34 protein-coding genes and 1 pseudogene are annotated in these 40,905 nt (G+C 39.8%); 7 read left to right on the top strand and 28 right to left on the bottom strand.

Features of this window, described 5'->3' with window-relative positions; genetic code table 11:
* Positions 1 to 86 precede the first annotated feature (86 nt).
* From ACOI1D_RS11490 to speE, 15 genes are all read right to left on the bottom strand, one after another.
* Entirely contained in the window at positions 87 to 1,691 is a 1,605-nt protein-coding gene (locus ACOI1D_RS11490) for a CTP synthase (protein ID WP_422501430.1), read from the bottom strand.
* 366 nt (positions 1,692 to 2,057) lie between these two features.
* A complete protein-coding gene (gene rpoE, locus ACOI1D_RS11485; RefSeq protein ID WP_422501429.1) occupies positions 2,058 to 2,540 on the bottom strand; it encodes a DNA-directed RNA polymerase subunit delta in 483 nt (160 codons plus the stop codon).
* Between the two features lie 186 nt (positions 2,541 to 2,726).
* Positions 2,727 to 2,948, bottom strand: coding sequence for a hypothetical protein (locus tag ACOI1D_RS11480; protein WP_422501428.1), 222 nt, complete (start codon positions 2,946 to 2,948; stop codon positions 2,727 to 2,729).
* A gap of 438 nt (positions 2,949 to 3,386) precedes the next feature.
* A complete protein-coding gene (gene icmF, locus ACOI1D_RS11475) occupies positions 3,387 to 6,629 on the bottom strand; it encodes a fused isobutyryl-CoA mutase/GTPase IcmF (protein ID WP_422501427.1) in 3,243 nt (1,080 codons plus the stop codon).
* 26 nt (positions 6,630 to 6,655) lie between these two features.
* Complete coding sequence (locus ACOI1D_RS11470) at positions 6,656 to 7,288, bottom strand: TetR/AcrR family transcriptional regulator (RefSeq protein WP_422501426.1); 633 nt, start codon at positions 7,286 to 7,288, stop codon at positions 6,656 to 6,658.
* Positions 7,289 to 8,224 carry a methylmalonyl Co-A mutase-associated GTPase MeaB gene (gene meaB, locus ACOI1D_RS11465; RefSeq protein WP_422501425.1) on the bottom strand — a complete coding sequence of 312 codons (936 nt, stop codon included), beginning with the start codon at positions 8,222 to 8,224 and terminating at the stop codon, positions 7,289 to 7,291. It lies immediately after the preceding gene.
* 37 nt (positions 8,225 to 8,261) lie between these two features.
* Positions 8,262 to 9,401, bottom strand: coding sequence for an acyl-CoA dehydrogenase (locus ACOI1D_RS11460; protein WP_422501424.1), 1,140 nt, complete (start codon positions 9,399 to 9,401; stop codon positions 8,262 to 8,264).
* Positions 9,402 to 9,416: 15 nt separating this feature from the next.
* Positions 9,417 to 10,553, bottom strand: a complete 1,137-nt coding sequence (locus ACOI1D_RS11455; protein ID WP_422501423.1) for an acyl-CoA dehydrogenase — start codon at positions 10,551 to 10,553, stop codon at positions 9,417 to 9,419.
* Between the two features lie 107 nt (positions 10,554 to 10,660).
* Positions 10,661 to 11,509: a 3-hydroxybutyryl-CoA dehydrogenase gene (locus ACOI1D_RS11450; protein WP_422501422.1), complete on the bottom strand. Its 849-nt coding sequence runs from the start codon at positions 11,507 to 11,509 to the stop codon at positions 10,661 to 10,663.
* Positions 11,510 to 11,941: 432 nt separating this feature from the next.
* Positions 11,942 to 13,120 carry an acetyl-CoA C-acetyltransferase gene (locus tag ACOI1D_RS11445; RefSeq protein WP_422501421.1) on the bottom strand — a complete coding sequence of 393 codons (1,179 nt, stop codon included), beginning with the start codon at positions 13,118 to 13,120 and terminating at the stop codon, positions 11,942 to 11,944.
* A gap of 155 nt (positions 13,121 to 13,275) precedes the next feature.
* Positions 13,276 to 15,387 (bottom strand): (Fe-S)-binding protein, encoded by a 2,112-nt coding sequence (locus ACOI1D_RS11440; protein WP_422501420.1) that lies wholly within the window; start codon positions 15,385 to 15,387, stop codon positions 13,276 to 13,278.
* A 322-nt stretch (positions 15,388 to 15,709) separates the two neighbouring features.
* Positions 15,710 to 17,377: an arginine--tRNA ligase gene (gene argS / locus ACOI1D_RS11435; RefSeq protein ID WP_422501419.1), complete on the bottom strand. Its 1,668-nt coding sequence runs from the start codon at positions 17,375 to 17,377 to the stop codon at positions 15,710 to 15,712.
* Positions 17,374 to 17,808, bottom strand: a complete 435-nt coding sequence (locus tag ACOI1D_RS11430) for a DUF1934 domain-containing protein (protein WP_422501418.1) — start codon at positions 17,806 to 17,808, stop codon at positions 17,374 to 17,376. The genes argS and ACOI1D_RS11430 overlap by 4 nt, the downstream gene beginning before the upstream one ends.
* A 1,119-nt stretch (positions 17,809 to 18,927) precedes the next feature.
* Complete coding sequence (gene speB / locus ACOI1D_RS11425; RefSeq protein ID WP_422501417.1) at positions 18,928 to 19,797, bottom strand: agmatinase; 870 nt, start codon at positions 19,795 to 19,797, stop codon at positions 18,928 to 18,930.
* A gap of 15 nt (positions 19,798 to 19,812) precedes the next feature.
* Entirely contained in the window at positions 19,813 to 20,640 is an 828-nt protein-coding gene (gene speE, locus ACOI1D_RS11420) for a spermidine synthase (RefSeq protein WP_422501416.1), read from the bottom strand.
* Positions 20,641 to 20,956: 316 nt separating this feature from the next.
* Between speE and ACOI1D_RS11415 the strand changes: the two genes are divergently transcribed.
* Positions 20,957 to 23,008 carry a transglycosylase domain-containing protein gene (locus tag ACOI1D_RS11415; RefSeq protein WP_422501415.1) on the top strand — a complete coding sequence of 684 codons (2,052 nt, stop codon included), beginning with the start codon at positions 20,957 to 20,959 and terminating at the stop codon, positions 23,006 to 23,008.
* Positions 23,009 to 23,582: 574 nt separating this feature from the next.
* Here the strand turns inward: ACOI1D_RS11415 and ACOI1D_RS11410 are convergent.
* The 3 genes from ACOI1D_RS11410 to ACOI1D_RS11400 form a co-directional block, all read right to left on the bottom strand.
* Positions 23,583 to 24,101, bottom strand: coding sequence for a YwhD family protein (locus ACOI1D_RS11410; RefSeq protein ID WP_422501414.1), 519 nt, complete (start codon positions 24,099 to 24,101; stop codon positions 23,583 to 23,585).
* A 151-nt stretch (positions 24,102 to 24,252) separates the two neighbouring features.
* Positions 24,253 to 24,759, bottom strand: coding sequence for a YwgA family protein (locus ACOI1D_RS11405; protein ID WP_422501413.1), 507 nt, complete (start codon positions 24,757 to 24,759; stop codon positions 24,253 to 24,255).
* A complete protein-coding gene (locus ACOI1D_RS11400; protein WP_422501412.1) occupies positions 24,759 to 26,069 on the bottom strand; it encodes an HD domain-containing protein in 1,311 nt (436 codons plus the stop codon). Before ACOI1D_RS11400 ends, ACOI1D_RS11405 begins: the two co-directional genes overlap by 1 nt.
* A gap of 153 nt (positions 26,070 to 26,222) precedes the next feature.
* Here ACOI1D_RS11400 and ACOI1D_RS11395 point away from each other — a divergent pair, with 153 nt between their 5' ends.
* The gene (locus ACOI1D_RS11395) at positions 26,223 to 27,074 is read left to right on the top strand and encodes a lipoate--protein ligase family protein (RefSeq protein ID WP_422501411.1); all 852 of its coding nucleotides are present in this window, start codon (positions 26,223 to 26,225) and stop codon (positions 27,072 to 27,074) included.
* A gap of 142 nt (positions 27,075 to 27,216) precedes the next feature.
* Here ACOI1D_RS11395 and pta read toward each other — a convergent pair whose 3' ends face one another.
* Positions 27,217 to 28,188 (bottom strand): phosphate acetyltransferase, encoded by a 972-nt coding sequence (pta, locus tag ACOI1D_RS11390; RefSeq protein ID WP_422501410.1) that lies wholly within the window; start codon positions 28,186 to 28,188, stop codon positions 27,217 to 27,219.
* A gap of 297 nt (positions 28,189 to 28,485) precedes the next feature.
* Here pta and hemQ point away from each other — a divergent pair, with 297 nt between their 5' ends.
* The 4 genes from hemQ (at position 28,486) to ACOI1D_RS11370 (ending at position 30,784) form a co-directional block, all read left to right on the top strand.
* Positions 28,486 to 29,241 (top strand): hydrogen peroxide-dependent heme synthase, encoded by a 756-nt coding sequence (gene hemQ / locus ACOI1D_RS11385; protein WP_422501409.1) that lies wholly within the window; start codon positions 28,486 to 28,488, stop codon positions 29,239 to 29,241.
* Positions 29,242 to 29,430: 189 nt separating this feature from the next.
* The gene (locus ACOI1D_RS11380) at positions 29,431 to 29,853 is read left to right on the top strand and encodes a cell wall hydrolase (protein WP_422501408.1); all 423 of its coding nucleotides are present in this window, start codon (positions 29,431 to 29,433) and stop codon (positions 29,851 to 29,853) included.
* A 33-nt stretch (positions 29,854 to 29,886) separates the two neighbouring features.
* Positions 29,887 to 30,360 carry a spore coat protein GerQ gene (gene gerQ, locus ACOI1D_RS11375; RefSeq protein ID WP_422501407.1) on the top strand — a complete coding sequence of 158 codons (474 nt, stop codon included), beginning with the start codon at positions 29,887 to 29,889 and terminating at the stop codon, positions 30,358 to 30,360.
* A gap of 172 nt (positions 30,361 to 30,532) precedes the next feature.
* Positions 30,533 to 30,784, top strand: coding sequence for a hypothetical protein (locus tag ACOI1D_RS11370; protein WP_422501406.1), 252 nt, complete (start codon positions 30,533 to 30,535; stop codon positions 30,782 to 30,784).
* Here the strand turns inward: ACOI1D_RS11370 and ACOI1D_RS11365 are convergent.
* The 9 genes from ACOI1D_RS11365 to ACOI1D_RS11325 all read right to left on the bottom strand — a co-directional run bounded on the left by ACOI1D_RS11365 (position 30,779) and on the right by ACOI1D_RS11325 (position 39,345).
* Complete coding sequence (locus tag ACOI1D_RS11365) at positions 30,779 to 31,147, bottom strand: DUF423 domain-containing protein (protein ID WP_422501405.1); 369 nt, start codon at positions 31,145 to 31,147, stop codon at positions 30,779 to 30,781. The two genes, ACOI1D_RS11370 and ACOI1D_RS11365, sit on opposite strands and share 6 nt — an antisense overlap.
* Positions 31,148 to 31,162: 15 nt before the next feature.
* Complete coding sequence (locus ACOI1D_RS11360; RefSeq protein WP_422501404.1) at positions 31,163 to 31,465, bottom strand: YwdI family protein; 303 nt, start codon at positions 31,463 to 31,465, stop codon at positions 31,163 to 31,165.
* Positions 31,466 to 31,602: 137 nt separating this feature from the next.
* Entirely contained in the window at positions 31,603 to 31,743 is a 141-nt protein-coding gene (locus ACOI1D_RS11355; protein WP_422501403.1) for a hypothetical protein, read from the bottom strand.
* Between the two features lie 120 nt (positions 31,744 to 31,863).
* On the bottom strand, positions 31,864 to 33,438 hold the full coding sequence (locus tag ACOI1D_RS11350; RefSeq protein ID WP_422501402.1) for an FMN-binding glutamate synthase family protein: 1,575 nt from the start codon (positions 33,436 to 33,438) through the stop codon (positions 31,864 to 31,866).
* 575 nt (positions 33,439 to 34,013) lie between these two features.
* On the bottom strand, positions 34,014 to 34,589 hold the full coding sequence (locus ACOI1D_RS11345) for a cytochrome c oxidase subunit 3 (RefSeq protein WP_422501401.1): 576 nt from the start codon (positions 34,587 to 34,589) through the stop codon (positions 34,014 to 34,016).
* Positions 34,582 to 36,504 carry a cytochrome c oxidase subunit I gene (gene ctaD, locus ACOI1D_RS11340; RefSeq protein WP_422501400.1) on the bottom strand — a complete coding sequence of 641 codons (1,923 nt, stop codon included), beginning with the start codon at positions 36,502 to 36,504 and terminating at the stop codon, positions 34,582 to 34,584. Before ctaD ends, ACOI1D_RS11345 begins: the two co-directional genes overlap by 8 nt.
* A 35-nt stretch (positions 36,505 to 36,539) precedes the next feature.
* Positions 36,540 to 37,226 (bottom strand): cytochrome c oxidase subunit II, encoded by a 687-nt coding sequence (gene coxB / locus ACOI1D_RS11335; RefSeq protein ID WP_422501399.1) that lies wholly within the window; start codon positions 37,224 to 37,226, stop codon positions 36,540 to 36,542.
* Positions 37,227 to 37,406: 180 nt separating this feature from the next.
* Positions 37,407 to 37,709, bottom strand: coding sequence for a phasin family protein (locus ACOI1D_RS11330; protein WP_422501398.1), 303 nt, complete (start codon positions 37,707 to 37,709; stop codon positions 37,407 to 37,409).
* A gap of 13 nt (positions 37,710 to 37,722) precedes the next feature.
* The gene (locus ACOI1D_RS11325; protein ID WP_422501397.1) at positions 37,723 to 39,345 is read right to left on the bottom strand and encodes an ABC1 kinase family protein; all 1,623 of its coding nucleotides are present in this window, start codon (positions 39,343 to 39,345) and stop codon (positions 37,723 to 37,725) included.
* Positions 39,346 to 39,647: 302 nt separating this feature from the next.
* Here ACOI1D_RS11325 and ACOI1D_RS11320 point away from each other — a divergent pair.
* Positions 39,648 to 40,905, top strand: a pseudogene (locus ACOI1D_RS11320) (peptidase M6); the annotation flags it as partial.

The raw sequence follows: 40,905 nt of genomic DNA, 5'->3' as shown, positions 1-40,905 counted from the left end.
AAAAATCAATCCCTAAATTTCGACGATTACATTCGACAAAACCCGCAATCTCTATACTTGCGGGCTTTGTCGTCAGGTTGATTCTATTATTTTTTTACTTCCTCTACTACTGCTCCAATGAATCCTTTAAAAAGTGCCTGTGGATTCGTTGGGCGTGATTTAAATTCAGGGTGGAATTGACATGCAATAAACCAAGGATGATCGACAATTTCAATTGTTTCTATCAAACGACCATCAGGGCTTGTACCAGAAAAAATAAATCCGTTATCTTCCATTTGCTGCCTGAAATCGTTGTTGAATTCAAAACGGTGACGATGACGTTCGTACACTAAATCTTCATTGTATGCGGCCTTTGTGTTTGTACCGTCCTTTAACTTACAAGGGTAAATACCAAGTCTAAGAGTACCACCAAGATCAGATATGTTTTTTTGCTCTGGCAGCAGGTCAATAATAGGATAAGGTGTTTGAGGGTCAATTTCTGCTGAATGTGCACCCTCTAAGTTTAGTACATTTCGTGCAAACTCAACCGTTGCAAGCTGCATTCCTAAACAAATACCGAAGAAAGGTATCTTATTTTCACGTGCATAACGGATCGCTTCAATTTTACCCTCGATGCCACGATCTCCAAAACCACCTGGCACAAGAATTCCATCAACACGTGATAATTCGTGCTTGATTGTTTCTTTATCCATTTTTTCCGCATTTATCCAATGTACGGTTACATCTGTATCATATGGGTAACCCGCATGTTTTAATGCTTCTACTACTGACAAATACGCATCCGGTAACTCTACATACTTCCCAACCAATCCGATGGTAATTGTTTTGGACAGATTACGAACTTTATTTACCAGTTGCTTCCACTCATCCATATCAGCTGGTCCACATGATAACCCGAAATGGTCGCATGTTAATTGATCAAGTTGTTGTTCCTGTAAAGCAATTGGTACTTGATACAGGATATCAGCATCACGCATTTCAATAACTGCCTGTTCATTAATATCACAGAACAAGGCGATTTTCTCTTTCATATCCTTGCTAATTGGCAATTCTGTACGCAGCACGATAGCATCCGGCTGAATACCTAGTGACCGCAATTCTTTCACACTATGCTGGGTAGGCTTTGTTTTCATCTCGCCTGCTGCCTTTAGATAAGGTACAAGGGTACAGTGGATATACATCACATGTTCTCTTCCTATATCACTTTTAATTTGGCGGATGGCTTCTAGAAATGGCAACGATTCAATATCGCCAACAGTACCACCAATTTCTGTTATAACTACGTCTGCTTTAGTAGCTTGTCCCGCCCGATAAACCTGCTCTTTTATTTCATTTGTAATATGTGGTATTACTTGAACAGTTCCACCTAAATAATCGCCTCGACGTTCTTTTTTAATAACACTGGAGTACACCTTACCTGTTGTGATATTACTGTATTTATTTAAGTTAATGTCAATAAAACGTTCATAGTGACCAAGGTCGAGGTCTGTTTCAGCTCCATCTTCTGTTACAAAAACTTCCCCGTGCTGATAAGGACTCATTGTTCCAGGATCAACGTTAATGTATGGATCAAATTTTTGAATGGTTACTTTAAGCCCTCGGTTTTTCAATAAACGACCTAATGATGCTGCTGTAATTCCTTTTCCTAGTGATGAAACTACGCCGCCTGTTACAAAAATGTATTTAGTCAACTTGCATCCCTCTTTCTATTATCCTTATCATTTCAAACTTTAGCTATATTATTGCTAAAAACAAAAAAAGCGTAAGCAAGTACAAATATATAGAATTGTCTACTGTACGTACTTTCATAACGTCCGGTTAAGGGCACCCTATCTATAAGGGAACCGATACCCCGCTATTAGAAAACTTGGCTTATCGCCAAGCCTTAATGGCCACTTAGTTGCACTTATGCAGTAAGAAAGGATTTATACTTTCTTACCTGCTAAAACAAGAAAAGCGCTCCCCCACTATATAGGAGGAACGCTTTATTAACGTAAAATTCAAGAGCCCAATAAAAATTGTAGCATAAGCGATGAAAAAGTCAAGCTTACTTTTAGTTATTTTTTGGTCTTTTTTTGGTCTTTTTCTTCGTCGTCTTCATCATCATCGTCTTCTTCATCTTCGTCGTCATCGTCATCGTCAAAAAGATCATCGTCATCGTCATCATCTAAGTCGTCTGCTAACTCTTCGATATCCTCGTCAACGATGTCCAACTCTTCTTCTTCCTCATCAAAATCTTTTGCTTTCTTCTTTGGTTTCTTTTTAGCAGCCGGCTTCTTTTTCTTTTTCTTAGGAGCAATAGCAGTTAATTCTTCATCACGCTGATCAACAGGATACCAGGTTTTTAATCCCCATAAGTTTGATCCCGTTGTCATAAAGCGACCATCAATATTTAAATCTGTATAAAACTGTGTAATATTTGTTTCTTTTTCTTTTTCGTCAAATCCTTTTAAATCTGCAATCTTTTTGAAAATATCTCTGAAGTTTACTGCTTTCTTCTTATCCAATAAGATCAAATTTGCTAATTCAATCATGGACATTTTCGAGATCTCCTCGTGGCTGTATTTTTTCAAGCTCACGGTAATGCACTCCCTTTATATGTAAAAGTATTCTTTAATAGTTTCCTTGTATTTACCATATCATACATTATAAACAAACATATACCAAATATGCTAGAGAAATACACAAAAAGTTGAGAAAACATGGATGTGCTTCCCAACTTTTTGTTAAATTTCTTCAAAACGCTCCCGGCCCAGGAGCCAAACAAGGGAGTTGAGCGTCAACTCAAGGAAGTCGAGCGAACCATCCAGAAAGTTGAGCGGCACGACCAAAAAGTTGAGCGGCAATACAATAAAGTTGAGCGACACGGGCAAGAAGTCGAGCGTCAACACAAGAAAGTTGAGCGACCTGGCCCAGGAATCCACCTTCACGGCCCAAAGCTTACGCATGTCGCCGCTAACCAAGCCTTCTACGCTTTTCTTTCCTGTCTAGCTTCGACGCCTTGGGGTTCGCGTCGTAAGCAATTGACACTCCGAGCACTAAGTTCAAGTGCTCTACGGTCTCTTGCTTACGCGTTTCACCCCAGACCAGGCGCTTCCGCTTTTCTTTCCTGTCTAGCTTCGAAGGCTAGCGGCTCGTGTCGTAAGCATTAGACACTTCGAGTGGGTAAACCATCCACTCTTCGGTCTTCTGCTTACGCATGTCGCCGCTGAGCAAGCCTTCTACGCTTTTCTTTCTGTCTAGCTCCAGCGCCCATTGGCTAGTGCCCTTCCGGCTCCTCCTTACGATAAGTCAACATCGAATCGCTCTCGCTCTTCGTGTTTCCTTTATCTAATACGGTTCCGTCCAGGGCATACGCCAATAAACGGGCGCTTCCGCTTTTCTTTCTACATATTCCTTCTGTACTGTCCGCCTACTTGGTAGAGGGCGTTGGTGATTTGGCCTAGGCTTGCTACTTTTACTGTTTCCATCAGCTCAACGAATATGTTTCCGTCGTTTGCGGCAACTTCTTTGAGTCGTGTGAGTGCTGCTTCGGTGTGTGCTTCGTTTGCTTGCTGGAATTTATGCACTTCAGCAATTTGGTGTTCTTTTTCCTCGGTTGATGCGCGTGCAATTTCCATTGAGTTAACTTCGTCTTCTGATTGTGGAGTTGGATTGATATATGTGTTCACTCCAACAATTGGAAGTTCTCCTGAATGTTTTTTGCCTTCGTAATAAAGGGATTCTTCTTGAATTTTTCCTCGTTGGTATTGGCGTTCCATTGCACCAAGTACACCGCCGCGGTCATTCATTTTTTCAAATTCCTGCAGTACTGCTTCTTCGACAAGATCTGTTAACTCGTCAACAATAAATGATCCCTGCAAGGAATTTTCATTTTTTGTTAAACCGAATTCTTTATTAATAATCATTTGAATTGCCATTGCGCGACGCACTGATTCTTCAGTAGGTGTGGTGATGGCTTCATCATAAGAATTGGTGTGCAAGGAATTACAGTTGTCCTGGATTGCTATTAACGCTTGCAAAGACGTACGAATATCATTAAAGTCAATTTCCTGTGCGTGCAGGGAGCGTCCGGAAGTCTGGATGTGATACTTTAGTTTTTGACTTCTTTCGTTTGCTCCGTATTTGTCACGCATCGTAATTGCCCAAATGCGACGTGCAACACGCCCAATTACTGTGTATTCTGGATCAAGTCCATTTGAGAAAAAGAAGGACAAATTTGGTGCAAATTTGTTAATATCCATTCCCCTGCTTAAGTAATACTCGACATATGTGAAGCCATTAGCTAATGTGAATGCCAATTGCGTAATCGGGTTTGCTCCAGCTTCTGCAATATGATACCCAGAAATTGATACAGAATAATAGTTTCGTACTTGTTTATCGATAAAGTATTGTTGAATATCGCCCATCATCCGCAATGCGAATTCTGTTGAAAAAATACATGTGTTCTGGCCTTGGTCTTCTTTTAAAATATCAGCTTGGACCGTACCACGAACAACTGCTAATGTATCTTCCTTCAATTGTACGTATTCTTCCTCATTCGGGCTACGATCGTGTTCTTCCTTAAACTTATCAACCTGCTGATCAATTGCTGTATTAAAAAACATTGCCAAGATTATTGGTGCTGGTCCATTAATGGTCATCGATACAGACGTCATTGGATTCGTTAAATCAAATCCATCATAGAGCTTTTTCATATCTTCCAACGTACAGATATTCACACCACTTTCACCAACTTTCCCGTAAATGTCCGGACGTGGCGCTGGGTCTTCTCCATAAAGTGTTACAGAGTCAAATGCAGTCGATAGACGTTTTGCATCGCCGTCTTTTGCAAGGTAATGAAAACGACGGTTTGTTCGTTCAGGAGTACCTTCTCCAGCAAATTGACGTGTAGGGTCTTCTCCTTTTCTCTTGAAAGGAAATACACCTGCAGTAAACGGAAATGAGCCTGGAACATTTTCCTTCATCAACCATGTTAGTCGTTCGCCCCAATCAGCAAATCTCGGGAAAGCAACTTTAGGAATTTTTATACCTGAAAGTGATTCAGTGACGATATCCATTTCAATTTCTTTATCTCGCACGGAAAATTTCATGGTATCTTTAGCGTAGCTTTCTTTCAAATCATCCCAATTACCCAACATCTTTTTAGCTTCAGGTTCGAGCTTTTCTTCATAGGATTCAATGGTTTGATCAATCGTTTGAATAACTTCATCATTATCAATTGTCTCTTTAACACCTTGCAGTTGATAAAGCTTGCGTGCAATCTCACTTTGACTTTCAGTTTTCTTGTGATAATTACGTATGTGCGTACCGATCTCGCGTAAATAATGACGACGCTCATTCGTGATGATCATGTTTTGCTTTTCTGCAATAATATTGCGCTCAAATCTGATGTCACTGTTCCAGTCATACTTATCATTCAATGTATCAATTAGGGATGCAAAAAGTGCGTTAGTCCCTGCATCATTGAATTGACTTGCAATTGTTCCAAAAACAGGGAATTTAGTTTGGTCCTGATGAAACAGCATGCGGCTTCGCTCGTACTGTTTACGAACTTGGTTCAACGCATCTTCAGAACCATTTTGTTCAAATTTGTTGATAACAATAAAGTCAGCGAAGTCAATCATGTCAATTTTTTCAAGTTGGGATGGTGCACCAAACTCGGCTGTCATCACGTACATCGACAAATCAGTGATTTCTGTAATTGCAGCGTTACCTTGACCAATTCCGCTTGTTTCTACAATGATAAAATCATAGCCTGATGCGCGCACAACATCGATAACATCCTGAATTGCTTTTGAAAGCTCGCTTTTAGAATCACGCGTTGCAAGAGAACGCATAAATACACGATTTGTAAATATAGCGTTCATTCGAATTCGGTCACCTAATAACGCTCCACCTGTTTTCTTTTTCGTTGGATCAATTGAAATTACAGCAACCTTTTTGTCTGGAATTTCATTGATATAGCGTCGTATTAATTCGTCTGTTAATGAACTTTTACCAGCTCCACCTGTACCTGTAATACCTAATACTGGCGTGTTTTTTGTTGTTTTTTTCTGAAGTGATTGAAGGACTTGTTGTTTCTCGTCTTCCGTAACTTCACTGTTTTCCATGTATGTGATAAAGCGAGCCATTGCCTGGCGATCACCATCAATTAGTTTATCCTGATCTTTTTTCACATCAACTGGTGGTATGAAATCACATTGCTCCAGCATACGGTTAATCATGCCCTGCAGGCCGTATTTACGCCCATCTTCTGGAGAAAATATCCACGCTACCCCATAATCGTGCAGTTCTTTAATTTCGCGTGGAATAATTGTTCCTCCACCACCGCCATATACTTTAATATGATCAGCACCAAGTTCCTTTAACAAATCAACCATGTATTTAAAATATTCCACATGGCCCCCTTGATAGGATGACATTGCGATTCCTTGTACATCTTCCTGAATCGCAGCGTGAACAACCTCTTCTACTGAGCGGTTATGCCCTAAGTGAATAACCTCTGCACCACTTGCTTGCAAAATTCGTCGCATGATGTTGATCGAAGCATCATGTCCATCAAATAAACTTGATGCCGTTACAAAGCGAACTGGATTAGTTGGTTTGTAAACATCTACTTGTTCCATCATCAAGCCTCCCATCTATTTTTTAACTATTTCATAGGCTGTATGTTTGTTAGATTCAAACCTTGCATAAGGTAATGAATTTGACGGTCGATGTATTCTTCCAGCGTAAACTGCTTTTGCAGCATCCACCTTCTAAAGCCCCACATCTGACCTTGAATGAATATATTGTTTGCCAAAAGCTTTGCATCCTGTTCAGGAACTGCATCTGACAAGCATGTTACAATCACACGCTCAAGCATTCCTACCATGTCGCGTTCTTTTTGCAGCACATATGCTTTTGTATCTTTTTCTAGTGATTTGACCTCTTGGTACATGATAATTACTTCTTCCTGCATTTCGTCCATCAATAAAAAATATGATTTTATAACACTGACAAAATTCTCAACTGACGGATCCTGCAAGTCTATCGTCGCTTCTAAACGCTCTCTAACTTGCAGGTAGATCGAGTCACAGACAAGAAATAATACATCTTCCTTTGTGCGGATGTATTCATACAACGTACCAATACTAAACCCGGATTCTTTGGCAATTTCACGTGTTGTTGTCCGGTGAAAACCTTTTTCCTTAAAAAGGCTGATTGCGCCTTTAATCATTTGGTTACGCCTTTTTTCAATTAAGTCCTGGTCTTTTACAGAGGAAAGGATTTGTTTTTGGGTCATTTAGTTTACCCCTTCCTTTTTCCATTTTTGGAACCAATCAATGGCCTGCTGGTATGGATCACTGTCTTCGTCAATCGGCGAAAAATCTTCATTGGCTTCAATAAAGCCTTTAACATCACGCCATATTTCTTCGCGAAGCAGTTCATAAACCTCGTGTTTCTGTTGACTCGAGCGACGTTTTCTGCCTTCATCTGTTGCATATAAAAAATCATGGTGTTCGTTTATTTTTTCCCACAGCTTATCTATCCCCTTGTTCTCCGTACTGATGGTTTTAATAATCGCTTTCTCATGATTTTCTGTCGCTGTCATCATCACGAGTTCCCTTAAGAGTGCTTTAAGTTTACCGTAGCCTGGTAAGTCACCCTTATTAATGACAAACAAATCGGCTATTTCCATGATGCCAGCTTTGAAAATCTGCAGCACGTCCCCACTGTTTGGTGTTAGAACAAGTGCTGTTGTATCCACTACCTTCATAATATCCAGCTCAGATTGACCAACACCGACAGTTTCTACGATTACTACATCAAACCCATAAGCATCGCAGATACGTAATGCGTCTTTGGTAGCTCGAGCAAGACCCCCAAGGCTCCCCCTGGTTGCCATACTTCTGATATAGACGCCGTCATCTGTAAAGTGCTCATTCATTCGGACGCGGTCACCCAGTAACGCACCACCAGAGAACGGACTTGTAGGATCAACAGCGATTATTGCAACTGTTTTTCCCTCACTGCGAATTTGGGTAATTAACCGGTTCACGAGGGAGCTTTTGCCTGCTCCTGGGGGACCGGTTATTCCGATAAAGTGTGCATTTTTTTCCATGGAAAAAACTTCACGCATGAGTGTTAGCTTTTCTGGGTGATCGTTTTCAACCATGGTGATTGCTTTTGCCAATGCTCGTATATCGCTATTTTTCATCCGCTCTACCAGATTGTGCATAAGGGGGTACATCCTTTCTTGCTTTTAAACGTGATTATTACTTCGTAAGCATTCTTCCAATAACAAGTCGTTGGATTTCGTTTGTGCCTTCATATATTTGCGTTATTTTAGCATCTCGCATGTAGCGCTCTACTGGATAGTCTTTTGTATAGCCATAACCACCAAATACCTGCACTGCTTCAACGGTAATTCGCATCGCTGCGTCCCCAGCAAATAATTTGGACATTGCTGATTGTTTCCCGTATGGCAAGCCATTTGATTCGAGCCATGCCGCTTGATAGGTTAGTAGGCGGGCCGCTTCAATGTCAGTTGCCATATCTGCTAGTTTAAAAGAAATACCTTGGTTCTGTGCAATTGGCTTACCAAACTGTTCACGCTCTTTTGCATAATCAACGGATGCATCAAGTGCTCCTTGGGCAATTCCAAGCGCTTGAGCTGCAATACCATTACGTCCGCCATCTAGTGTCGACATCGCAATCTTAAATCCTTCACCTTCTGCTCCAAGCATGTTTTCTTTAGGAACACGGCAGTTCTCGAAAATTAATTCGGTTGTAGGTGATGAGCGGATGCCCAATTTCCGTTCTTTTTTACCAAATGTAAATCCTTCCGCACCTTTTTCAACAATGAATGCACTGATTCCCTTATGATTTGCATCAGCATCTGTTTTAGCAAAAACTAAATAAATATCTGCAACGCCACCGTTTGTGATCCAGACTTTACTGCCGTTTAGAATGTAGTCATCGCCATCTTTCTTAGCTGAAGTGCGCATAGAAGCTACGTCACTACCTGCACCAGGCTCAGACAATGCATACGCTCCCAATGCTTCACCCGTCGCTAGACGCGTAAGGAAGTTTTGCTTTTGTTCTTCATTTCCATAAGTAAATATCGGCCAGCTGCAAAGTGAAATATGAGCAGATAGCGTCACACCTGTAGATGCACAAAGACGTGAAAGTTCCTCAACTGCAATTACATAGCTTACATAATCCGCTCCGATACCACCGTATTCCTCTGGCCACGGAATTCCTGTTAAACCAAGTTCAGCCATTTTATCAAAAATCTCACGATCAAAACGCTCTTCTTCATCACGTTCTGCAGCAGTCGGTTCTACTTCCTTTTTTGTAAAATCACGGACCATTTTGCGAAGCATTTCCTGTTCATCAGTTAGTTTAAAGTTCATTGTTGTATATCCTCCCTAATCTTTTAATAAATGTTTTGCAATGACTATATGCTGGATTTCACTAGTACCTTCATAGATTTCGGTAATCTTTGCATCACGGAAAAACCGTTCTGTCGGATAATCTTCTGTGTAGCCATACCCTCCAAATATCTGCACAGCCTCAATTGAAGCCAGCCTGGCTGTTCTCGATGCATGAAGTTTTGCCATCGATGCTTCCTTATTGCACGGAACACCTGCCTGAACCATTGATGCTGCCTGATAGACTAGTAGTTTTGCAGCTTCCACATCTGTTGCCATGTCTGCTATTTTAAACGAAATCCCTTGATTTGTCGCGATAGGCTTACCAAATTGTTCACGTTCTTTTGCATATTTAACAGAATGCTCTAAAGCCGCTTCACCGATTCCCAATGCCTGGGCTGCAATTCCTATTCGACCAAAGTTTAAGTTCGCCATAGCAATGTTAAATCCTTCTCCCTCTTTCCCGAGAAGCTGTTCCTTTGGTATGATACACTGGTCAAAATTTAACTCTACTGTTTTTGTTCCGTGTAATCCCATTTTCTTTTCCGTTTTACCAATTGTCAGGCCAGGTGTATCTTTTTCAAGAATAAATGCACTGATACCTTTTGCTCCGGGTTCATCACTGGTTCGAGCGAAAGTAATATACGTATCGGCCACGCCACCATTTGTAATGAATACCTTTGACCCATTAAGAATGTAATTATTGCCATCCTTTTTTGCTCTTGATTTCAAGCTTGCAGCGTCGGATCCTGCACTGGACTCCGTCAACGCAAATGCCCCTAAGTACTGACCAGTTGCCAGCTTAGGTAAATACTTCTGTTTTTGTTCTTCTGTCCCAAAATAAAAAATTGGATTCGTACCAACGGAGGTATGAACAGATAAAATAACACCAAGTGCTGCACTCACTTTTGAAATCTCATGGATTGCAATTACGTAAGATGTAAAATCCATTCCACTACCGCCATATTCTTCTGAAATCGGGATACCCATTAGGCCAAGCTCACCCATTTTCTGGACCAACTCCTTAGGATGACGGTCTTCTCTTTCCATTCGTTCTACTTCATTCGCAACTTCCTTTTGTGCAAAATCACGAACCATCTTCCGCATCATTTCCTGCTCATCAGTAAAATTCATAAATCCACCTCCCTGGGGTCTTCCCCCTGTTGCATTTGTGCTTTTTTGTTAGTTTAATTTTGGTTTGTCCCCGTGCGCGGTAGCTCTGGCCCGCGTGATTTCCTTACCTAGTACTGGTAAAAGCCTCGGCCGCTTTTTTTGCCTAACCAGCCTGCTTTCACATATTTGCGTAGTAATGGACATGGGCGATATTTACTGTCGCCGAACCCTTCATGTAATACTTCCATGATATAGAGGCATGTATCGAGACCGATAAAATCAGCTAACTCCAGCGGGCCCATCGGGTGATTCATGCCCAACTTCATCACTGTGTCCACGTCCTCAACGGAAGAAACGCCTTCGAAAACAGTATAAATTGCTTCATTAATCATCGGCATTAAAATTCGGTTCGCAACAAATCCAGGAAAGTCCTCAACCTCGACAGGAACTTTGCTGAGCTTATTCGTCATTTCTTCAATTGCCTGGTATGTTTCGTCACTAGTTTGCAGCCCACGAATAATTTCAACTAACTTCATCACAGGTACAGGATTCATAAAATGCATACCAATTACCTGATCGGCTCTTTTTGTAACCGCCGCAATTTCAGTTATCGGAAGTGATGATGTATTGGAAGCTAAAATAGCTTGCTGCGGAGCAATTTTATCAAGCTCGCCGAATACCTTTTCTTTTACATCCATATTTTCAACAACAGCTTCAATTACCAGGTCACAGTCATGTGCATCGTTTAAGCTGTTGGAAGCAGCTAAACGGTTTAACGTAGCTGTTTTATCTGATTCGCTGATTCGTTCTTTTTGAACTGCACGAGTCAACAGCTTTTCAATTCGCTCCATCCCTTTATTAAGTGCATCTGTGTTCATGTCATTTAGTAACACGTCAAATCCAGCCTGCGCGCAAACTTGCGCAATTCCGCTTCCCATTTGACCTGCACCTATAACCATTACTTTTTGTATTCCCATGGCTTATGCCTCCTTGGTATATGTATTTTTATAATTAGTTTATTACGTTTGTTTTCTGTTTGCGGATGTAGGTGTGGGTTGGTTTTGTGATTGTTTGAACCATTAACCTTTGATTTTCGAGCACCAACCTGATGAAATCGAGCACCTCCACCATGAAATCGAGCATCAATTAATTGGTGCTCGATTTTTTTGATTGGCGCGCGTTTCTTCGTGATTGGTGCTCGTTTTTACGAATTGGCGCTCGATTTCCACACTTTTATGCTCGATTTTAACCCTTCACCCCTGATCAGTCGCCTCCGCTTTTCTTTTGGCTAGCTGTGGCTCCTAGCGACTAGCAAATAGATTAGTCCTTTTACAAGTACGTACAGTTCGACGCACTTTCCACAGGCCCATCTATTCGTACGTCGCTGATCAGTCGCCTCCGCTTTTCTTTTATACTTCTACTAGTATTGCGTCGCCTTGGCCGCCTCCGCTGCAGATTGCTGCGATGCCTAGTCCACCGCCTCGGTGTTTTAGTTCGTGGATTAATGTTAAAATAATGCGGCTCCCGCTTGCTCCGATTGGATGTCCAAGTGCGACTGCTCCACCATTTACGTTAACCTTTTCTGGATCTATTCCTGCGATTTTTCCACTTGCAAGTGACACAACTGCAAATGCTTCGTTAATTTCATATAAGTCAATATCATCTTTTGAGTAACCTGTTTTTTCAAGTAGCTTATTAATAACAAGTCCTGGTGTTTCTGGGAAGTCTTTTGCTTCAACTGCTACTTCAGCATGACCTAGCACAGTTGCCATAGGCGTTTTTCCTAATTCTTTTGCTTTTTCATCTGACATTACAACGAATGCAGCGGCTCCATCATTGATTCCTGGTGCATTTCCGGCTGTAATCGTACCGTCTGAACCAAATGCTGGGCGTAATTTTGCCAAACGCTCTACTGTAGTATCTTTTCGTGGTGCTTCATCTGTATCAATTACAATAGGGTCACCTTTACGCTGTGGTACTTCAAGCGATACAATTTCCTCAGCAAATTTTCCATCATCGATTGCTTTGACAGCACGTTGATGAGAACGGTATGACCATTCGTCCTGCTGATCTCTTGATACCTCGTGTTTGGTTGCGGTGCTGTTACCATAATTACCCATGTGGACTCCTTCAAATGAGCATGTCAGCCCATCATGAATCATCATATCCTTGACGGTTTTATCACCCATTCGGTTACCCCAACGAGCATCAGGCAGAAAATATGGTGCATTGCTCATGCTTTCCATTCCACCCGCTACAATCACATCTTCTTCTCCCAGGCGAATTAATTGATCTGCTAATGTTACACTGCGCATGCCAGAAGCACATACTTTATTAATTGTTTCCGTTTTTACATTCCATGGCAGACCAGCTGCTCGTGCTGCCTGGCGTGAAGGGAGTTGTCCTTGACCGCCTTGTAATACAGTTCCCATGATTACTTCGTTTACATCAGTTTCGGCTATACCTGCACGATTAAGTGCTTCACGTATTGCCTTCCCGCCTAATTGTGATGCGGTAAACGGCTGTAATGCTCCTCCAAATTTTCCAAATGGTGTACGTGCTCCAGATACGATAACAGTTTTTTTCATTATTTTCCCATCCCTTTCTGTTTAAAAAATTAATATTGGCAACGCTTTCTTTATTTTCTAAGTATAGATTATAAATCAAAATGCTTCACTCGATTGAACGCTCGCTCAGGTTTACAACTAAAGTTTAGAGAGGTAAGTGCTACCTCTCTAACTTGTTAAGCTGTTTTCACTTGTTCCTCGGCAAACACGGATAATGCAAGAATTTCAGCAACATCCATTGTTGAGATATCTTCTTCTACTTCTTTTGCTTTCGTTCCATCACTTAGCATCGTTAAGCAATATGGACATGCACTTGATATCATCGTTGGTTTTACCTGTATAGCTTGTTCAGTACGCGAAACGTTGATACGGTTACCTGTCGTCTCTTCTGACCACATGAGTCCTCCACCAGCGCCACAGCACATTCCGTTTTCACGGTTGCGGTCCATCTCTACTAATTCGAGACCTGGAATTGAATGCAGGATTTCACGTGGTGGATCGAATACGCCGTTATATCTTCCCAGGTAACAGGAATCATGATATGTCAGACGTTCATTAATTTCACCATTTGGCTGTAATCTACCATCCATTATAAGATCGTAAAGCATTTGTGTATGATGGTAGACCTCAGCTTCATAACCAAAGTCAGGGTACTCATTCTTAAAGATATTATATGCGTGCGGATCGATTGTTACGATTTTTGTTACGCCGCTTTTTTCAAATTCTTTAATATTCTTCTCGGCTATCTCCTGGAATAAAAACTCATTCCCGATGCGGCGAGCCGTATCTCCTGAGTTTGCCTCTTTATTACCTAAGATAGCAAAACTGACTCCAGCTTGATTCATCAATTTCGCAAATGATAAAGCAATTTTTTGGCTTCGGCTATCATAAGCCCCCATTGAACTTACCCAGAATAAATATTCAAACTCTTTTTCTTCTTTTTTCAATTCTTTTACAGTTGGAATATATACTGATTCGTCCAGTTCACGCCATTTGATGCGATCTTTTTTTGATAATCCCCATGGGTTTCCTTGACGTTCGATGTTCATTACAGCACGTTGTTGATCCTGGTTCATTTTACCTTCCGTCATTACAAGATAGCGACGCAAGTCAATAATTGTACCCATATGTTCATTCATAACCGGGCAAGCTTCTTCACAAGCACGACATGTTGTACAGCCACTTATCTCTTCTTCTGTAATAACGTCACCAATCAGGCTAATGTCCTGTATGCTCTTTTCACCGGATTCACTTCCACTTGCCAACTGATTTCCAGCTGTTCCAGCAAAAGCATAAGATGGAACCCATGGTGACTTTCCAGTAACCGCTGCACCTTTGGCAGTCAGATGATCACGTATTTTAACCATAAGATCCATTGGTGACAGCATTTTCCCTGTCCCTGACGCAGGGCAGACATCTGTACAGCGTCCACATTCTACACAGGCATAAAAATCAATCATTTGGAACTGTTCAAAGTCTTCTACTTTTCCTACTCCAAATGAAATCTCATCTTCATTTTCTTCTGCATCTTCATCTATATCAAAATTCAACTTTTTCAATTTACCAGGTACTCGTTTACTTAAAAACACATTAACAGGCGCAGCAAGTAAATGCGCGTGTTTCGATTGTGGTACATAAACCAGGAATGTCAAAATCGTTATGGTATGCACCCACCATGCTATATAGAACAGAACCATTGCCGCAAGTGGACTTAACCAACCAAATGCAAGAGCTACTAAACTAGCAATCGGTTCCGTCCATGCCGCTTCATGTCCATGCCAGATCATTGCAAATCCGTTACCAAATAAAACAGATAGCATCAATGTACCAATAAAAATCAATACCAGCCCTGCTTTAAAACCCCGTTTTAAACGGACAAGTTTTTCAATGTAACGACGGTGGAACGCCCAAACAACAGCAACCAGAATCGTTAACGTCACTATTTCCTGGAAAAATGTAAAGGCAGGGTATAACGGTCCAAATGGCAGGTGATTTTCCGGAGAAAGACCCTTGATAAACATATCAAGTGCACCAAATTGAACGAGTATGAAACCATAGAACATCATGACGTGAATGGTTCCAGACTTTTTATCCTTCAATAATTTTGCCTGACCAAAAACAATTGTACCTATTCGACGGAAACGTTCCTTGAAGTCCCTGTCAAACTCTGATTTCTGTCCAAGCTTAATGTATGCAATACGTGTTAATACAACTCTAGCGAATAAATACAGGCCATAGATGACGATAGCTATAAAAGCCACCAAGTTTAATAGTAAAAATGTATCCACTATTCGCTCCCCCTTTAAATTCTGATGTACTGTCAAAATGTTAGCGATTGCATTTCTTTTTTAATATATATGACTAAAACCAAAAACTATCTTAGTAATCTACTATACTACTATCTAGTTTAAACATGAATGATCATTCAGTCAACATAATTATAGGGAAATATTTATTTTAGAAACAAACATAGGCGACTGCTTAACCGTTTAAAAAGATTGACTTCACGAAACTTACCTTATACTTACTGGTATAGTTCGCTTTCTTCTTCCATACACGGGATAAGCGTCGCAACTATATTAAATTCTTATTCCAATTTTTACCTATCACCTACATTTTTTCTGGTGCAGTAACGCCAATTAATGCGAGCGCGTTGGATGTGGTTATTCTAACTGCATCCATTAAAGCCAATCTTGCTTTTGTTAATTCCTGATCATCACTAAACACTTTTTCAGCATTGTAAAAGCTGTGTAATAATGTTGCCAGATCAAAAACAAACTGGGTTACTTTATGTGGTGTCCGCTTAACTGCTGCATCTGCAACAATTTGAGGGAATTCGCCTAACTTTTTCAATAGATCTGTTTCTTTTTCTGTTGTTAACAATGTGGCATCAAAATCTTTTCCTGGCACAAAGCCTTTTTCCTCACCCTGTTTAAGCATTGTACAAATTCTCGCATGTGCATATTGTACATAATAAACTGGGTTCTCACTTGATTGTGATCGAGCCAAATCCATGTCAAAATCCAGGTGTGAGTCATTGGAACGTGTTACGAAGAAATAGCGGACAGCATCAATTCCTACTTCCTCCATTAACTCGCGTAACGCAACTGCCTTTCCAGTCCGTTTACTCATCTTTACCTTTTGGCCATTTTCAAACAAATTTACCATTTGGATTGTTTTAACTTCAAAGTCATCTTTGCTGTAGCCAAGTGCCTGGATGGCCGCACGCATTCTGGGAATATAACCATGATGGTCAGCTCCCCATACATTAATCACTTTTTCATATCCACGTTCAAATTTATCTTTATGGTACGCAATATCAGGTGTTAAGTACGTAAAGCTTTCATCCTGTTTAATCAACACACGGTCCTTGTCGTCATCAAAGTCGGTTGAGCGGAACCATGTTGCACCATCTTTTTCATATGTGTAATTTTTATCCTGTAAGATCTTTAGTGTTTTTGAAATCTTGTCATCTGTGTATAAAGACGTTTCTGAGAACCAGTTATCAAAATTCACTCGGAAGTCTGCTAGGTCTTCTTCAATTTTGCCGATCTCATAGCTTAAGCCATATTTTTTAAAATACTGAAGACGTTCTTCCTGCTCTACATTTGCCCATTTTTCACCAGACTCTGCAGCTAACTTCCTTCCTACTTCGATAATATCCGCGCCATGATAACCATCTTCAGGCATCTCTACTTCTTTTCCTAATGCCTGCAAGTAGCGTGCATTGATGGAAATTGCCAGTTTATCAATTTGATTCCCAGCATCATTAATATAGTATTCACGTTCTACATCAAAACCGGAAGCATCAAAAACATTACAAAGTACATCCCCAAATGCAGCACCACGAGCATGTCCAAGATGTAGGTCACCTGTAGGGTTTACAGAAACGAACTCGACTTGAACCTTCTCGCCTTTCCCGGTATTTGTTTTTCCATAACTTTCTCCCGCTTCAAGAATTGTTGAAACCAGCTCGCCAAGATAAGTATTTTTCATAAAAAAGTTAATAAAACCTGGTCCAGCAATTTCTACTTTTTCAATTGAAGCTTTCGTGTTATCGAGTGAAGCTACAATCTCCTCGGCAATTTGACGAGGGGCTTTCTTTGCAATTCGTGCTAACTGCATAGCTATATTAGAAGCAAAATCACCATGTGCTTTGTCCTTTGGTTTTTCTAAAATGATAGCTGGCAGTTCACTCTCTTCTGCAAGATTAGCTTTGACAACAGCGACTGCTATTTCTTCTTTTAACGTTTGTTCTGTTTGCGCAAGTATATTCACTTGGGGTCCTCCTTGATTAGTAGGGTCAATTGATGATTACGTTCATCTTGTCCATTTAATTTTACGGTAAATGCTATGGTCAGCTTCCCCTGGTCGTTACCTGTTGGAGCTTGGTAACCAAGTTTTTGCGTATATGTTTCCATTTGTATATTCACGTGTGGATGCTTAAAAACGTTCTCTGTCTTTTGATTGACGTGAAATTTCTGGTGCATTGTAATGTCACCTGATCGTTTAATACTGACTTTATCTTCATGAATCGTTATTAAGTTTTTTATTAAAAGATCATCATTTTTCTCTTTGAATGTAATAACGTCCATGTTATTTCGTCGAAAGAAATCACCTGTAAAATGCGTTGTGGTTTTTTCAGTCTCAGCCTTATCGGAAATTTCCATATGAAGTGTACCTGAAACTGTTCGATGCTGTGCTTCCATTCTATCGCTCCTGATTATTACGTATAATGTCTTATTATACCGATAAATGAAGGTCGATATCAATATATAGGTGTGAATTATTTTTGTTGACTGGGTTTGACTTGTTAATATGGTTGATAATTCTCAGGTGACAGTTGATTCTGGGCGCTCTTGTTAAAAGTAGACTCTTTTCACAAGTTTTGTTACTTTTTAATCCTCTCAGTTGATACAAACTGTGGAGTAACTTACCGCTACGGAAATACACTACGCTTTCCGCGGGAGGCTGGTGAGCCTCCTCGTGCTGCGCACTGCGGGGTCTAACCTATGCCTTTCCTCCCGCAGGAGTCTTCGTGTTTTTCCTCCGCTGGCGTAGTACTGATAAACGACCCTCCAACTGAACTGACTGATTTACGCTGCGGTCAGTCGACACCTCGATAATACAGTTCCTTCATCGTGTGATGTAACATTGCCGAAGTCTTCCTTGGACTGCATGACTAGCAAGTGTCTAAATACCCTGCAGTTTACCAAGGGATCACCTGTTATCTAAGAATATCAAAAGTCGCGGCCACGGGATCATCCGTTATCCAAGAATAGTGGTGGATTTTTCGCAGCTTAGTTAGCTTTCTCTTCAAGGGAGGAAATGTACCATTAAAACACAGACTTCTTAGTGTAGGCAGAATGCGAAGACTCCTGCGGGAACAGCGCGAGTCCGAAGGCCCCGCAGAGTGGTTAAATAATGAGGGCCGACTAAGACCGTCCTTTGCGGACAACATCGGCATACCCCTTGTCGGGGCAAGGAGGCTGAGGCCGTGCCCGCGGAAAGCGAAGTATTCTGCCGGAACGGCGGCTAAAGAAATTTTCATTAGTTCGCATTCTACAGATTTATGTCAAAAACAACAATCTTTAAAAAACAGTCTAATAGTAAAACCACTATGTGAAAAAATCAGCACATAGTGGTTTGTTTAACCGTTTTTGCTTTTTTATAGCGCGTGTTCAAAAAGGAGGATAAAAAGGACCGAGAAGTTCGAGGCAGCGTAGTTTTGAGTAGCGGAACGTATGGTATTAATACGTGAGCAACGGAAAAGCAAGCTAACGAAGAAATTCGATGTGTCATTTTTACCGGACTTTTTGAACATCCTCTTATACCCAGCCGAGTAGCATTTCTCGTACGAACTTGCTTGCGGCGATTGCTGTTTGTTGTGATGGATCGTAAGCTGGTGCGACTTCGACTAGGTCTGACCCAATCACTTCGACATCAGAATCTGAAATTAGCTGTATTGCTTCTAATAGTTCTTTTGACGAGATTCCGCCTGCTTCAGCAGTTCCAGTACCTGGCGCAAATGCTGGGTCGAGTACATCTATGTCAATCGTTACATAAACCTTGCGTCCACTTAATGTTGGCAAAATTTTTCGTAGTGGTTCGGCTACATCAAATTTCGACATGTGCATGCCGCTCTCTTTTGCAAATTGAAATTCCTCCCGCATTCCAGAACGAATCCCGAAAGAATAAACATTTTCGGCACCAATCAGCTCACAGACCTTACGAACAGGTGTTGAATGTGACAGGACTTCCCCCTCGTATTCCAGACGCAAGTCAGCGTGTGCATCAATATGTATAAACGCCATGTCTGGATGTTTGCGATGCATTGCTTTTATTACCGGCCATGTTACCAAATGCTCGCCACCAAGTCCGAGTGGAAACTTGCCAGATTCTAACAGCTTATCAATATATTCTTCGATCATCCCAAGGCTTCGTTCAGCGTTACCGAACGGCAGTGGAATGTCTCCAGCATCAAAAAAAGCAACCTCTTCCAAGTGCTTGTCCATGTAGGGGCTGTATTCCTCAAGGCCAATTGATGCTTCCCGGATTCTACCTGGCCCAAAGCGTGATCCCGGTCTGAAACTAACAGTCCAATCCATTGGCATTCCATAAATGACCGCACTAGCATTTTCAAAATTTTTCTGGGACATGATAAAAACTTTACCTGAATATGCTTCATCAAACCGCATGGTGACACCTCTTTTCTATTCGGTAAGATCTTTGACGAATCTTGGTAATGCAAACGATGCAAAGTGAAGCTCTGGTGTATAATATTTCGTTTCAATATCAGTAAACCGTTCTTCTTTTACTTTTAACGGATCATGAATTTTGCTGCCCATTGTAAACGTCCAAAGCCCACTAGGATAGGTTGGAATATTTGCTGTGTATAGTTTTGTTACAGGGAAAATCTCTTTCACATCATGAAAAACCTGGTGAATTAAGTCCGCTTTAAACCATGGATTATCCGTTTGCGCAACGAAAATCCCATCATCCTTAAGCGCACGGGAAATTCCTGTATAAAAACCTTGTGAAAATAAATTAACTGCTGGTCCAACTGGTTCTGTTGAGTCAACCATGATTACATCAAATTCACGTTCACTCTTCGCAATGTACATAAATCCATCATCCACCAATACTTCAACGCGAGGATCATCAAGTGAGCCGGCAATTGACGGAAGAAATTTTTTCGAGTACTCAATTACTTTTCCATCGATATCAACCAGTGTCGCTTTCTCTACTGACTTGTGCTTAAGCACTTCTCGTATAACACCTCCATCACCACCTCCAACTACCAACACACGCTTCGGATTTGGATGCGTGAACAGTGGTACATGCGCGACCATTTCATGATAAACAAATTCATCTTTTTCTGTTGTCATAACCATATCATCTAAAACTAGCATATTGCCCCATTCTTCTGTATCAAGCATTTGCAATTCCTGAAAGTCTGTTTGTATTGCTACAAGAGTTTCTTTGACTTTGGCAGTAATTCCAAAATTAGCTGTTTGTTTTTCTGTAAACCAAATACCCATAAATCACATCTCCTATTCTGGCAAACAACAGGTCTAACCTGCATGATTTTTCTATGACCTGAAACAGTAAAATTATAGTGAAATTCGTCAAAAAAGCAAGTGTTTTTTTAGATTTTTTTCAAAAAGGTTACAGGTAATTTTCTTTGACTATCAAACAAAGTTAACTGTTTTCTATTTTTAAAGTTTATTTCTTACTATCTTTTCCCATAATGATACTAATGTACACATTAAAACGTTCAGCCTACTTAGCTGATTTTTCATGAATTTAAGATTTTTATCTATTCACCATGAAACCTAACAATTGGAGCTAATGCCTATGAAGGAATTTTTGTTAAAATACAAGCTTTTGAGCGGAGTAATTGCGTTAATCACTCTTATCCTTCTCTCACTTGCAGGGATTTATTTCACAAGCTTTTTGCTAGGTCCACCACCACTTAAAGCGGCACAGAACACGATTTATTATAGCGCAAGTGATACTGTTATTGGCGAAGAAAAAGGAGCGGAAAGTCGCTACTGGGTTGACCTCAATGAAATGAATCCAGCTGTAATTCAAGCTACACTGGCTATTGAGGATCAGGATTTCTATGAACACAACGGCTTTGACTACTCACGTATCGTAAGCGCAATATTGAAAAACACAAAAAATATGGCTCTTGTCGAGGGGGCTAGTACGTTAACACAGCAATACGCACGGAATTTGTATTTGTCCCATGATAAGACATGGGCCCGAAAAATTAAAGAAGCATTTAATACTGTTCGTCTGGAGATGTATTATAAAAAAGACACCCTACTGGAAGGTTATTTAAACACGATTTATTATGGCCATGGCGCTTATGGAATTGAGGCAGCTAGTCGGTATTTTTTTAATAAATCAGCGGACGAGTTAACACTTGCTGAAGCAGCTATGCTCGTCGGTGTTCCTAAAGGTCCAACTTATTATTCTCCTTTTAATGATTTGCAAAATGCTACCAGCCGTCAAAAACAGATTCTTTATGAAATGAAGAGTCAAGACGTAATAAGTGAGCGGGAATATTTTTTAGCGACACACGAAAAGTTAGATTTTGCTGAGCCTAGGAAGGAAACTAAAGAATTTGTCGCACCATATTTTAAAGATACGGTTTTAATTGAAGCAACGAATAAGTTAGATATAGACAAGGAAAAAATCCGTTCTGGAGGATATAAAATCTACACAACACTAAATGTTGGCATGCAAAAACAATTGGAAAAAGAAATTAGCCGTACAATTAAACCTGTTAGCGGAATTCAAATAGGCGCGCTTGGGATGGATCCTGAAAACGGAGCTATTCGTGCACTTGTTGGAGGACGAGATTACGGAAAAAGCGAATTTAACCGGGCAATTCGGGCTAAACGAATGGCAGGATCTGCTTTCAAGCCATTTTTGTACTATGCTGCACTAACAAATGGCTATACTCCTGCAACCATGCTGATGAGTAAGCCAACAACATTTGAACTAGCTGACGGTAAAGTCTATCAGCCGAGTAATTTCAACGGTTACTATGCCTATAAGCCAATTACATTAGCACAGGCGCTTGCTTTATCTGATAATGTTTATGCCGTAAAAACTAACCTTTTTTTGGGTGTAGACAAGTTAATTGATTCTGCACGAAAATTTGGGATTGATTCCAAACTACCGCCAGTCCCTTCACTTGGTTTAGGAACAGCATCAGTTTCTGTTGAAGAAATGGTTACAGGTTATGGCATGCTGGCAAATGGCGGGGAACAGATTAATTCCCATACAATCAGAAAAATAATTGACCGGAATGGCGACGTCGTTTATCAAGCGCCTAAGAAAGACGGGGATCAAATTTTAGACAAGAAAGAAGTTTTTATCCTAACTAATCTTATGAAGGGTATGTTTAATCATTCACTAGATGGCTATATGGCGGTTACTGGATCAGCTGTTATCGATGAATTAACAAGAGATTATGCTGGAAAATCAGGCACAACCGTATCTGATAGCTGGATGATAGGATTTAGCCCCAGTTTAGTTACAGGTATTTGGATGGGTTACGACGATAATCGTGATTTGTCAAAAGCAGCCGAAAATCGCTATGCAAAGGATATCTGGGCAGGCTTTATGGAAGCGGCTCATAAAGGCAAGCCTGAGGTTAACAAAGATATACCAGATGGAGTTGTAGGTGCTTGGATAGACCCCGTATCTGGTCAACTAGCAACTTCTTATTGCCCGAGTGGAACCCTTATGTATTTTGAAGAGGAAAATGTACCTGTCAGTCATTGCAACGTCCACTTTGCACAAGACGAAGACGAGCAGGGAAAAGAGACGAAGCCACCTAAGGACGATAGCAGAAAGGGTATTATGGAGCGAATATTTGATTACCTGTTTTGATGAGATTATTAGCTTCGGGTTAACTTTTGACGCAAAATCTATAGACTGCGACGTAATTCACCGCTTCGGAAATACACTACGCGCACCTTAGGCAGGCTGGTGAGCCTCCTCGTGCTGCGCACTGCGGGGTCTAAACTATGCCTTCCCCCCCGCAGGAGTCTTCGTGTATTTCCTTCGCTGGAGCCGTTCTAAACATACGACCATCATGATAAATAACTTTATACCGATTGATTGGAGCGAAGGGCAGTCGACTCCTGCGGGAACAGCACGTGTCTGAAGACCCCGCAGCGGCGGTTTTCCGCGAGGAGTCTGAAGCCGTGCCCGCGGAAAGCGACTGCCCGTAGCGGAAATCATACAGCTGTTACGTCGCAGTTTTCATCAACTGCAAGGGTTAAAGAGCAAAAAATACGTAAAGACCATAAAAAAAGCCGACTCACTGATAAGGTCCGTCTTACCACGTGGTCGGCTTCTTTTTTGTCCTAGCAATACATGTTAAAGTCCATGTACATATATTTTACAAATTTCTGCGTGAAAGTACAAGAACTAAAGACAAAGTTCATGATTCGTTCACATTTTAAGTGGTTGGCAGTACTTCTTTTAACTCATCTGTTGAATTGTTCCACATTTCTTCATTGAAATCGATTAGAAAGTCTCTCAACAGTTTTTTTGAATGGTCATCCATATGTTCCAGCATTATTTTACCTTTTAATGATTTATCCATATGTGTAACATGCTGTGGCATCGATTTGTAAGCACGCTTAATTTCTCTGTCTACCCGTACTTCACTGCCACATACTCCTGCATAATATGGGCCATTTTCCCCTTTTTCAACTGTGACCCAAACAATCCAATATAGCTTACCATTTGGCACTTCGTCTTTATTAGGTAAAAATTTAACTCGACGCTCAATTTCACTTCGGGCATGCATCGCTCCCATATCAACAAACGCACGGTCCTCATTTGGATCTATTATTACTGGGGACATATTTTCAAGGCTAATCGCTCCAACGCCATATCCACCATGTCCGTCAGTAGAGTCATCTTTTAATATCGTAAACGGGTTCGTATTCTTCTTAGGTTTATCTTCACTCATTCAAGGGTCCTCCTTTAAAAACTTTGGTTATATTGTAGCATAAAAGAAATCAACTTTTCACTTTAGGCACTTCTAGAAAACCCACCCGTATACTAAATGAAAACTTATTATGATACGCAGTAACCTGAAACACAGAAAAAAAAGCCCACTATCAGTTTAGTGGACGTTTGTTTAGCCTCTCAATAAATTCCCAAGCTTCTGTAATTTCGTCATGTGTAAAATTCTGTTTAGGTTTAACGGTATGGATTTTTTTTACAACATCACTATTCGGCATATCGCTAAAGTAAAGCATAGTCGAAACAAGCTCCAGGAACCTGGAACTCTTATTTTTCAGCAATTCGACCTGCTGGTTAATCTCAGGCATGTCTAGTGTGAATTGCTCCAGAAAGGCTTGTCCATTCTTAGTTATTGCATAATTGTATTGGTAATAATTGCTCTTGTCCTCTTTATCTTCATCAATAAAACCAAGATTACATAGCTCTTCCATTCTAAGTGTAAGTTCCTCAGAATATGGCCCATAAAAATGGAACTGGTATTTTTCCTCAAAAGGGACTTTACACTTTTGCAGTATATAGATCATTTTCTGGAGTTTTTTTCGTCCAGTAACTTCTTTTGCCACTTGAAAGAAATGCATTAACTTTGCATGATTTTTTAACATTACTCATCCGCTCCTTGGTTGTTCAAAAGCTCCATAATACGTTTTTTAACAGCGCTCTTATCGTTAAGATCATCTAATAGATCAGCAGGAAAATACAGCTTGTGATCTGTTCGTTTTTTTCCCGAAATTGATTCTACAATATCTGAATGACGAGAGAGTTCCTTCAATCCATTGTTCGGCATAAGCAAATGAATTGGCAGGCGTTCTTCTTCCTCACCTGGTCGGTAAAAGTCATAAGGTAAATCAGACGATGAATCAACCTCCAGGTAGTACTCCGGATCAATCCCAGCCTCCTGGAACAATTTATAAAGTTCCATCCATTCATTCATCTGTTTGTTTGGATTAAATTCTACATACTTGAAGAGGCGGCGGTTCATGAACCGTTCACATAGATCACGCAGGATAGCGTCCTCTTCCTCCTGCCAAGCCTGAAAGTAAAAGGATACTATCGATTCATCAAGTTTTATATAATCCTTCAACTCTACTTTTTTATTGAAAAAGCTTGTAAAGTGGGTTGGTTTCAGTTTGAATGTATAATCCGTTTCATATAAAAATTTTGCTCTATGAAGGATTTTTGATAAAATGACTTCAGCACTTCGGGTTACAGGGTGAAAATAAACCTGCCAGTACATTTGGTAGCGACTCATAATATAGTCTTCAACTGCGTGCATTCCACTTGATTTTATAACAACCTGATCATCAATTGGCCGCATCACACGAAGAATTCGCTCCATATCGAAATGTCCATAGCTGACCCCAGTAAAATAAGCATCTCGCTGAAGATAATCCATTCGATCGGCATCAATTTGGCTGGAAATGACACTAACAACTAATTTATCTTCATATGTTTTTGCAATAACGTCAGCAACCTTTTGCGAAAATCCTTTTTCAACACGTTCCAAAACTTTATGTACGTGGGTGTCGCCGATGATGATTTGTTGTGTGAAGTACTCATGGTCCAGTTTAAAAACTTTTTCAAAGGAATGAGAAAATGGTCCATGTCCTAAATCATGCAATAAAGCTGAGCAAAGGCTGAGCAACCGCTCATCCTTATTCCAATGCGGCTTATCTTCAAAGTTATTAATGATTCGTCGAACAATTTCATATACACCTAGCGAATGATTAAAACGGCTATGCTCCGCCCCGTGGAAAGTTAAGTTTGTTGTCCCAAGCTGTTTTATTCGACGCAGGCGCTGGAATTCTGGTGTCGCAATTAAATCCCAGATTACTTGATCCCTCACATGGATATAGCGGTGAACTGGATCTTTGAAAACTTTTTCCTCATATAATTGCTCATCTTTATACGCCATTTCTTCACAACCCGTTTCTATTCGACAATTTTGTTATAGTATATAATAAACAGACGAAGTTAAAAAGAGTCAATCTGGATTTAAAACGTAAAAAGTGCCTCAAACGGCTCCATTTGGGCTTTCATTTTTTTTAGCTAATGAGGGAGATATAACATGCAATCATGGAAAGAAATTATACATCATCATACATTCCGTTACATGGATCAATCGAATGAATCGGAATTTTACCATGAAAAAATAACAGCGTTAACTTCATTTGCAATAGATGACACGTTAGCGTTATCTGTAGGAGACGGTGAGTCCGCACCTACCATCCGTTTATGGGTGCATCCAAATACTGTCGTTCTTGGCATACCTGACGCCCGATTACCTTTTATTGAGAAAGGCGTAAAGTTGTTAGCAGATCGTGGATATCATGCAGTTGTCCGCAATTCCGGAGGGTTGGCTGTTGCGCTTGACGATGGCGTACTGAATATATCGCTTGTTTTGCCTGATGTTAAGCGATTGCCAATTCACGCATGCTACGAAGCAATGGTAAACTTCGTCCAATATATGCTCGCTGATTTAACAGATGAGATTGAAGCTTATGAAATTGTTGGATCTTACTGCCCTGGTGACTACGACTTAAGTATCGGCGGGAAAAAATTTGCTGGGATTTCACAACGCAGGGTTAAAGATGGCGCAGCGATTCAAATTTATTTGGATGTTGAAGGCCGAGGCATGGAGCGCGCAGCTTTAATCCGTGACTTTTATGAAACTGGCCTTGCAGGTTCAGAAACTAATTTTTCGTTTCCTGATGTACAACCTGACAAGATGGCGTCATTGACAGAACTATTGCCTGGTAAGATAACGATGACCGAAATGAAACAGCGTGTTTACAGGACTTTAGAAGAGCTCAGTGAAAAAATCGTAACTGCTGAATTTTCCGAGCATGAAGAACAAAATTACTTTAAACGGTTGGAACAAATGAAAAAACGGAATGAAAAAATTGCGGGAATGCAGTAAGGTCAGGTTGGGCTGCCGCGTGGCGGAAATCTTCCGTTGAGGCACGGGAATCGTCCGTTATTCGAAAGTATCGTCCGTAGCAGCTACGGAATCGGCCGTTAAAAAAAGCTTGCAAGGTCGTAACCTTGCAAGCTTTTCATCATTATTTTGCCTGAACTGCTGTGATTAACGCTAAATTATAGACATCATCCGAACTACAACCGCGGGATAGGTCATTTACTGGCCGGTTTAGACCTTGTAATATTGGTCCTACTGCTTCAAATTCGCCTAAACGCTGTGCTATTTTATAGCCGATATTTCCTGCTTCAAGACTTGGGAATATGAATACATTGGCATTCCCTTCGAGTGGTGAATCCGGAGCTTTTTTCTTAGCAACACTTGGTACAAATGCTGCATCAAACTGAAATTCTCCGTCAATAATAAGTGAGGAATTTTTTCCTTTCACAATATCCAGAGCTTCTACCACTCTTTCTGTTTCAGGTGACTTAGCAGATCCTTTTGTTGAAAAACTGAGCATTGCCACTCTTGGATCTATATCAAACAAGCCTGCCGTAATAGCACTTTCCACCGCAATTTCTGCAAGGTCCTGACTATCAGGCGCAATGTTTATCGCGCAATCAGCAAATACATATTTATCATCACCACGAACCATTATAAATACACCTGACGTTTTTCTAGTGCCTTCTTTTGTTTTAATGATCTGTAATGCCGGGCGAACAGTTTCTGCCGTTGAGTGAGCTGCTCCACTTACCAGCCCATCAGCTTGATTCATATAGACAAGCATTGTGCCGAAATAATTGTTATCCAGTAGAATTTCTCGAGCCTCATCTGCTGAAACCTTCCCTTTTCTACGTTCAACAAACGTTTCAACCATTAACTCAAACTCCTCGAATTCAGCTGGATCCATGATCTTGCAGGAAGAAACATCAACACCAACTTCTTCAGCGCGCCGCTTTATTTTTCCTTTTTCACCAATTAAAATTGGAGTTATAATCCCTGCTGCTCCTAATTGACTTGTTGCAGTCAGAATTCGTTCATCGGTCCCTTCAGGAAATACAATAAATCTATCTGTTCCTTCCAATTTTGCTTTTAATTCTTCAAAAAAATCACTCATTGTTCCTAGCACCTCCACGCCATTATTTCTAACTTTTATGATAATGCAATGATTACCACATGAAAAGCAATCCACTCACGTAAACTTTGACAGATTGGTGAATTCAACCAGATGTAATTCCTTGTTCATGATTATTATTCCCTCATTATGGTATAGTAAAGCCACAAGCTGACATTTTTTACTCTTCAAGAAAATAAAGCTTGAAAAGTGTAGAATTAAAGGTTAACTATTTGTAAGGCTTTCTCGTTAGTTTAGAAGGGATTAGCCACTATTTTCAAACATAAGGGAGCGATTTTTATGGTAGCAGCAGAAGCAGTTGAAACAATGGATGGCTGGTATTGTTTGCATGACCTACGCAGCATTGATTGGGCCTCATGGAAGATGGTAACAAGTGAGGAACGACAAGAAGCCATCGACGAACTACATACCCTGTTAGCAAAATGGGATTCTGTAGAAGAAGCAAAGGAAGGTAGCCATGTAGTTTATACAATCGTTGGTCAAAAAGCGGATATTCTACTGATGATTCTTCGCCCAACAATGAATGAATTAAACGCGGTGGAAACTGAATTCAATAAAACAAAGTTTGCTGAATTCCTTCAGCCTTCTTATTCATATGTATCAGTTGTTGAACTTTCAAAATACTTCCCACAAAAGAAAGATGTTGATCCTGAAACATTGCCTGAAACACAGGAAAGATTAAAGCCAATTTTACCAAAGTGGGACCATATTTCATTTTACCCAATGGACAAGCGCCGTGCCGGTGAGGAAAATTGGTATGCACTGGATAAAAAAGAACGTGCGAAATTACTTTACGAACACAGCAAAACTGGGCGCCAGTATGCTGGACGTATTAAACAGATCATTACTGGCTCATTTGGATTTGATGACTGGGAATGGGGCGTTACGCTGTTCGCTCATGATGTATTAGATTTGAAAAAAATTGTATATGAAATGCGCTTCGATGAAGTTAGTGCGAAATATGGTGAGTTCGGTCAATTTTTCGTTGGAAACCACTTACCAAATGAAAAAATAGCCGCATTTCTCCAGGTTTAAACATATACAAACCGTATCAGTTACGTAGCTGATACGGTTTTTTATTTTTTAGAATCCACACATTATCAACCTCCCTTCCACTCAAAACCATTAGCCATAACACTTCGCTAGTCTTAGTCACATTGCCTAAGTTCTAACATAGTATATCCTGCATATAATAAAATGAGTATTTGGAAATGGGGTGACCCTATGCCGAGAATCAAACATACTGAACAAGATGTGGCACTTTTGGCGAGATTAATGCGAGCTGAGGCAGAGGGTGATGGAAAACTTGGCATGCTGATGGTAGGCAATGTCGGAGTAAACCGAGTTGCAGCGGATTGTTTAGATTTTACTGAGATAAACACTATTCGGGATATGGTGTTTCAAAGTCCTGGTGGGTTTGAAGCAACACAAAAGGGATATTTTTATCAGCGTGCTCGTGGAATGGATAAGAAACTTGCTAGAAAGACGATTAAAGGTGGAAGATATCATCCAGCATCCTATTCTCTTTGGTTCTTTCGGCCTGAGGGTAATTGTCCTGCGCAGTGGTATGGGCAATGGAATGCTGGTCGCTATAAGTCACATTGCTTTTTTGCATCAGATTCATCTGTTTGTCCAGGAGTTTATTAATATTAAACTGATTATTAATTAGGAGGTTTTTTTATGAGTGAAGATCAAAACCAAGGGTATCCATACTACTACTATCCACAAGCATCTCCAGCATATTACCCTGCATATGATTCTCGACAGTATCAGGCACCTCAATTCCAATACCAGCAAGGCACACCATTTCAAGCGGGCCAACCACAGTACCAAGGTAATCCGTATCAGGGAGTTGACCCTGCTCAAGATGAACCTGATGGTGTACTTCCAATGGAACAGTCCTATATCGAGAATATTCTAAGACTTAATTTAGGCAAAATGGCTACTATTTACATGACTTTTGAAAATAATCAGGAATGGAACGCTAAAGTCTTCAAAGGGATTGTTGAAGCTGCAGGAAGGGATCATATTATTTTAAGTGATCCGCAGACTAATAAGCGGTTTCTACTTTTGATGGTGTACTTAGATTACATCACATTTGAGGGAGAATTAGATTATAACTATCCTATTGGTACAGCTCAGATAAATAGATAATCTTTAAAAATCTTAGATTAGTTGGCGGGCAACAAAGGATATTTTAATTCTGCACCATGCTTAAAGTAGAAAAAGGATGACCTATATGGAATCGATCCACAGCGCACCGCGGGATCTTTATCCTTATATGTGTCATCCTTCTTTTATTTCAATTCATCATAGGGGGATCTCGATGCGACATCCATACGAAAAGTTCATTCGTTTAGAACTAGTATCACTTTGTTTAGCTGTACTTACTGGAATAATTGTATTGATAAAAGGGTTTATATTTTTAGCTATTTTTGTTATTTACTTAATTGCATTTGGTCTTTGTTTTGAAGCGATGGTAGAGTATCATACACATAATCAAAATAAAGCTTTCAAGCACTTCATACAGGCTACTTTACTTATCATATTTATGAGCTATATTGTTTTTTACTTATAAGTGTTTCGCAACTACATACCCTAGCAAAATCCAGCCAATTAAAAATGCTACCCCGCCTAACGGAGTAATCATCGCAAATGTTTTAATTTGAGTGATAGAATAAATGTACAAGCTTCCTGAAAATAATAAAATACCCACAAAAAACATCCATCCAGCCCAAATCAATCCTCCACTTTGGAACTTCACAAGTAGTAATCCAGTTACCAATAATGCCATTGTATGAAACATCTGGTATGTAACAGCCTTTTCATAAGTATCAATAGCTTTCTCTGATAGTTTCCCCTCAAGACCATGTGCTCCAAAAGCACCCAATGCTACAGCCAAGAATCCGTTTATCGCGCCAAGAATAAGAAATAATTTCATTTTTTCACCTCTTTATTAAAAGTCAAAAATGGACTTTCCATTTGCATCGTCTTGATCATCTTCATTATGCTTTGAATCTGTTACCTTGTTTGTGTTTGCCTTCCCTAACATTACTTCCATTTCATCTAAGGAAAAATCATTTAAATCAGTTGTTTTTTTTACGGATTCATCGGCGTGATCAGCATCCATGATTAAATCACTTAAAAGCCTTACATTTCCAATATGCTTTGCCATTTGATCATGATTAGCTGCTTTGGTTTGAGCTTGTTGGAGCTCGTCCATCATTTTCTTCAGAATTGTCTCATTCGAAATAGCCATTTGAACACTCCCTTACCATCTTTTCCATAAGATAGTATAACATGACTTAGCTTTAATTTATTGCAATAACTTTGCTACACACACCAAAAAGCCCTGGACAATTGTTCCAAGACTTTTTAGCTCTCAGTCGCTAACTTTTATGATACGTTTGTCCGGTCATTTTTTTCATCTTGATAACGCTTATACATCCATCGCAAAAATTCCAGTTCATTTTGTTGCAAATTTCTTCCAAGCTTTTGTTTTGTCTCACCCAATAAACTCAAAAAGCTTATTACCACCGCTATCATGCCCCCTGGAATTCTATTATCTACTTTAGATTCTACACAACTTCTCAGAAAAATCAATATAAATTTTGGTAATTCATAAAATATACTGAAAACACTAACATCAATAATACTCTAGCTGGTGTGCGAATAGTTCATAACTTTGTACGCTTTATTTAATTGATCTTTGTAAATAATGTGTTCACGGGAAAACTTCGTAGGGCTGTCAATACCAACTACAGCGGCCATTTCAAATACACCTTCTCGTAAAGCTATCAGGTAATTACTTACACGGTATTTCTTTTCTTCTATGCTTAAGGCTTTTTGTAAGTCTGGATCTGTAGTTGCAACCCCAACTGGACAATTATTTGTATGACAAACCTCAGACATAATGCAGCCTACTGATAGCATAAATCCTCTAGCAATATTGATCATGTCAGCACCTAAAGAGAGAGCCATCACAATTTTATCCGGTGTCAACAGTTTTCCTGAAGCGATAATTTTAGTACGATCGCGTAAACCGTATTTTTTAAGCAAATCATCAAGTAATGGTAGAGCAGCATATGCTGGCAATCCTACAGATTCGGCTAGTTCATAATAAGTAGCTCCTGAACCGCCTTCTCCACCATCTACTGTAATAAAGTCAGGAACAATATCAAGCTCCTTCATTGCCTGAACATAGTTTTCCAGTTGTGCTTCGTCACCAACTACAATTTTTGTCCCTACCGGCTTGCCACCGATATCACGCATTTTATCGAGAAATTCCAGTAATCCTTTTGAATCATTGAATTCATGAAAGCGGTTTGGGCTGTCGATTGGTTGCCAGGCTTCTACATTTCGAATTTCAGCAATTTCCTCTGTTACCTTCTTACCATCCACATGTCCGCCTCTTTGTTTTGCGCCCTGAGCAAGCTTGATTTCGAATGCTTTTACCTGGTCGATCTCACTTTTCTTTTTAAAAAGTTCAAAGGACAACTCACCATCCTTTGTACGGACACCAAACAGTCCTGAGCTGATCTGCATGATAATATCAACATCGCCTTTCTGATGGTATGGGGAGATGCTTCCTTCACCTGTGTTCATCCAAGTTCCACCAGCCATTCCAAGGCCTTTTGAAAGAGCAGTTATTGCATGGTCGCCTAATGATCCGAAGCTCATTGCAGACTGCCCTATAAATCCCTTTACTTTAAACGGCTTTCGAACAGTATCCTTACCAAGAATAATTGCATCATCATCGGTTAAATAAAAAGGATCTAGAACCCCTTCATCATGATGCTCCTTCCGACTGAATAGGTTTTCTTTATCAACACTATACAGCCTTGTTTTGACTTTTGGTTCCTGGTCAATCTTCATTTCCTCCCGTTGACTGGGAAACATACTATTAACGATTTGATAGCCCTCTTCATTAAAATCTCGTTCTGAACCATAGCCTATCATTCTATCATTATATTTTGCTGCTTTATAAACAAATTGGAATTCATTACGGTTAAAGGGTTTTCCCTCTCTATCGTTATTAAATAAATACTGGCGTAGCTCCGGTCCCATCTTTTCTGTAATATACCTGACTTTACCTAAAACAGGATAATTCCTTAATACAGAGTGTTCCTGTTGCTTTTCATCGTGTGTGTACAGCCAGATAATGAAAATTAATGGTACTAAGACTACGATTGCTACAATTGCTAGTAACGCTATTAATAAACCATTTGTCATGGCAAACAGCTCCTTTTGGATTTACTTCTTTACATCGAGCCCGCTTCGAACGTGCAAGCCAGTGCGTTCTTCGATTTCTTGCTTATACGCCTGCTTCTGATCAGTGGCCTCCGCTTTTCTTAAATTAAGACTTTTTTCGTAAGTTTTGTTGCTTTTTAATCTTCGCATTTGATGAAAAATGCGAAGTAACTAAAAATCATGTTCGACGCTCTGCAGTCGCTGCGGAAAAATCACTACGCTTTCCGCGGGCTTGCGCTGAGCCTCCTCGATCGCAAAAAACGCTCACTGCGGGGTCTCAACACTTCGCTTTCCCGCAGGAGTCTTCGTGTTTTTCCTCCGCTACAAGATGTTTCAACATTACTGTATGGCTCACTTACTATTACGGCAGTTGATTGGAGAGGAGGACCGTTGACTCCTGCGGGAACAGCACGAGTCTGAAGACCCCGCAGAGTGGTTTTCTCGAGGAGGCTGAAGCCGTGCCCGCGGAAAGCAACGGTCCGCAGCGGAAAACAACCAGCAGTTACTTCGCAGTTTATAAATTTTGTGTCAGAAACAACAAGCTTTTAGAAAACAGCTTAAATCAAATAGGGTAGGTATACGATTATGATGATGAATACCCATACTACGTCGACAAAGTGCCAGTAGTATTGAAAGATGCGCTGTTTTTCTATATACAGGGCATATGGAATCTTCATTCTCTTAAACTGCGTTAGAAGTAAAATCATCCATCCGATCCCAAAGGTCACGTGGGCAGCGTGCAATCCTACTAATACATAAAAAGAGGACATAAACACATTTGCAGATATACCGTATCCTTCTTTTACGTATTTATAGAATTCGTGTATTTCCAATCCCAAGAATATTAAGCCAAGTAATAATGTCATTTCCAGGCCAATCATAATATTGATTTTTTTACGTTTGTCTAATCCTTTTTCAGCGAACAATAGAGTCCCACTGCTTGAAAGCAAGAAGACGGAAGACATTATCAAGCTTTTCATGCTAAATACTTTCGATGGCATAGGATCACTGGAAGGTGGTGTGAATATTAGATACGTCGCAAAAAGCGTTGCAAACATTACACTTTCAACAAATAAATAAATGAAAAATCCAAGCCGCTTATCTTTAAACAATGCTTTCTGATTATTATTCATCGGACGCCACTCCCATACTGTAGGCTTTTTTTCGTTCATCTGTAAGGGAACGCAAAACAAATAATGCAAGAATGCTTACACCTGCTGAGATTGCCAGCCAGTACCAGGTATAAATCATGCCAATGCTAAACACAGCCATAAAGAAAGCAATGAGTAGTGGTTTAATCGAATCGACTGAAATCGGTGCTGGCCTTGTATCAGTCGTTGTTTCTAGTTTTTTTCCTTCTACCTTTGCGTACCAGTAAGGATCTATCTCACTAACTACCGGCATTGGCTCAAATGTATGTTCTTCAGATGGTGAATCTACCGTCCATTCTAATGTACGGCCATCCCAAGGGTCTTTCCCAACTTTTTTTCCATGCTTATGTGTTTTATATAAATTCCAGGCAACAAAAAGCATACTACTCCCCATAATAAATGCACCAACAGTACTGGTTAAATTTAAATAATAAAGAGAATCGCCATAACCGTAAGTGTAGACACGCCGCGGCATGCCTTGAAGCCCAGTTATATGCATTGGCAAAAAGGTCATATGAAAACCAATCAGGAACAACCAAAAGTGCCATTTACCTAGTTTTTCATCCAATATCTTTCCAGTGAATTTTGGGTACCAGTAATATAAACCGGCAAAAATCCCCAATATCGTTGACCCTATTATTGTGTAGTGAAAATGAGCTACAACAAAATGGGTGTCATGATACTGAAAATCAGCTGCAGCAACCGAAAGCATGACCCCAGTCACTCCTCCCATGACAAAGGTAGGAATGAATCCCAATGAAAACAGCATTGGAGTGGTCATCCGAATTACCCCGCCACGCATGGTGAACAGCCAGTTAAAGATTTTAATTCCGGTCGGTACGGCAATCATCATGGTTGTTATCGCAAAGAATGTGTTAGCCATTGGACCAAGTCCTACTGTAAACATATGATGTGCCCAAACCATGAAGCCCAGAAATCCGATCAATGCGAGCGAAATAACCATTGTCGAGTAGCCAAATATCCGTTTCTTTGAGAACGTTGAAATAATATCAGAAAAGATTCCGAATGCCGGTAATGCTAAGATGTAAACTTCTGGGTGTCCAAAAATCCAAAATAAGTGTTGCCAGAATACTGGGTTTCCTACATCACCCAAGAAAAAATGCGTACCAAACATTCGATCAAACATTAGTAAATATAATGCAATTGATAAAACAGGGAATGCCACTAGAATTAGAAACGATGTAATAAGTGCTGACCAAGGAAACAGTGGCATCCTGGTTAGTTTCATACCAGGTGCACGGTGCCGAATAATCGTGACAATCATATTGATCGCTGTAAAAATAGTCCCCAACCCTGAAACTTGTAGGCTGAAAACATAATAATCATTGCCGACACCAGGCGTAAATGTATCGGTTGATAACGGGGCATAGCCCGTCCATCCTACATTTGGGGCACTGTTAAAGAAAAATGACATGTTAAATAATATTGCTCCAGCTAAAAAAAGCCAGAAACTAACTGCATTCAAAAATGGAAATGCCAAGTCTCGAGCACCGATTTGCAGCGGAACCGCAATATTCATTAAACCAATTAGCAATGGCATTGCGACAAAAAAAATCATGATTGTACCGTGAGTAGTAAATAATTCATTATATTTTTCCCCTTGAAACACCCAAAAGTCATTATGCGGTTTTGCCAACTGTAACCGAATTAATAATGCATCAACTCCAGCGCGAAGAAAAAATACGACACCAAACAACACATATAGCGTACCTATTTTACGGTGATTAGTCGTCCGCATATACCCCCAAATAAGAGGTAACTTTCGATTTTTTATAACGTATATGGTAATGGCTATGCCTAGTAATATCGTTAAAATCCATGCCGCCAACACGTCTGATGGGACCATAAAGGTTTGCCCGAAAAGCGGTATTTTCATTGTTCACACCTCTACCTTAAAAATTTTTACTGCAATTATTTTTTTAACCATTTTTCATATTCTTTGGTGGATACTACTTTTGTTGTGAATTGCATATTAGCATGGTCAAGCCCGCAGAATTCAGCACATTTGCCTTCATACGTTCCTGCTTGCGGATTAACAATTTCGTATATCAATTCTTTACCGGGCAGGACGTCCGTCTTACCAGCGAGCTGTGGAATCCAAAAAGAGTGGATTACGTCTTTAGACTTCAGATGAAAAGTAACGGTTTTGTCCGCTGGAATAACCAATTTATTTGTTGAAGTCTTTCCGTTCTCATAGGTGAAGGTCCAATAAAACTGTTGTCCGATTACATTGACATGAACTGCCTCCTCTTTATCCTCTGTACTGGAAAGCTCTGGAGACTGATTATATGTAATAGCTATCGTTGGAACAGCTAATACAACTAACAAAAAAATGGCTGATAGCGTCCATATTAGCTCAAGCTTTTTATTACCTTTCACGTCCTTAGGAAGATCGTCTTTATTAAAGCTCGTTTCCCGGTATTTCCATACAAATCGAGCAAATAAAATAAACACCACAACCAGCACAATCATCATGAGCGAAAAACTAAACCAGATTAAAAAAGCTTGGTCCTGCCCAGTGTCACTCTTGGGATTTAACACAGTAATATTGCAACCCGATAAAAGTAAAAGTATGGGTGTTAATAAAGTTTTTTTCATAAAAACCATCAGCCTCTTCATCAATTTCATTTAATAGACTTATAACCTTTGTCAATCATTATTAAACATAAAATTTAATGGTCTTTAGGCAGATGAAATATCGACCGTCGCGCCACGCCAACTAGTATGGCCATATTATTCGCACAAAAATACCGCCCTAGTTAAAGGACGGCCTCATATCTATTCATCCAGTTGTAATTTTGTTTCAATCTCGGATAATCTTTCCCTAAGTTCGTTAATATCCTCTTTAGTAGCAAGCCCCAGTTCTTTGGCCATTCCTTGCGTTTCTTCATACTGTTTAGCACTCCAGCCCTCTTTTGTTGATTCGCCTTTATCAACAAAGTTCTGCATAACTGTTCGTGCTTGTTCGCGTGTTAATTCATTCTTGTCGACCAATTCCTTCAGCTTCTTGTCCAGCTTTTCTTTACTGCTTACCGCTGCACCTAAACCAAGTAAAAATCCCTTTTTTAAAAAATCACTCATCGTTTACACCCTCCTATTTTCTCGATCCTAACATTCGATAGTGCTTAAACAAAATAATAAACAGTATAATTGAGAAAGCACCAGTTAATAAATACCCAGTAAACCATTGCATTAACAGACCTGTATACATTCCCCCTATCATTAATAGGAAGCTAAATAACTCCATTAGTATATAAAAATGATGTAACAGTTGCACTTGTTGTTTTTCTTTTTCCCATTGTCTGTTCTTTTCCCCATTTTCAAGCCAGCTTAACATTGCTCTTGGGAAAGATAGAATTGGTTTAGTTGCATCTTTTGCAACTTGTTTATAGACAGAATCCGTGAAACTTTTTCCACCAAACCATTGTTTCACTTTAGGCTTGGCCCATTTTTCGATATCGACATCCGGATAAATACTAATTAATAACCCGAAAACAATTGAGATTGCTCTTCCAAGATAAGCATAATCTGCGGACAATTGAATGGGCTGGTCTTTTACAAAAAGTCTGATCTCTTCCTGGATCGTATCTATTGTATGTGCATCCATCTGATTAAATGATCCATTTTGATACATCTCGATTGTTTGTTTAATCATTTTTTTCAGCTTACCAAGATTTGCATTCGGTAAAACAAAGTTCATGTCGTCCAGGACGCGGACAACTTTATCGTAATCATCCATAATAAGTCCCTGAATCAATTGTTTAAAATAATGTGTATCCTGCTTCTGCACTTGACCAACCATTCCAAAGTCAATAATTACAATCGTGCCGTCTGATTGAATTAAAATATTTCCGGCATGCGGGTCGGCATGAAAATTACCATCATTCAAAAACTGATCTAAATAAAAATCAAACAGCGTTTTTGCGGTGTGCTGTACATTAATCCCGTGTTTATTCATGAAGGCTGCATCTGTAATTTTTGCACCATCCATCCACTCCATTACCAGTACTTCTTTTGTACAAAGCTGGTTCATATAACTAGGGATATAGATAGATTTATTAGATTTATAACGTTCTTTAAAATAGTTGCCATACGCACGTTCCTGTTCGAAATCCAACTCGCGGTCCATTACAGAAACTAACTCACGATACAAAGCATTTAAATCTGCTTTTTTACCAAAGTTTGTGAAAATCTTGATCGTCCAGAAGACGAGCTTTAGTGCTTTAAAATCCATATGGAAAATATCCTGAACACGATACCGCTGAACCTTAATAGCTACCTTTTCACCGTTCATTAATTTACCTTTGTAGACTTGTCCTATAGATGCAGAGGCTACAGGTTCTTCATCCAATTCTTTTATGTAGTCATAAATGTCTCCTCCCCATTCCTTTTCCATTAATTCCTTAGCGTATGAAAAAGAGGACGGTGGTACACGGTCTACCAATCCCGATAATTCCTGTATAAAGGCGTCAGGCATGAAATCTGACCTAGTACTCAAAAACTGCCCTACCTTTATCAAAATTCCACCAAGCTTTACAGCTGTTTTTCTGTATTCTCCTGCTTGCTTTTTTAACATTGCGTTCCACTTTTGCTTCGTTCGCTCATCCCAGATATGATGTCTAATATGGAAAAAGGAAATCTGGCAAATAAATTTAAAAGTCATCCAAACAATAACCGTGCAACGATAAACTACATTAAACTTTAATGAATTTTCCACATCCAACACCTCTTTTAACCATTACCCTAAATATGTATGTGTTAAAACTAGTATCATACCAAATTAATAAAAGAGAGTATTGTCGGAGAAACCCAACCTTGTACCTATAAAAGAATGAACGTTGTCTAAATAATAGGCCCCAAGTACTATTCGTAATGTTTTGAATACTTCTAATTATTCGTTTATAATTAGAAATATGGCGCGTGTTATAGGTTCAGTCGAAAAACTTACATCTCAATTAATAGAAGGTGAGTAGTTTTTCCTAAGTAGCTTTTAGAGCGAAAAATTCTGGGAGGGTTTTTATGAAGAAGCTAGTAGCATTAACATCTATTTTAGGTTTAGTCTTATCGTTAGTTTTACCTTCAGTTATTTTTGCAGATAGTAAAAAACTAAATGACACCGTAGAAAACTGGGACACGGAACGATATGGTGATGTGAAAGATATCACCTCTGAATTAAATAAGTTATCAGAGGATGAAGATTTTAAGAAAGAAGCACTTAAAACTATTAAAGAATCTGCGGAAGGTATTAATTTTGATGGCGAAGAAGAAGGAGCAAGCTCGACAGCAGATTCTAATTTCACCTTTGATGGTGGCACCAAATTCTTTCTCGATCGTAATCTAGGATTCCAACAATTCACATTACGCAGTGTTGGAGAAAACGTAGAAATTTGGGTGGCTAATGATCTAAGTTTCCCTGAAGGAGATCCACGTCCAGCACAAGTTGTGACTCAAGAGCAAGTAGACAAGCTTACTGCTGAATTTGATTCAAACATTTATCCAACTGTAACAGGATTCTTTGGCACACCTGATTCACTGGACGGCAGTCAAGCACCTCTACCTGGTATGGTAGGTTTACCAGAAGGCTATTATGAAACTGATGGTGACAAAGTACAGATGCTAGTAAGTAACATTCCAGATGATAATTATGAAGATCCAACATACCCATTTTTCGTTGCCGGATTTTTCTGGCAGACGTTAGAAAACTTTATGGACAGAAACATTATTTCTATTGATGCAAACAACTGGGAAGAACGTTTGGAAAATACATTTTACAGTACAACCATTCACGAGATGCAGCATTTAATTCATGCTGATAATGATGGTGATGAAACTTCATGGTTAAACGAAGGTTTCTCTACATTCTCTGAATATCTAGGTGGTTATGGTCATGACGCAGGTTCGATCAACTTCCTGCTAGATCACCCTGAAAATTCACTTACTAACTGGGATGACCATGTAGGTGCGGAAACTGGTCCTGAAACCATTGCTGATTATGGACTTGTTTACTTATTTACCCTTTATAACTACGAACAATTCGGGCAAGAATTTATCCTTGAAGTTGCAAAAAGCCCACTGAATTCAATTGAAAGTTATAATCAGGCCTATAAGGATAATGGCATTGACGAAACTTTCCAAAGTGTTTTCGAGAAGTTCGTAACTGCTGTTTTAATTGACGATTCCAATAATGTTAAAGGTGAAAAGGGAATTTATGGTTTTGACTTAATTGATTTACGTGAACTTCCTGTTGGTGACGGAGAAGTTCGTGGTACAACTGTTA

Source organism: Virgibacillus sp. DJP39 (assembly GCF_049310925.1).
Classification (GTDB): domain Bacteria; phylum Bacillota; class Bacilli; order Bacillales; family Amphibacillaceae; genus Virgibacillus_F.
This window is presented reverse-complemented; position numbering and strand designations above follow the sequence as displayed.

Excerpts from the sequence above, each read along its gene's own strand:
- meaB (WP_422501425.1), bottom strand. The coding sequence starts at position 8,224 with ATGCACAATCTGGTAGAGCGGATGAAAAATAGCGATATACGAGCATTG.
- ACOI1D_RS11405 (WP_422501413.1), bottom strand. The coding sequence starts at position 24,759 with ATGTTAAAAAATCATGCAAAGTTAATGCATTTCTTTCAAGTGGCAAAA.
- speB (WP_422501417.1), bottom strand. The coding sequence starts at position 19,797 with ATGCGGTTTGATGAAGCATATTCAGGTAAAGTTTTTATCATGTCCCAG.
- pta (WP_422501410.1), bottom strand. The coding sequence starts at position 28,188 with ATGAGTGATTTTTTTGAAGAATTAAAAGCAAAATTGGAAGGAACAGAT.
- ACOI1D_RS11380 (WP_422501408.1), top strand. The coding sequence starts at position 29,431 with ATGCCGAGAATCAAACATACTGAACAAGATGTGGCACTTTTGGCGAGA.
- ACOI1D_RS11400 (WP_422501412.1), bottom strand. The coding sequence starts at position 26,069 with ATGGCGTATAAAGATGAGCAATTATATGAGGAAAAAGTTTTCAAAGAT.
- ACOI1D_RS11480 (WP_422501428.1), bottom strand. The coding sequence starts at position 2,948 with ATGCGTAAGCTTTGGGCCGTGAAGGTGGATTCCTGGGCCAGGTCGCTC.
- ACOI1D_RS11450 (WP_422501422.1), bottom strand. The coding sequence starts at position 11,509 with ATGGGAATACAAAAAGTAATGGTTATAGGTGCAGGTCAAATGGGAAGC.
- hemQ (WP_422501409.1), top strand. The coding sequence starts at position 28,486 with ATGGTAGCAGCAGAAGCAGTTGAAACAATGGATGGCTGGTATTGTTTG.
- ACOI1D_RS11460 (WP_422501424.1), bottom strand. The coding sequence starts at position 9,401 with ATGAACTTTAAACTAACTGATGAACAGGAAATGCTTCGCAAAATGGTC.
- ACOI1D_RS11345 (WP_422501401.1), bottom strand. The coding sequence starts at position 34,589 with ATGAATAATAATCAGAAAGCATTGTTTAAAGATAAGCGGCTTGGATTT.
- rpoE (WP_422501429.1), bottom strand. The coding sequence starts at position 2,540 with ATGTCCATGATTGAATTAGCAAATTTGATCTTATTGGATAAGAAGAAA.
- ACOI1D_RS11370 (WP_422501406.1), top strand. The coding sequence starts at position 30,533 with ATGCGACATCCATACGAAAAGTTCATTCGTTTAGAACTAGTATCACTT.
- ACOI1D_RS11410 (WP_422501414.1), bottom strand. The coding sequence starts at position 24,101 with ATGAGTGAAGATAAACCTAAGAAGAATACGAACCCGTTTACGATATTA.
- ACOI1D_RS11360 (WP_422501404.1), bottom strand. The coding sequence starts at position 31,465 with ATGGCTATTTCGAATGAGACAATTCTGAAGAAAATGATGGACGAGCTC.
- ACOI1D_RS11330 (WP_422501398.1), bottom strand. The coding sequence starts at position 37,709 with ATGAGTGATTTTTTAAAAAAGGGATTTTTACTTGGTTTAGGTGCAGCG.
- gerQ (WP_422501407.1), top strand. The coding sequence starts at position 29,887 with ATGAGTGAAGATCAAAACCAAGGGTATCCATACTACTACTATCCACAA.
- speE (WP_422501416.1), bottom strand. The coding sequence starts at position 20,640 with ATGGGTATTTGGTTTACAGAAAAACAAACAGCTAATTTTGGAATTACT.
- ACOI1D_RS11365 (WP_422501405.1), bottom strand. The coding sequence starts at position 31,147 with ATGAAATTATTTCTTATTCTTGGCGCGATAAACGGATTCTTGGCTGTA.
- ACOI1D_RS11415 (WP_422501415.1), top strand. The coding sequence starts at position 20,957 with ATGAAGGAATTTTTGTTAAAATACAAGCTTTTGAGCGGAGTAATTGCG.
- ACOI1D_RS11445 (WP_422501421.1), bottom strand. The coding sequence starts at position 13,120 with ATGAAAAAAACTGTTATCGTATCTGGAGCACGTACACCATTTGGAAAA.
- ACOI1D_RS11470 (WP_422501426.1), bottom strand. The coding sequence starts at position 7,288 with ATGACCCAAAAACAAATCCTTTCCTCTGTAAAAGACCAGGACTTAATT.
- ACOI1D_RS11350 (WP_422501402.1), bottom strand. The coding sequence starts at position 33,438 with ATGACAAATGGTTTATTAATAGCGTTACTAGCAATTGTAGCAATCGTA.
- coxB (WP_422501399.1), bottom strand. The coding sequence starts at position 37,226 with ATGAAAAAAACTTTATTAACACCCATACTTTTACTTTTATCGGGTTGC.
- ACOI1D_RS11430 (WP_422501418.1), bottom strand. The coding sequence starts at position 17,808 with ATGGAAGCACAGCATCGAACAGTTTCAGGTACACTTCATATGGAAATT.
- icmF (WP_422501427.1), bottom strand. The coding sequence starts at position 6,629 with ATGGAACAAGTAGATGTTTACAAACCAACTAATCCAGTTCGCTTTGTA.
- ctaD (WP_422501400.1), bottom strand. The coding sequence starts at position 36,504 with ATGAAAATACCGCTTTTCGGGCAAACCTTTATGGTCCCATCAGACGTG.
- ACOI1D_RS11395 (WP_422501411.1), top strand. The coding sequence starts at position 26,223 with ATGCAATCATGGAAAGAAATTATACATCATCATACATTCCGTTACATG.
- ACOI1D_RS11455 (WP_422501423.1), bottom strand. The coding sequence starts at position 10,553 with ATGAATTTTACTGATGAGCAGGAAATGATGCGGAAGATGGTTCGTGAT.